The organism is Xanthomonas sp. WCS2018Noco2-27 (assembly GCF_031843525.1).
In the GTDB taxonomy this organism is placed as follows: domain Bacteria; phylum Pseudomonadota; class Gammaproteobacteria; order Xanthomonadales; family Xanthomonadaceae; genus Xanthomonas.
The window spans coordinates 57,672-115,342 of record NZ_JAVTIK010000008.1; the positions used below are offsets into that span (position 1 = coordinate 57,672).

Here is a 57,671-nt window from a genome sequence, read left to right on the forward strand (position 1 = left end):
GTCGGCCTGGATCTGCATCTGGCTGGACAGCGCAAACGGCTGCACCGAGGCGGACACGTCATCGACCAACTTGTCCTGATAGACCAGGCGTTGATACAGCCGCGAGGTCTTGCCGCCGCCCAGCACGGTGGTGGCCAGATCCAGCTGGATCATGTCGTCGGTGCCCAGTTGCGGCGCGGCCCAGGTGCGGTAGATGCGCGGCTGCGAGACATGGTCGTGCTGCACGCCGCGCTTCTGCGCGGCCAGCGGTGTGACCCACGGCTGTTGACGCGCCACCGGCTTGCCGGACGGGATATCGCCGAAGTACTGCAGTGCCTTGGCGCGCGCCTGCGCCACGGTGATGTCGCCGGCCAGCACCAGGGTGGTGTTGGCGGCGCCGTAGTTGTCGTTGAACCACTGTTTGACGTCGCCCAGCGAGGCCGCGTCCAGATCTTCCATCGAGCCGATGGTGTCGTGCTGGTACGGGTGGTTGGCCGGGAACAGGTTGGACAGGATGTTCTGGTCCACGCGGCCATAGGGGCGGTTTTCGCCCTGGCGCTTTTCGTTCTGCACCACGCCGCGCTGGGTGTCGAGTTCTTCCTGGCCGATGGCGCCGAGCAGGTGGCCCATGCGGTCCGATTCCAGCCACAGCGCGGTATCCAGCGCGGTGGTCGGCACGGTTTCGAAGTAGTTGGTGCGGTCGAACCAGGTGGTGCCGTTCATGTCGGTGGTGCCGACCTGTTCCAGCGGCGCAAAGAAGCTGCCCTTGTTGTTTTCAGAGCCGGAGAACATCAGATGCTCGAACAGATGCGCAAAGCCGGTCTTGCCGGCCGGCTCGTCGCCGGAACCGATGTGGTACCAGATGCTCACCGCCACCACCGGCGCCTTGTGGTCTTCGTGCACCACCACGGTCAGGCCGTTGGGCAGGGTGAAGCGGGTGTAGGCGATGTCCGGAATGGCGCTGCTGTCCGCGGTCTTGGACAGGCTGGCCGGGGCGGCGGCGACAGCGGGGGCAACGGTACCGGTGGCGACGCCGAGCACACCGGCGATCAACAGGGACAGCGGACGCAGCATGTGACACTCCAGAGCAGGGTAATCGGCCGAGGGTAGTGGCTGCTTGGCGAGGCCGCAAATGCTGTTCGGCATGGGGGTGGTGGGCAGCGCTGGCGGGCTGCCGGAACGGCGGGCATGGCGACGGCAGGCCGTGTTGAGTTGAATGGGTGGCGTGAGATCGGGCGCGTGCAGGCCGCAGCGGGCAGCCGTCTGGCTCGGGGGGCGGGCAACGCTGGCATCGCAGGTGTTACGGACAGCAAGGCCGCGCGGTGAGTGGCTCGCCTGCGCAGTGTTGGCTTAGCGCTACCGGCACGCGGAAACCACGGGATCCGGCGTGGACGCCACGACGGCTGGCGACCGAGCCCCGCCACGCGTCCGTACGGAGGTAAACCCACCACGCACAGCTGCAGCGGCCAGGTGCACACGCCAGCATGATCGTTTCGCCACTGCGGCCCTCTCCCACAGGCCGCCAAGGGTTTGGAGCAGCTAACAAGGCGATTGTGCAGCCGCCAGGCGCGCGCGGCCGGTGCGCGGTGCGGCATGTACCACGCGTACACCCCGGTTCTGAGCGCCACCTCCACACCCTGACGACTGCTCGCTACGTGTTGTTAGCCACTCTTAATCGGCCGCAAGCGGGCCCGGCCTGGGTGCACTCAAGTTGATCCTCGCCTCGCCGTTATCTGGTGCGACCTACTTTGCCCACACGCCGCCCGCCCATCACGCCATGACCGTTCTGTTGCCGCCCGTGCCGATTCCCGCCAACGACGCCTTGCGCGTGGACGCGGTCCGCCGGCTGGGGGTGTTGGACACCGAGGCCGAGGCCGAGTTCGACGATATCGCCTGGCTGGCGGCGCATGTCAGCGGCGCCCCGATGGCACTGGTGTCGCTTCTGGATGCCGACCGGCAATGGTTCAAGGCGCGCTGCGGCACCGACCTGGAGGGCACGCCGCGTAGCGTGTCGTTCTGCTCCTACGCGGTGATGGGCACCGAGTTGATGGAGGTCCCCGACGCCGAGGCCGACCCACGCTTCGTCAACAACCCGTTGGTGACCGCCGCACCCGGTGTGCGCTCCTACGTCGGGGTGCCGCTGATCGGCCGCGAAGGCTATGCCTACGGCACCCTGTGCACGCTCAGCACCAGATCGCGCGTGCTCGACGAACATCAGAAACAGGCGCTGATCCGTCTCGCGCGGCAGGCGGTCAGCCAGCTGGAAGCGCGCCGCGATCGGCGCGATGCGCAGGCGCAGCGGCAGACGTTGAGCATGTTGCTGGAAGCCATGCCCGACGGCGTGGTGGCCTGCGGCACCGACGGCCTGCTGCGCGAGTTCAACAACGCCGCTAGGCAATGGCATGGCACCGACCTCCGCGTGCTGCCACCGGCGCAATGGGCGCAGCATTTCGATCTGTACAGCGCAGACGGCAATGCTCTGCTGCCCACCGAGGCCATTCCGCTGCTGCGTGCCTGGCGCGGCGAGCACGTGCGCAATGCCGAACTGGTGATCCGTGCCAACGGTCAGCCTCCGCGCAGCGTGCTATGCAATGCAGACCCGGTGGTCGGCGATAAGGGCACTGCGTTGGGCGCGGTGTGCGTGATGCACGACATCACCCAGCTCCGGGGTGCGTCGGCGGCCTTGTCTGCCGAGCGCGCGCGGCTGCAGGCGCTGGTGGATGCCTCGCAGGACGTGGCGATCATCGCCTTCGACCCGCAGGGGCGCATCGAGCTGTTCAATCCCGGCGCCGAACAACTGCTGGGCTACGCGGCCGACGAAGTGCTGGGCAGCTGTCCGTCGCGGTTCCATCTGCAGGCCGAGCTGGAGCGCCACATGGCCACATTGGCGTTGTCGCCGCCGGCATATGTGGAACTGGCTGCGGCCGCTGCCGGCAATGTGCTGGCCGAAGAACTGTGGACGCTGGTGCGCAAGGACGGCGAGCTGCGCCGAGTGCGGCTGTGCTTCAACGTCATCCATGACGCGCAGCAAGGCCTGGCCGGGTATCTGGCGATGGCCATCGACGTCACCGCCGAGCTGCAGGCGCAGGCCGCCGCGCAGCTGGCCGCCGAACGCTTCACCGGCGCCTTCGAAACCGCGCCGCAGGGCATGGCTATCGTCTCGCTGGAAGGCGCTTGGCGCGACGTCAATCCATCCTTGTGCAGCATCCTCGGTTACCCGCGCGAGCAATTGCTGCGCACGACCTTCCAGCAGATCACCCACCCGGACGATCTGGAAATGGACCTGCAACTGGTGCAGGAACTCATCGCCGGCAAGCGTGATAGCTACAGCCTGGCCAAGCGTTACATCAGCCAGCAAGACGCGGTGATCTGGGCGCAGTTGTCGGTGTCGCTGGTGCGCGACGGCAGCGGTGCGCCGGTGCATTTTGTCTCGCAGATCCAGGACGTCACCGAGCGCCATGTCGCCGCCGAACGTCTGGCAGAAAGCGAAGCGCGGCTGCGTGCGATCAGCGATGCCACCCCGGCGCTGGTCAGCCAGTTCGATGCCAGCCAACGCTGCCTGTTCGCCAACGAAGCGCACCGCGATTGGCTGGGCGTGGAGCCGGCCAGCCTGGTCGGCTCGCCGATCACGCATCTGCTGGGCGCGTCGCTCAGCGCGACTGCACGCATCGCATTGGCGCAGGTGGCCGACGGGCAACGCGCCAGTTTCGAGCATGTGTTGCATGTGGGTGGCAGCGCACGCGATGTGGAGATCACCCTGGTGCCGGAAACCCGACGCATGCTGGACGGTGCACAAGGGTTTTTCCTGATGGCGCAGGACGTCACCGCGCACAAGACATTGCACCGCCTGATGCACGAGCGTGCCACCCGCGATGCGCTGACCGGTCTGCCTAACCGCCATGCCTGGACCGAGGCATTGCAGACCGCCGTGCTGCAGGCGCATCGGTTGCAGCGCGCGGTGGCGGTAATGTTTCTGGATCTGGATGGCTTCAAACGCATCAACGACACCTATGGCCACCGCGCCGGCGACGCGGTGCTGGTGGAATTCGGCCATTGCCTGCAGCGCGCGGTGGAAGGCCGTTACCTGGTGGCGCGTCTGGCCGGCGACGAATTCGTGGTGCTGCTGGACAATCTGCAGACGCCCGACGCCGACTGCGCCCGGGTTGCCGAGCGCATCCGCCACGCAGCGTCCGCTGGTGCCTTGTTTGGCGAGCAGCGGCTACCGATCCAACCCAGCATCGGCATCGCCTGGCAGCACGGCGACCAGGTCGAGGCGGCAAGCCTGATGCATGCCGCAGACAAAGCGATGTATGCCGCAAAGAATGCGCGCTTCAGCAAGGACGCAGCACTGAACGGCCGCGAGGCTGCGCGTTGAGGTAAACGGCAACCGCGGTTCCTTTATCGGCCGATGGGGCACCCTCACCCCAACCCCTCTCCCGGCGGGAGAGGGGCTTGAACAGCGAAGCGTGTTGCGCTGTTCCTTCGCCCCTCGAGAGAAGGTGCCCGAAGGGCGGATGAGGGGGCGTCAGCGAAGCGCACCCGAAAGCCATCCCGCTTACTACGCGGCTTGCTTGACGTAGTGGCATTGCATTACCACGCGGCCTGCTTCAGGCGGTGGTGTCGCATCATTATTTGGCTAAACGAAGTGGTAGTACTGCAGCACTACGCAGCCTGTTCGACGCGGTAGCGCTGCATTGAAGCAGAATGCGCCGGAGTTGATTCGTTGAGTGCCGATGCCCATCTGATGATGTGACATGTATCGACCTCTGGGTTGATGATGCACGTGTGCTGATTGGCAATGCGCATCTTTGTTTGTCGACGTATATCGGCCGATGGGGCACCCTCACCCCAACCCCTCTCCCGGTGGGAGAGGGGCTTGAACAGCGAAGCGTGTTGCGCTGTTCCTTCTCCCCTCGGGAGAAGGTGCCCGAAGGGCGGATGAGGGTGCGTTGCGCGAAGCGCACCCGCACACGCTATTCCGCAAGCTATTTCGCTTGCTACGCTGCTTGCCCGACGCCGTGGCGCTGCATCGACGCAGGCTGCGCCGGTGCCAGTTGGAACACGGCCACCGCGCGCGTCAGATCCGCTGCCTGATCTTCCAGGCTGCGCGCCGCCGCAGTGGCTTCTTCCACCAGCGCCGCGTTCTGCTGGGTCATCTCATCCAGCTGCATCACCGTGGTGCTGACCTGTTCGATCCCGGCGCTCTGCTCGGTGCTGGCGGCGGTGATCTCGGACATGATCTCGGTCACGCGCTTCACCGAACTGACCACCTCGGTCATGGTGCTGCCGGCCTGCTGCACCAGCGCCGAGCCTTGCTCCACCTTTTCCACCGAGTCGGAAATCAGCTGTTTGATTTCCTTGGCCGCACCGGCCGAGCGCTGCGCCAATGCACGGACCTCGGTTGCGACCACCGCAAAGCCGCGGCCTTGTTCGCCGGCGCGCGCCGCTTCCACTGCCGCATTCAAGGCCAGGATATTGGTCTGGAAGGCGATGCCATCGATGACGCCGATGATGTCGGAAATGCGTGCCGACGATTGCGTGATCGCCTGCATGGTGGTGACCACTTGCTGCACCACGCGGCCACCGCTTTCGGCGACATCGCCGGTGCCTTTGACCAGTTGATTGGCCTGGCGCGCGTTGTCTGCATTCTGGCGCACGGTAGAGGTCAATTCTTCCATCGATGCGGCGGTTTCTTCCAGGTTTGCGGCCTGATGTTCGGTACGCGTGGACAGGTCGGTGTTGCCGCTGGCGATTTCACCGGCCGCGGTATTGATCATCTCGGCCGAATGCTGGATGCCCTGCACGATGCTGGTGAGCTGGATCGCGGTGCGGTTGGCGGCATCGGCCAGGCGGCCAAAGGCACCTTCGTAATGGGATTCCACCCGCTGCGACAGATCGCCGTCGGCAATGGCGGCCATGATGCGGCCGACATCGTCCAGACCGGCATCGGCCTGCTGCATCAGCCGGTTCAGGGCCTGCACCATTTCCGCAAACGCAAACTGATAGCGCGACTGCTCGCCGCGTGCGGAAAAATCGCCACGCGCGGCGGCATCGGCCAGACGCGCGATGTCGCTGTTGATCGCCGACAGATTGCTCTTCACCGTATCCAGCGCTTCATGCAATGCCGCGCGCTGGCCGGGCAGGCGGCGCATGTCGCGGCGCAGATCGCCGCGGCCGTATTCGCTCATGACATCCATCGCCTCGTTGATGGCGTCCAGATGTTCGAACACCACCGTGTTCACGCCATGCGCCAGGCTGCCGTAATCGCCGGGGAAATCCTCCGGGATGCGGTGCGCGATGTTCTCGCCTTGCTGCAGGCGGATCATGGTCTGCATCTCGCCGTTGAAGCGCTGCAGCTGGTTCTGCATCTGCTGCATGCTGTGCATCAACTGCCCGGTTTCATCGCGCGATTCCACCCGGATGTCGTTGTCGAAGCGGCCGGAGGCAATCGCCTCGGCCGTGCGTGAGGCGGCGCGTAACGGTGCGGCCATCGCCGAGGCGATCAACCAGCACAGGCCGATCACCATCGCCACCAGAGCGCCGCCGATCAAGGTCAGCGTCCGCGTAAAGCCCCAAGCCTGCACCTGGATGTCTTCGGCGTACACGCCCATCACCAGCACCCAGTTCCAGGCCGGAAACGTCTTGGCATAGCTGATCTTGGGCAGCTGTTCTTTCTTGCCCGGCTTGGGCGCGTCGTAATAGCTGAAGCCATCGCCGCTGTCGATAGCGGTCTTGATATCGCGATACACGTACTGCCCGGCATCGCTCTTGTAATCGGACATGTCGGTGCCGACCGGGCGCTTGGGATGCATCAGGATGCGCATCTGCGGGTCGACGATAAAAAAGTAATCCACGCCATCGTTGGTGCGCATGTCGGCCAGCGTCGTGCGTGCCGCTTCTTTTGCCTGATCGACGTTGAGCTCGCCGGCTTTGACCTTGTCGGCGTAATGCTGCATCACCGTGAGGCCCATCTCGACCTCGGTCCTGACGCTGAGTTTGCGCGCCTCGACCAGATCCAGATATTGCAGACGCGCCGCGGCAACGGCCAGCAGGATCACGCCCACCGTCAACAGTGTGCACAACAGGACGAACTTGCGGGTCAGCGGGAGATTGGCAACATGGCGACGCAACAGGGAGACAACGGGCATGGCAACAGCATCCAGAACGCGCCGCGCAGGGCGCTATGTCATGGATAACGGCTGATTCACATGCGGGTTGAATACTGATTGCGGCAGCGTCTGCTTATAAAAACCGCAGCGCCCATGCAATGTTAGGAGCGCACCTGTGCGCGATGCGGCGTTACCGATAAGGCCTCATCGCGCCCAGTTGCGCTCCTACCAACGGCCTGCTGTCTTTAGACAGATCGCAGGCACGACACATCGCTCAACTTGCTTGGTCGACATGTCGCGGCGTATCGCCATCTCCTGAATATCCAGGCGGACGGTCGCGCGATACGACGGCGGCCACGCAACGCGCGGCCGCCTTTCACATCAGCTTGCTGCGCAGAAGCCGAACTCGGCCGTTGCACCGGCGGCCAGCGTGCGGTTGAAATCCACACCGCTTGCGCGCAGGGTGCTGCCGCTCTGCGACCACACCACATTCCAGGCGTTGTTGACCGTGCCGGTCACCGGCACCGTCACCGACCAGGTGCCGCTGGCGGTACCGGTGTTGGTGACCTGCACGCGGTTGCACCCGCCGCCGCTCCAGCTGCTGTCCACGATGACCTTGGTGCTGAAGGTGCCGGTGCCCGGGGTTGGCGTGGGTGTCGGAGTGGGTGTCGGAGTAGGCGTTGGGGTTGGGGTTGGTGTGGGCGTCGGCGTCGGCGTCGGGGTAGGCGTTGTGCTGCCCACGGTGCCCCACAAGGTGCGCAGCAGCGTCATCTTGTCCTGACGCACCGTGGTCCAGTCGTCGCGCAGGATGCCGCCGGTATCGCCGCTGTTGGGGTTCCACGACCAGTAGAAGCCTTCGTTGATGCCCTTGCTGCGCAGGTACTTCACCAGCGCGTCCTGCCACACCTTGTCGCGCGCATCGCCTTCGCCGTACTTGCCGCCGAACTCGCCCAGCAGCAGCGCGTACTTGCCGGCAAACTGGCCGAAGTGACGGTCCCAGATAGCCGGCATGTTGTTGGGGAAGTTGCTGTCGTTGAAGTACGACTGCACATAGACGTCCGGGCCGTACACATGCGGTGCCAGCAGCAGACGGTTGGCCGGAATGTTCAACGGGGTGCAGGCCAGCGGCTGCAGGTTGCCACCCCAGTAGATGCCGCCGTTGGTCGAGCACACCGGGTTATCGGTGATGCCTTCCACCGCGATGATCCACTTCGGCGCCACTGCCAGCACGGCGGCCGAACCGCGCTCGGCGGCCTTGTTCCAGTCGGTAGCAGCATTGCCGGTACCCCAGGTGGCGGCGCCGTGCGGCTCGTTCTTCAGATCCAGGCCGAGCACGTACGGCACGTTCTTGTAGCGGTTGGCCACAAAGCGCAGATCGGCCAGCCACTGCGCTTCGGTGTAGGAGCCGGTGTACCAGAGCTCGGAAATGCCGGCGCAATCGGGGGTGTGGTGATCCAGCAGCACGTACATGCCGCGCGCGTTGAATTCGTTGATCACCTTGTCGAGGATCTGCAGCGAGGTCAGGCCCTGCAGGTCGGCGTTGCGGCTGTAATCGATGCTGCTCGGCATGGTGTCGCTGCGCAGCGTGGCCGGGCAAAACGGCAGGCGCACGGCATTGAAGCCCAGGCCCTGCATCTGATTGATCATCTCTTTCCAGTTGCGCGCCCACAGGCCATGCATGACATGGTTGCCGGTTTCGAAGCCAAACACGTTGACGCCCTTGAGCTGCACCACCTTGCCGCTGTCGTCGACAACCCGGTTGTTGCTGATGGAATAGCTGAACGCCGGGGCGGCGGCCAAGGCCAGCGCGGTGGCCAGTGCGAGCGTACTTGCGGTCCTGAAAATGGACATGGTGATCTCCCTAGATAACCGAACTCGACACCCGAGCGCGGTGAGGGGGGCATCTTGGTCTGCGTCCGCGTCGCGCGGCGTGATCGCAGCCACAGAAAAGCGCATTGGCGCACAGATCACAGGTGGGCTGCGGGCGCGGTCGCTTTCCCGCACACTATCGTCGCTGCGCGCTGTCCGCAGGCTGTCCTTTTTGTCCCCGGAGTGTCCCCCAATGTCTTTCCTGCGTGCCGAACTGGCGCAATGGCGCGCTTCACCTGCGCGCGAACTGATGGCCGGTGCGGTCGCAACATTTGCCCTGATTCCCGAAGTGATTGCGTTCGCCTTCGTGGCGGGCGTCGACCCGCAAGTCGGCCTGTTCGCGTCCTTCGTTATCGGCATCGTGATTGCATTTTGCGGTGGACGCCCGGCGATGATTTCTGCCGCGGCCGGATCGGTGGCGTTGGTGGCCGCACCGCTGGTGGCGGCGCACGGGCTGCCGTATCTGTTGGCGGCCGGGCTGCTGGCCGGCGCGGTGCAAATCCTGTTCGGGCTGCTGCGCTTGGGCGTGCTGATGCGTTTTGTCAGCAGCTCGGTGCGCACCGGCTTCGTCAATGCGCTGGCGGTGCTGATCTTCGCCGCACAGCTGCCGCATCTGCTGGGCGCCAACCTCACCAGCTGGGTGATGCTCGGTGTGGGCCTGGCGATCATCTACGGGCTGCCGCGCTTGCGCGTGCCCGGCCTGTCGGCGATTCCCTCGCCGCTGTTGTGCATCCTGCTGCTGACCATCGCCGGCAGCGCCCTGCACCTGCCGCTGAAGACCGTGGCCGATCTGGGCAGGCTGCCCAATGCGCTGCCGTTCCTGCAATGGCCGGCCGTGCCGATGACGTTGGAGACGCTGCGCATCATCGCGTTGCCGGCGTTGGCCATCGCCATGGTGGGTCTGCTCGAATCGATGATGACCGCGCGGGTGGTCGACGAACTCACCGATACCCCCAGCAACAAGAACCGCGAGTGCACCGGGCTGGGCATCGCCAACACCGCCGCCAGCCTGTTCGGCGGCATTGCTGGCTGCGGCATGATCGGCCAGACCGTTGGCAACGTGAAGTACGGCGGCCGTGGCCGGCTGTCGACGTTGTTCGCCGGCGTGTTCTTGCTGATCCTGATGGTGTTGCTCAAGCCGTGGGTATCGCAGGTGCCGGTGGTGGCATTGGTGGCGATCATGGTGATGGTGTCGGCCGAGACCTTCGACTGGCGTTCGCTGCGCACCGTGGTCACCCACCCGCGTACCTCCAGCGTGGTGATGTTGGCCACCGTGGCGGTGACTCTGGCCACCCACAATCTGGCTGCCGGCGTGGCAGTGGGCGTGGTGCTGAGCGGGGTGTTCTTTACCTTCAAGGTGGCCGGGCTGCTGCAGATCGCGCATAGCGATGGCGCAGATGGCGTGCGCACCTACAACGTGCGCGGGCAGGTGTTCTTCGCCTCGGCCGATGTGTTCATCGACGCCTTCGACGCGCGCGAGGTGCCTGGCCGCGGCGTGGTGATCGACGTGAGCCGCGCGCATTTCTGGGACATCACCGCCGTGGCGGCGTTGGACAAAGTGGTGCAGCGGCTGCGGCATCACGACCTGGACGTGCAGGTCAAGGGCCTGAATGCCGGCAGCCGCCGGCTGATGCAGCGGCATGCGCTCGGCGAAGACGCGCTGGAATCCGCGTTGCCTTAAGCATTCCAGGGCAGCCGTCCCCAGCGGTGTCGCGGGCGGGCGTGTCCGCTGACCAGCGGCGGCTGGCCGCGCGCTGAGCCTTGGCGGCCGCCGACCTCAAGTTTGCGGCTGGGGCGCCGATGAACCGGCATCCTGATTGCCGGTCGTTGTCGTGAAGCCTGCGCATTGCCACTCCAGTTGTCCGCCAGCCCGCCGTGTCCGGCAAGGCGGGCCTGCGTCTGCATCTGCGTACCGGCCGAGCCGCCAATGAGCGCCACGCCGTTGCTGGAACGGATGGTGGATATGACCGCCATCCGCGATGCCGATCTGCTCGATCTGAGCCTGTTGCGCACCATGCGCGAGCTCTGCACCGCCGAAGAGCTGTCGCTGCTGCGCATCGCCCCGGATGGCCGCACCATGGCCGAAACCCGCCTGCACGACGACGGCCGCTTGTCGTTGACGGTGGCTGAGCTCAAGGATGCGCAGATGCGCGCCCAGCTGGTCGACGTGCATGGCCCCGGCGATGTGGTGCACCTGCACCAGAATGGCCAGGCGCTATTGGTCTATCCGATGATGGAAGCGCGCGGTATCCGCACCTGCCTGCGGGTGGGCGGTGCACGCGCGCCCGGTGCCGCCGAACAGGCGATGCTGCAGGGCTTTGCACGCTTCTTCCAGAATTACCGCAGCCTGCTCGACGACGCGCAGCGCGACGCCTTGACCGGCCTGCGCAACCGCAAGACCTTCGACGATGTGATCCTGCGGCTGTTCGCAGGCGGGGCAGAGACGCCGGCAAACGAAAGCGTCTGGCTGGGCATCGTGGATATCGATCATTTCAAGCGTGTCAACGACACGTTCGGTCATCTGTATGGCGACGAAGTGCTATTGCTGGTCGCGCAATTGATGCAGCGCGCGTTCCGTCAGGACGATCTGCTGTTCCGCTTCGGCGGCGAAGAATTCGTGATCGTGCTGCGTGGCGTGGAGCGCGATGTTGCGATCAGCCTCTTCGAGCGGTTTCGGCTTGCCGTTGCCGAGCATGTGTTCCCGCAGGTCGGGCAGGTCACGCTCAGCACCGGCATCGTGGAGCTGACGCATGGGCGCCTGATCAGCCAGCAGCTGGACGAAGCGGACAAGGCGCTGTACTGGGCCAAGCAGCACGGCCGCAATCGCGCCGTGGTGTACGCCGAGCTGATCGCCAGCGGGCAATTGCTGCAGACCATGCAACAGACCGGCAGCGTGGACCTGTTTTAAGCGCGCGTATCGCCCTAGCCCTACCGCGTGCAGGCGTGCCGACAGGCGGTCCGGCGCCGCGCGGCCATCGCAGGCGCCAATCCCGCGACATGCCGCCGCTTGCACTCGCGGGTGGCTACACTCCAGGGCTGTCTGATATCTGGGGTATGCAATGAAGCGACTTGCCGTGGGACTCTTGGCAATGGCGGTCTCGACCGCAGTGATGGCGCAGGCGCCGACGTTCGATGGCGCCCGCATCTCGCGCGACGTCAAGGAGCTGGCCTCCGATGCCTACGAAGGCCGCGGCCCGGCCACTGCCGGCGAAGAAAAAACCATCGCCTATCTGAGCAAGCAATTTGCCGACGCGGGCCTGCAGCCTGGCGGCGATCTCAAAGATGGCAAGCGCCTGTGGACCCAGGCGGTGCCGTTGCGCCGCGCCGATATCGTCGGTGCACCGACGCTTGCGCTGGCCAATGCCGGCAAGCTGCAGGCGCTGACGCAAGGCAAGGAGATCGCTATCCGCGCCGCGCTGGATGGTTCGTCCAAGGTCGACATCGCCAACGCACCACTGGTGTTCGTCGGCTATGGCGTCAAGGCGCCGGAGCGCGATTGGGACGACTTCAAGGGCGTGGATCTGAAGGGCAAGATCGCGGTGGTACTGATCAACGACCCCGACTTCGAAACCGGCAAGGGCGCCTTCGATGGCGCCGGCATGACCTATTACGGCCGCTGGACCTACAAGTACGAAGAGGGCGCACGGCAGGGCGCGCTCGGCGTGCTGGTGGTGCACGAAACCGCGCCGGCCTCCTATGGCTGGGACACCGTGGCCAGCTCCAACACCAACACCATGTTCGATGTGGTGCGCGACAACCCGCGCGCCGCGCATCCCACCGTGGAAGGCTGGATCCAGCGCGATCTGGCCACCGCGATGTTCAAGCGCGCCGGGCTGGATTTCGATGCGTTGAAGAAGCAGGCGCAGACCCGCGGTTTCAAGCCGGTCGAGCTCAAGGGCCAGGGCCTGAGCGCCAGCTACCAGGTCAAGTCCGACGTGATCACCTCGCACAACGTGGTCGCGCGCCTGGAAGGCAGCAAACGCCCCGACGAGACGCTGATCTACAGCGCGCATTGGGACCATATCGGCGTGGGCAAGCCGGACGCGCGTGGCGACACCATCTTCAACGGCGCGCTGGATAACGCCAGCGGCACCGCGGCGTTGCTGGAACTGGCACGCGGGTTTGCCAGCGGACCCAAGCCGGAGCGCTCGGTTGTGTTTCTGGCCGTCACTGCCGAAGAAAAGGGCTTGCTGGGCTCGGAGTTCTACGCCTCCAAACCGCTGTATCCGCTGGACACCACGGTGGCGGTGATCAACATGGACGGCATGAACCCGTTCGTGCCTTCGCGCGATTTCGGCATCTATGGCACCGCAAAACTCGAGTTGCTCGATCAGCTCAAGACCGTGGCGGCACAATCCAAGCTGCGCTACACGCCCGACCCCAAGCCGCAGGCCGGCTATTTCTTCCGCTCCGATCATTTCTCCTTCGCCAAGCGCGGTGTGCCGGCGCTGTCGTATGCGGCCGGGCAGGATTGGGAAGTGGGCGGCATTGCCGCAGGCAAGGCGGCATCGGACGACTACACCGCCAAGCGCTATCACCAGCAAGGCGATGAGTGGAAGCCGGATTGGACCTTCGCCGGTGCCGCGCGCGATCTCGGCGTGCTGTACACGCTGGGCCAGCAGTTGGCAGATTCGCGCCAGTGGCCGAACTGGAGCAGCGACTCGGAATTCCGCGCCACCCGTGATGCCAGCGAGGCCGCGCGCAAGTAAGCCATGTTGACGCGGCAGGGCAGGAGCGTGCGACCAAGCATCGCCGCTCCCATCCTTGTCTCAGCCGTCTTTCACGCGGCACGCAGAAGGCCGCGCTGCGGTGAATTTGTCGCACGCGATACCTGGCGTGGGGCAGGCCGCAGCGCAGCGCGAGATTGGATACGCAGCATCGTCGCAGCGCACTGCGCGTCATGGCTCCAGCGCAAACCGCAAGAGCGGCCGAACAACCGCCGTGCCTATGCCATGCAGCTCAACGCGAGATCGCGCCACGCGGCATGATCTGCGCAGCACGTCGCTTCGATAGTCCGCGTCATCGCGTTTCCGGCACGCCCGACATCCTGCAACCGGTTGCACTGCTGTGTGCCACGGATGGCACAACGCTTGCATCGATAGCGGTCATTGCGTGATTTGCAGGCCGTGACAGCACGCGCGCCAGGCTGCAATCTGTTGGGGTTGCGTTCGGTCGTTACCGCGTAGTCTGCCGCGCGGTCTTCGTCGGGAGGGGCGAAGACTGCACGATGGCCTTCGTTTCCTTTAACGGTCGATTCTTTAGGATGAGCCGCGACGTTGCGTCGCCGCCAGGAGAGTTTGTGCATCGGAGTGGTTTCATAGCTGCCAATACCGCGACCTGGTCGCACGCCGCCGGGCACCTTGCCTGTGCGACGCGCTTTGTACGCTCGCTACGCGTGGCGGGGATGGATCTCCCGCTGCAGACCGCACTGTCGCACGCGTGCGACGGGCAGCCTTGATGGACGGCACCGTGACCCTTCCCCCCGCACCAACTGCAATCCCCCCCCTATCCGCCCTCGACGCCGGCCAGCCCACGCTGCCACCGGAAGCGCCGTTGGCGATGCCCGAACAGAGCCTGCGCGAAGGCAGCCTGCAGGTGCGCCATCAGCGTACCTCGCCGGTCGGCATCGGCGTGCGCCGTTTCTATTTGATCGGCGGCACCTTCGTCACTACCTCCATCGCGGTGTGGGTGATGCTCAGCGTGCTGTGGCCCGACGGCGTCAGCGTGCTGGAAGGCTGCCTGCTTGGCCTGTTCGTGCTGCTGTTCGCGTGGATCGCGATGTCCTTTGCCAGCGCCGTGGCCGGTTTCATCACCGTGGTGGCGCGCGCCGGGCGCAAGCTCGGCATCGACCCAGAACAACCGCTGCCCACGCTGCGCTCGCGTACCGCGCTGCTGATGCCCACCTACAACGAAGACCCGCGCCGCCTGCTGGCCGGCCTGCAGGCCATCTACGAATCGGTGGCCGAAACCGGTCAGCTGGAGCACTTCGACTTCTTCGTGCTCAGCGACACCACCCGCGATCACATCGGGCGTGCCGAAGAACTGGTCTACAACGAGCTGTGCGACCGCGTCGACGGGCATGGCCGCATCTTCTACCGCCGCCGCGCCGACAATGCCGCGCGCAAGGCCGGCAATGTGGCCGACTGGGTGCGCCGCTTCGGCGGCAGCTACCCGCAGATGCTGATCCTGGACGCCGACAGCGTGATGACCGGCGACACCATCGTGCGGCTGGTCGCCGGCATGGAAAACAACCCGGACGTGGGCCTGATCCAGACCCTGCCGGCCGTGGTCAACGGGCAGACGCTGTTTGCGCGCATGCAGCAGTTCGGCGGCCGCGTGTATGGGCCGATCATCGCCTTCGGCGTGGCCTGGTGGCATGGCGCCGAAAGCAATTACTGGGGCCATAACGCCATCATCCGCACCCAGGCGTTCGCCGATCACGCCGGCCTGCCGTCGCTGCGCGGGCGCAAGCCGTTCGGCGGGCACGTGCTCAGCCACGACTTTGTGGAAGCGGCGCTGATGCGCCGCGGCGGCTGGGCCATGCACATGGTGCCGTACCTGCAGGGCAGCTACGAAGAAGGCCCGCCCACGCTTACCGACCTGTTGATCCGCGACCGCCGCTGGTGCCAGGGCAACCTGCAGCACGCCAAGGTGGTGAGCGCCAAGGGCCTGCACTGGATCAGCCGCATGCACATGCTGATCGGCATCGGCCATTACTTCACCGCGCCGATGTGGGGCTTGCTGATGCTGATCGGCATCGGGATTCCGCTGGCCGGCGGCGGCATCGACCTGGCCGGTGACCTGCCGTTCTCGCCTGCGCGCTACTGGCATGGCAGCAGCCAGGGCAATGCGATCTGGATCTTCATCTGCACCATGTTCGTGCTGCTGGCGCCCAAGCTGCTGGGCTATATCGCGTTGCTGCTCAACCCGCGCGAGATGAAGGCCTGCGGTGGCGCCATTCGCGCGCTGCTTAGCATCCTCCTGGAAACCGTGCTGGCCGCGCTGATGGCGCCGGTGGTGATGTACCTGCAGTCGCGCGGCGTGTTCGAAGTGCTGGCCGGCAAGGATTCCGGTTGGGATGCGCAGGTGCGCGACGACGGCAAGCTGTCGTGGCCGGCGCTGTTGCGCAGCTACGGCGGGCTGACCGTGTTCGGCCTGTTCATGGGCGCGGTGGCGTACACCGTCTCGCCGTCGCTGGCTGCCTGGATGGGGCCGGTGATCGTGGGCATGGCGGTGTCGATCCCGGTGGTGGCGCTGACCTCGCTGCGTCGCAGCGGTCTGGCGCTACGCCGTGCCGGTATTTTCTGTATCCCCGAAGAGCTCGACCCGCCCAAGGTACTGGTGCGTGCGTCCGAACTGCGCCGCGCCGCCGCGCTAGAACCTTCGCTGATCTGAGCGGCTGGGCCTGCTGGGCCGATTGGACCCAGCGTGCTGTGCCGGCCACGCCGTGTCGCCGTTACCGGTGCTACACCGGCAGCGTCTGCATTGACGAAGGGCGCGACCCGCGCGCAGCACATGGCCACTGCGCGACGGTAAATCGCCGCACGCGATCCGGGTGACCGGCGCGTTCGAGCCCACGTGATCGGGGCAGGGCCGGTGCGCAAGGCATAATGCCCGGCCCCCAAGCGGAGCTGGATGATGCTGGAAGTGATCGAACGCGAGACCGGACCCAACCCGCAGTGGACCGTGCTGTGGTTGCACGGCCTGGGCGCCGATGGCAGCGACTTCGCGCCGATGGTTCCGGAATTGGTGCGCCCGAAGTGGCCGGCGCTGCGCTTTGTGTTCCCGCATGCGCCGATCCGCCCGATCACCATCAACAACGGCGTGCGCATGCGCGGCTGGTACGACATCGTCGGCATGGATTTCGCCAGCCGTGCCGACAAGGTCGGCATCGCCGAATCGGTCGCCCAGGTCGAAGCCTTGATCGCCCATGAGCAGGCGCGTGGCACGCCGCCCGAGCGCATCCTGCTGGCCGGCTTCTCGCAAGGCGGCGCGGTGACATTGGCCGTGGGCCTGCAGCGCAGCGTGCCGCTGGCCGGGTTGATCGCGCTGTCGACCTACCTGCCGGACCCGGCAGCGGCCGCCAGCCAGTTGCAGCCGGCTGCCATCCACCAACCGGTGTTCATGGCGCATGGCAGCGCCGACCCGGTGGTGCCGTTCGCTGCCGGCCAGGCCAGCATGCAGGCCCTGCGCACGCTCGGCTTCGCCCTGGAATGGCAGACCTACCCGATGGGCCATCAGGTCTGTCTGGAAGAAATCGAAGCGCTGCGCAACTGGATGCAGGCGCGCTTCACCGCCGCCTGAGCCCATGGCCACCGGCGCCCCGCAGATCACCTGGATGCCGGACCTGTGCCGGCTACCGCGATTGGGCGCGATGCTGGGCTTGGCCGAGCTGGTGGTGCTGGTGGTGACCCTGGTGCCCGACGCCGGCGCCGCGCGCAGCCTTACCTTGTCGCGCTTCGTCTCGGCCAGCGGCCTGGCGTTATGGCTGGCGCTGGCGGTCACCGTGTTGCTGTGCGTGCTGCGGCCGGGGCTGTCGCGATTGCCGCCCAAGCTGGGTGGGCTGGCCGCGCTGCTGATCGCCGCGCTGGTGGCGATGCTGGGCGCCGGCATCGTGCACGCGCTGTATGCCGTACTGGAGCAGGCGCCGCTTGGCCCATTGGTCGGCTTCTGGCGCTTCACCCTGGGCAGTGCGGCTACGGTGGTGCTGATCACCGCGCTGGCGCTGCGCTATTTCTACGTCAGCGACCGCTGGGAAGCGCAGGTGCAGGCCAACGCGCGTGCCGAGGCCGATGCCTTGCAGGCACGCATCCGCCCGCACTTTCTGTTCAACAGCATGAATCTGATTGCCAGCCTGCTGCGGCGCGACCCGGTGGTGGCCGAGCAGGCGGTGCTGGATCTGTCGGATCTGTTTCGCGCAGCGCTCGGCGCCGGCGAAGGCCTGTCCACCTTGCGCGCCGAATGCGAACTGGCCGAGCGCTATCTGGCCATTGAGTCCTTGCGCCTGGGCGAGCGCCTGCAGGTGCGCTGGCACCGCCAGGAGCCATTGCCGTGGGAGCTGCCGATGCCACGCCTGGTGCTGCAGCCGCTGGTCGAAAACGCGGTGCTGCACGGGGTCTCGCGGATGCCCGAGGGCGGCACGCTGTATCTGTCGCTGCGTCAGCGCGGCAGCCAGTTGCAGATCCGCATCGTCAACCCGGCCCCGCAACCGGGAACCCAGTTGCCGCTGCTTGCCGGGGCCGGGCATGCGCAAGCCAGCATCTCGCACCGGCTGGCGTTTCAGTTCGGTGCCGGGGCACGGATGGCGGCCAGCTGGGCTGAAGGCTACTATGCCTGCGAGATCACATTGCCGCTGCCGTGACGGGGAGTTACTGCAGCGAGGGGGATGTCCATGACGGCCACGCAAGTGCGGGTGCTGATCGCTGATGACGAGCCACTGGCGCGCGAGCGCCTGCGCATGCTGCTGGGCGAGCATCCGCAGGTCGAGGTGATCGGCGAGGCCGAAAACGGCCAGCAGGTGCTGCAGCAGTGCGAACACCTGCACCCGGATCTGGTGTTGCTGGACATCGCCATGCCCGGCGTCGACGGCCTGGAAACCGCGCGGCTGCTACGCCAGAGCCAGCCGCCACCGGCGGTGGTGTTCTGCACCGCCTACGACCAGCATGCCTTGTCGGCGTTTGACGCCGCCGCGCTGGATTACCTGATGAAACCGGTGCGCCCGGAACGCCTGGCCGCCGCATTGGAAAAAGTGGCCACGTTCCTGGCCGGGCGCGCACCCGGCGCCGCACCGCGGCCATTGCGCACCCATCTGTGCGCGCGCCTGCGTGGCAGTTTGCGGCTGATCGCCATCGGCGATATCCGCTATCTGCAGGCCGAAGAGAAGTACGTCATCGTCCACCACACCCGTGGCGAGGACTTGATCGAAGAGTCGCTGAAATCGCTGGAAGATGAATTCGCCGACCGCCTGGTGCGCATCCATCGCAATTGCCTGGTCGCCCGCGACGAGCTGGTGGAGCTGCGCCGCAGCGGCGATGGACAGGTGCACGCCGTGCTGCGCAACGTGCCGCAGACCCTGGAAGTGAGCCGGCGCTGCGTGGCCAGCCTGCGCGATCAACTGCGTCATGTATGAGTTACCGGTCCGGTCCGCGATAATGGCCGGATGACCACGCTCCGCATCGCTACCCGTAAGAGCCCGCTCGCCCTTTGGCAGAGCGAACACGTCGCCGCCGTGCTGCGCCAGCACCATCCCGGCCTGGAGGTCGTGCTGGTGCCGATGAGCACTCGCGGCGACGAAGTGCTGGACCGCTCGCTGGCGGCAATCGGCGGCAAGGGCCTGTTTCTGAAGGAACTAGAGCTGGCCATGCTGCGCGGCGAGGCCGATTGCGCGGTGCATTCGCTCAAGGACGTGCCGATGGAACTGGACGATCCGTTCGTGCTGCCGGCGATCCTGGGCCGCGGCGACCCGGCCGATGCGCTGGTGTCCAATCTCTACGCCAGCCTGCAGGCGTTGCCGCTGGGCGCGCGGGTGGGCACCTCGTCGTTGCGGCGTCAGGCGCAGTTGCGTGCCGCGCGCCCGGATCTGGAGCTGATCGACCTGCGCGGCAACGTCAACACGCGTCTGGCCAAACTCGACAACGGCGGCTACGACGCCATCGTGCTGGCCTGCGCCGGCCTGCAGCGGCTGGGTTTTGACGCGCGCATCAGTGCGCGGCTGGACGCGCCGGAGTGGTTGCCGGCACCGGCACAGGGCGCGGTAGCGGTGGAATGCCGCGGCGACGATACGCGCATCCACGCGTTGCTGGCCGTGCTGGATGCGCCCGCCACCCGCGTCTGCGTGGAAGCCGAGCGGGCGATGAATCGCGCGCTGCACGGCAGCTGCCACGTACCGGTGGCCGCGTTCGCCACCTGGGAAGGCGAGGGGCTGTACCTGCAGGGCATGGTCGGCAGCGCCAGCGATGGCCGCCTGATCCATGCCGATGCGCACGGCAGCCCCGACGACACCGAAGAATTAGGTCGCCGCGTCGCGCAAGGCCTGTTTGACAAAGGCGCCGCACAGCTATTGGCCGAGCTGTAACGCCGATCCGCCGCCGCACCTCCGCCGCCGCACCGTAGGAGCGGCCCCGGCCGCGAGGGCGTTACCGGGAAAGCCCTGTCGCGGCCAGGTCCGCTCCTAAGAGAGCGCAATTGCGTAATCGCCGGCAGCCGCTCCCCTCACTGTAGGAGCGGCCCAGGCCGCGAGGGCATTACCGGTGAATCCCTGTCGCGGCCAGGTCCGCTCCTACGAGAGCGCAATTGCGTAATCGCCGGCAGCCGCCGCATCGTAGGAGCGGCCTAGGCCGCGAGGGCATTACCGGGGAAGCCCCGTCGCGGCCAGGTCCGCTCCTACGAGAACGCAATTGCGTAATCGCCGGCAGCCGCCACCTCACTGTAGGAGCGGCCCCGGCCGCGAGCGCATTACCGATAACCCGCCCCCGCTACCAAACCCGCCCCACAACCGCCCAATCGCTTACTTGAACGTGTAAACCAGATTTACCGTGGTCAGCGTGTCGGTCTTCTTGTCGCCGTCGCTGACATCGCTGTTGTGACGCATCTGCCAGGCGGCCTTCAACGCGAAGTGCGAGTTCATGCTCACCTGCACCCCGAAATCGTTCTGCGCGTAGGTGTTGTATTCGCCCGATTCCACCAGCAGCGTGTTGATCAGATCGGTGTTGTCGGTGACCGTGTACTTGAGGTCGAACAGGCCGCGCCCGATCAAGCCAGTCTCGTTGCGGTCTTCGTCGCTGTTGTGCGCGCGCCGGATACCCGGGCCGACCTGCGCGTCCAGATAGAACCGGTCGGCGTTGATCAGGCGCGTGCCGTAACCGATACCGAAGGTGGCCAGCCGATCGTAGGTGGCGAAGTCGTCGTGCTCGTAGCGGCCGGTGGCGGTGAGCTGGCGGTGCTCGCCCAACTGCAACGCGCTGCCGGCGCTGCCGGTGTAACGCTCGGCGGTGGTCTGGCGCTCGCGTTCGGTACTGCCGTCGTCGTTGGTATTGGTGTACTCCGAGCTCGAACGCAGCGCGGTGGCATCCAGGCTGTGGATCCAGTCGCCGTCGGTGTAGCGCAGGCGCACGCGACCATTGAGGCTATCGGTGGTGCTGTTGCCGTGGGCAGCAGCGTAGCCCAGCTCGCCGCTACTGCCGCCCCAAGGGGAGGGCATCAGCGCAGCTGCAGGGTCCACTGGCGTCGGTGCAACTGCCTGGGCCCAGACGGCAGGCGTGATCAATAACAACGGCAGCAGGGCAGACAACGGGGCACGGCGGGACATGGGCAGCTCGCTTGAGGGCAGGGCGGGAGGGTGAAAGCGATTTCATGATAACGGACTGTGCGGCACGTCATAACCAAGTGAATGCCGCGCTTCATTGGCGGTTCCGGCGCTGGCACCTGAGTAGTGTGCTGTCGCGTCCGGTCGCGGGCACCGCGCAGGCCTGGCGCGCGGCGTCTTCGCAACCAGCGCAACCCGACCAACGCGGAAGGGACTTGTTCTGCACGGGAGTGCATAGCGACGCTCACCCCGCGGCACGAAGAACCGGACATAATCGGGGCATGGACCGCTATGAACGCATCAACTCCCTGCATCGCCTGCTCAAGTCAGCGCGCTACCCGGTCACGGTGGCGCGGCTGCAGGATGAGCTGAGCTGCTCCCGCGCCACCGTGTATCGCGACCTGGCGTTTCTGCGCGACGCGCTGATGGCGCCGGTGGAAGGCGACGGCGAATCGGGCTTTCGCTATCTGTCCGGCGAAAGCGATCGCTTCGAGCTGCCCGGCCTGTGGCTGAGTTCGGAAGAACTGCATGCCCTGCTGGCGTCCCAACAATTGCTCGCGCGTACCGGCGGCGGGGTGTTGTCCTCGATGCTGGCGCCGTTGCAGCAGCGCATCGAAGGGCTGCTGGCGGCGCAGGCCGGCGTTTCGCAATGGCCGGTGGACCGGGTGCGGGTGATCCCGCATCGCGGCCGCAAGCTGGACGAAGCCAGCTTCCGCACCGTGGCCTCCGGTGTGCTGGAGCGCAAGCAACTGAGCTTCGATTACCGCGCGCGTTCTACCGACGAATCGACCAAGCGCACTGTGTCCCCGCAGCGCATCACCCACTACCGCGACAACTGGTACCTGGATGCCTGGGACCATGGCCGCGATGGCGTGCGCAGCTTTGCGGTGGACCGCATCAACCATGCGCGCCTGCTCGATACCGCCCCGCGCGATGTGCCCGACAGCGAGCTGGATGAGCAACTGGCCGCCAGCTACGGCATCTTTTCGGGCGCGCCCAAGGGCTGGGCGACCATCGTGTTCAGCGCCAAGGCCGCGCGCTGGGTAGCCGACGAACACTGGCACTCCAAGCAGCAGGGCCGCTTTCTGCCCGACGGCCGCTACGAGCTCAAATTGCCATACAGCAATTCGCGCGAGCTACTGATGGACGTGCTGCACTACGGCTCGGACGCGGAAATCGTCGAACCCGTCTCTCTGCGCGAGCAGACCAAGGCACTGCTGTCTCTGGCGCTGAGCAATTACGACTGAGCTTGGTAGACCGTTGGGTCGTTGTGCGTGTGGATGCGGTCCATCACGCCTAACGCCTGAATTAAGCCGACCCGCGAAGCGGCGTCGGCTTGAATGAATTGTTAGAGCCCGCCCAGCCAAGACTCCAGTTTTGGGAACACCACCGAAAACGCACCCTCCCAATCGTCCTCCGGCCCGTACCCATTGGGGTCAAATTGAACGACGGGATTGCCGTGTGTAGCCAAGTCTATGCAGTAGTAGATGGCGCAGCCAACGTGGAGGATGGGAAGCAGGTGCTTGGGCCAAGCCCATCCTGGATCTTCTGGGTCTGACTGACTGAAGATGCGGTAGAGGCTCAGCGCAGTGTCACCTTGATCCGTGACGTGCCCAGATCCCAGACCGAGCAGCCCATAGTCTGATCCGAAGCCTCCATTGCCACGTTCGGCATATAGCTCAACGAGCTCAAGTGGCAACGGATAACCAATCGTTGCCTCAAGCTCAGCGATCTCTTGTTGTGCGGGTGCAGGATGCTTCACTTAGACGCTAACGTTGACGCAAGGTGCGGCCGGAGCCGCGAGGCGGGGTAGGGAATCTACAAGCGCAGCTTGCAAAATGGCCCTCTCGACCGAGTTATTCGCCACGGTGACTACCAAAACCGCCACCATGGCTTTGAACTTGCGTTGGAGTGGTTTGAAGCCTCTTCACTAATGGGGTTGCCATCTTCCCCATAAAACTCGCCTTCATCACCCTGAACTTTGGCAGAAAGTTGCGTGGCGATGAGGCTCATTTTTCTAAGAATCTCTTCATCCGGGTTCTTTGCTATGACGTTGCCGCGGTTATGCCAAAGCCAAGCCATATTCCCTTGTTGCCCGTGTTTGGAGTATCCGACCCACACAGACATGCTTGGATCTTCCATTCTCAGAACAGCCCCTTCGCCAACTGTTGCTTCAGCGTGACCATCCAGGCGCATTCCTGAGTCAGACCGAACAAACTCAAGCCATTCCTCAAAGGCAATATCAGGCCCCTCGTCGAACCAGTTTTCTTTGCGGGTAATGTGGACCTCGTATCCCATGGCTTCGTAGTGGCTAACGCTGGAAAAAAGCCGCGTGCCGCAGGCGCGTCGGCTTGATTGACTGGTTAGGCCGAGACGGCCCAACGAAGATAGCCAGCAGGCTGATTGTCTTGTGCTGCGTCCGATGCAGAGCTTGCCACGTCGACCGTCCGATGAGGAGACCTGCCAAGTGTCAGCTGGCGGATTGGTTGGTGCAAGCGGCGGCGTCGTGCCGAAGAAGAAGCCACACGCCTAACGTTTGACATGAGAAGCTCGCTCCGGCTTGCTGGGGCGGGTCTTCTCGATGGAGGGGGTTAGGCATCTGCGGGGCGCGGCGGGAGCGACTTGTTGAGTAGCTCCATGTGCGGTAGCGCCTGCGCAAGGAGCTCAGTCCACTTCTTGTGGGCTTCAAACGCAGACTTGAAGTCGGGTGGATGAGTATCTGAGACTAGCGAGAAGAAAGAGCCACCAGCCATCGTGGCTACCTTCGTGCCGGGCGGAAGCTTAGACGCCCGCGCGCTCATGTCTTCTGAAACAACAGATTGAATTGCGGCGCCGCAGCGGTCCTTGAGTGCTTTTGTAGTGCGTAGCACCTCCGCGTAAACCTTGGTACAGAAGTCGTCTACTTCGGTGGGCGTAGGAATCTTGCCTTTGTGAATCACGGCATTGCGAAACTCAACTATCTTCTTGCTCGGCGAGTAGGCTGTGCCAAGTACAAGACGATGCATCGTGAGAAAGGCACCCAGCTGACGTTCAGACTGGCGAGACATCTCTGAAAATACCGCTTCTATGTCTGATGCTGGCAGCCCTTGATGGATAAGCATCGTCCGCGTGCAGAACTCAAAGAATCGCTCTAAAGCTGCAGAGAAGCTCGCGGCTGCTTCCAGCGTGAAACCTGCCGCCAGTGCGGTAGCACCAGACTCAAGCAACACCTCAAACTTGAGGCTCTGAAGCATTAGCATTGAATCGTGCCCACGAGAGCATCTGATGGGCGCTAGCCTGTCCTCGTAGTAGGGCGCAAAGATTGGCTCGAAACTGGGATGTCCGAGCTCTTGCTGGCATGACATGCAGGATGCGAAGACTCGCATGGGGGGCTTCCAGATGCCTAACGCTTATTCGGCACCTCAAACCCCAGGCGATCCACCTGTTCGCGCAGCTGCGGCACGCGCTTGATTTTGTCGGTGTAGATGGAGTAATCGTCGCGCATCTTATTGACCAGCGTGCGGTACTGCTCGCGGCTCATGTCCGGCTTGCGCGAGAAGATCCAGGCCAGATCGCGGCCCGGGTAGGAAATCAGCATCCACGAGCCATCCGGTGCGATTTCCAGGATGCGCTGCTTGGCCGGGATCACCTTGTAGAACCACACTCGCCAGTCGCGGTTGCCGCTTTCCGCATCCACCGACGCGCGCGCGCTTACTTCCTTTTCCGGTTCGCCGAAACCATCGCGATACAGATAGCGCACCGTCACCTTGCCGTCTTCGTCCAGGGTGTACTCGTCGCGGCTGGTCACGTGCCCGCGCTCGACCGGATTGGGCATGCGCGCAATCACGTACCAGGTGCCCATGATCTTTGACAGATCGATCGCCGGCTCGGCGGTGGATGTGTCCTTGGCGTGTGCCACAGGCAGGCCAAGGACGAGCAGAAAAGCGAGGGCGATCGTAACGGTCAGGCGCATCGCAACATCACAAAGGGGCAGTAGGAGCAGCACACTACCGCATGCAGGGGGCAAGTTCGCGTCAACGGTCCGGTCTGGCGTCGTCGACGGCGTCATCGGCAGGAGATCGTTGCTGGCCGGAGCGCGGCGGACGTTGGTCTGGCGCGGCCGGTGCGGCGCAAGGCGGTATTGCAGAGGGTTGAACGCCGGCGCGGCTAACTCTCAGCCCTCGCTCCCCAATCCCCAATCCCCAATCTCAAAGCACATCCCGCAGCGCCGGACCCCGCACGGCTCAACCTTTCGCCGGCCAGGTCGCAATCGGTGAGATGGACACAGGCAATTCTGCCGGCCTGTCCTGATTCCTTCTGCCACGGAGTGCCGCCATGTTGCATCGTCCTTCTTCTCGTTCCGAACGTCCCGATCTGCGGGTGCTGCGCCCAGTGCGGCAGATCGCCCTGGCTGGCCTTGCCCTGGTGCTGGTGTGGCCGGCGGCGCGTGGGCACAGCGAGTGGATCGGCTGGCTGCCGCTGTGGCTGGTGGGCATGCCGATGCTGGCCTGGTGGAGCTTGCACCGCTTCGCGCTGCCCACGCTGACCCGACCGGGCGCGCGGCCGGCCTTGCCGCGTCGGCGTGGTCCGCAGGCGCAGCGTCGGCGTGTGGCTTCGCGGACAGCGACACCGGCGCGGGCGGCCTGACCTTCGGCAGGGGAGGCCGGGCAAAGGGCTGTGGTAGGTTTTCCGGCATTGGTTTTTCCGGAAAAATACATGCCCAAGTTCGCCTCGATCTGCCTGGTTGCCGGCCTGATCACCGCTGGCGCCGTCTCTGCAGAGGAAACCGCCGTGTCCAACGACCCCCACGCCTGGCTGGAAGATGTCACCGGCGCCAAGCCGCTGGACTGGGTCAAGGCCCAGAACGCCAAGACCGAAGCGCGCCTGGCCACTACGCCGGCCTTCAAGCAGATGGAAACCAGCATCCGCGAGGTGTTGGACTCGGACGCCAAGATTCCCGGCGTGCAGAAGATCGGTGAGTTCTATTACAACTTCTGGAAGGACAAGCAGCACGAGCGCGGCCTGTGGCGGCGCACCACGCTGGACGAGTACCGCAAGGCCTCGCCCAAGTGGGAGACGGTGCTGGACCTGGATGCGCTTAACAAGGCCGAGGGCGAGAACTGGGTCTGGCACGGCGCCGACTGCCTGCGCCCGGACTACCAGCGCTGCCTGATCGCGCTGTCGCGCGGCGGCGCCGATGCCGACGTCACCCGCGAGTTCGATCTGGCCGGCAAGCAGTGGGTCAAGGATGGCTTCTTCCGTCCCGAATCCAAGGGTGGGCTGGGCTGGATCGACCAGGACACCGTCTACGTCTTCACCGATTTCGGTGCCGGCAGCATGACCAGCTCGGGCTACCCGCGCATTGCCAAGCAGTGGAAGCGCGGCACCCCGCTCAGCGCCGCTGCGGTGGTCTACGAAGGCAAGCCGACAGATATGTACATCGCGGCGATGCACGATGACACCCCCGGGTTCGAGCGCGATTTCGTCAGCCGCACGCTGGCCTTCTACAACGACGAGCTGTATCTCAAGGGCGCCGACGGCAAGCTGGTCAAGGTGGATGTGCCCAACTCGGCCAGCAAGTCGGTCAAGCGGCAGTGGCTGACGTTGGAATTGCGCGAGCCGTGGACGGTGGGTGGCAAGACCTACACGGCCGGCTCGCTGCTGGCCACGCGTTTTGACGATTTCATGGCCGGCAAGCGCAGCTTCGATGTGCTGTTCGAACCCACCGACACCACCTCGCTGGCCGGCGTGGCGTGGACCAAGTCGCACCTGGTGTTGAACGTGCTGGAAGACGTCAAGAATCGGCTCAGCGTCATCACCCCAGCGCAGGACGGCTGGAAAAAGAGTGCGTTTGTCGGTGCGCCTGCATTCGGCACGGTCGATGTCAGCGCCGTGGACAGCGACGACAGCGACGCACTGTGGCTGACCGTCACCGATTACCTGACGCCCACCACACTGGCCTGGGTCGAGGTAGGCAGCGCTCCGCAGCCGCTCAAGACCATGCCGGCGTTTTTCGATGCCGGCAAGGACAGCATCGAGCAGCACTTTGTCACCAGCAAGGACGGCACCCGCGTGCCGTATTTCCTGGTGCGCCCCAAGAACCTCAAGCTCGATGGCAGCGCGCCGACGCTGCTGTATGGCTACGGCGGGTTTGAAATCTCGATGACGCCGAACTATTCCGGCGCATTGGGCCGCGCCTGGCTGGACAAGGGTGGCGTCTACGTGGTGGCCAACATCCGCGGCGGTGGCGAATACGGCCCGCGCTGGCACCAGGCCGCGCTCAAGCAGAACCGCCACAAGGCCTACGAAGACATGGCCGCAGTGGCCAAGGATCTGGTCGCGCGCAAGATCACCTCCACCAAGCACCTGGGTGTGCAGGGCGGCAGTAACGGCGGCCTGATGACCGGCAACATGCTCACCCAGTACCCGGAGCTGTTCGGTGCGGTGGTGGTGCAGGTGCCGCTGCTGGACATGAAGCGCTATAGCCATCTGTTGGCGGGCGCCTCGTGGATGGCCGAATACGGCAACCCGGATACCGACGACTGGAAATTCATCCAGACCTTCTCGCCGTATCACCTGTTCGACCCGAAGAAGACCTACCCGCCCGTGATCTTCCTGACCTCCACGCGAGACGACCGCGTGCACCCGGGCCACGCACGCAAGATGGCAGCCAAGATGATCGAGGCGGGCAAGGACGTGACCTACTACGAGAACATCGAAGGCGGCCACGGCGGCGCGGCCAATAACGCGCAGGCAGCGCATATGTCGGCACTGGCGTATAGCTTCCTGTGGGAGCGGTTGGCCGATTGATCGGTTGGCACAGCCTGCATGATGCGCAGCGCGACACGAGGCCGCCGGCACGATGCAGCGGCCTCGTGGCGTTTGCGATCAAACGAAAGTAAACGTGGACAATGCGGAGTCGTGATCGATGTTGGGCGTGATGATGACTTTGGCGGTCGGCGCGTGCGCAGTCGAGAATGCACGCTACGTGCTGCGCGACGATGCCGACGTACAAGCCAACTTTTTGGCGGTTGGCAGCGGTCCGCACTGGCCGGCGCAGGTGGCCTTGCGGCTACATTCGTCGCGCACCGGAGGGGATGCATGGTTTTTGCCCTGGAGCGGCGGCAGCGATGACAGCCAGCACCTGGCGTCCACCACCGATGTGACCGTGCCGGGTTGGCAGCCTCCCGATCCCGATGGTGGGCCGCGCCCTTTGGGCGATGTGGGCTACATCGGCACCGATGCGACCTACCGTGTCCTGAGTGAGATTCCCCGCGCCGGCATGCCGGCGCCTGCGCACTTCCTGTTGCCCGACTTACGTGAAGCGCTGTGGTACCGAGCGGCGCCAGGCCAGCGGCAAGCGATTGCACGGCAGTTCTTCGATCTGGACAGCTGCGCTACGCAGTGAGACGGTGCGGCACGTTCGTGCCAAGTCTTCGCCGCTGCGATTGGCCGCGAGCGCTATCAGGAGGGGCGAAATGAAGCTGGACGATCTGGGGCCGCGAATCTGCATTCACGGACCGTCCAACAGCGGTAAATCGACCTTGGCGCAGGCGATTGCGCGCAAGCGCGGATGCGCATGCGTGCATCTCGATCAGCTGCATCATTTCCCAAACACTGCCTGGCTACCTCGTCCCAGGCAGGACTTCTTCGCGCTTCACGATGCGGCTATTGCCGCAGAGCAGTGGGTGATGGATGGCAATTACCTGGGGTGCCTGTCGCAGCGTTTGGCGCGTGCAACGGGCGTTGTTCTATTGGACATCCCGATGACGACCAGCCTGATGCGCTATCTTCGCCGAACCTGGTTCGAGCAGCACCGCTGCGGCGGGCTGGATGGCGCCAGGGAGCAGGTGAGGTGGGAGATGCTGCGCCACATCGCGGTTGTCGAGCGCAGAAAACGCAAAGACCTCGCGAGGGTGTTCGAGCGCAGCAGCTTGCCGAAGATCGCACTGCCGACGGTGCCGGCAATCGATCAGTTCTATCGCTTTGAAAATTTGAGCCGGCAAGGTCTGCGTCAGTGATAGCGGTTCTCAGCGTAGTGTCTTACAAGGAAGCGATTGACCGCGAGGTCGCGCTCACAACGCTTCCTGGATTGCAGTGCTCTTGGCGTCATGCAAGATGCGTCTACAGACTACGTAACCCACGCGCAATACGCTCCACCGCCTGTTCCAGCCGCGGCAGGCTTTGGGTGTAGGCGATGCGCACGTGTTGATTGGCGCGGTGGAAGCCGAAATCGATGCCGGGGGTAAAGGCGACGTGCTCTGTTTCCAGGAAATGCGCGCAGAATGCCTGCGCGTTATCCGAAAACGCGCTGATATCGGCGTAAAGATAGAACGCGCCTTGCGGTTCGACGGCGATGTCGAAGCCAAGCTGGCGTAGCGCGGGCAGCAGATAGTCGCGGCGTTGCTGGAACTCGACGCGACGCGCTTCGAAGATGGCGATGCTCTCTGGCGTGAAACATGCAAGCGCTGCGTGCTGCGCGATGGTCGAGGCGCTGATGTAGAGGTTCTGCGCGAGTTTTTCCAGCTCGGGCACCGCGTCGGGCGGGGCGATCAGCCAGCCCAGGCGCCAGCCGGTCATGCCGAAGTACTTGGAAAAACTGTTCAAGACGAACGCGCCGTCGTCGACTTCCAGCACGCTATGCGCGTCCAGGCCATAGGTCAGGCCGTGGTAGATCTCGTCCACCACCAGATGCCCGCCGCGCGCACGCAGGGTCTGCGATAACGCAGCCAGTTGCGCGCGCGACAGCACGCTGCCGGTGGGGTTGGCCGGCGACGCCACCAAGGCGCCAACGCTATCGGCGTTCCAGCACGCGTCCACCAGTGCCGGGGTCAGTTGATAGTCGGTGTCCGGCCCGACCGGCACCAGCTGTGCGGCACCTTCGACCAGGCGCAGGAAGTGCCGGTTGCATGGATACCCCGGGTCGGCCAGCAGCCAGTGTTTGCCCAGGTCCACCAGCAGGCTGCTGGCCAACAACAGCGCGCCTGAGCCGCCTGGGGTGACCAGAATCCGCTCCGGATCGACGCTGCTGCCATAGCGTTGCGCGTAAAACCCGGCAATCGCCTCGCGCAGTGCGGGCAGCCCGCGAGCGGCGGTGTAGCGGGTATGGCCGGCGGCCAATGCGGCCTGCCCGGCGGCCACGATCGGCGCGGCAGTGGTGAAATCGGGCTCGCCGATTTCCAGGTGGATCACATCGTGGCCGGCCTGTTCGAGCGCGTTGGCGCGGGCCAGCAACGACATCACATGGAACGGCGCGATGTCCTGGCTGCGGCGGCTGTAGCCCGACGCGGGCGAAAGCAAGGAGTCCATTGCGAAGATGATAGACCAGCATGACCTAGGACACATGACGCCTGGCGGCGGGCTCTTCCACACTCGGTGGCTGGGATGGCATTGCGTTCATCCAACGGACCCCAATCTGATGAAGCCTGTCCTGACCTTGTTGATCGCCAGCCTGATGACCACATCCGCTCCCTCTTTTGCCGCTCCCCCGTCGCCGCCAGACGTCGCCAAGCACCCGCATGTGGTCAAAGCGCCGTTTGGCGCCACCCGCAACGACGACTACTACTGGTTGCGCGACGACAAGCGCGAAGACAAGGCGATGCTGGCCTATCTCAACGCCGAGAACGCCTATACCGACCAGGTGATGGCGCCGCTCAAGCCGTTGGAAGACACGCTTTACACCGAGATCGTCGGGCGCATCAAGCAGGACGATGCCAGCGTGCCGTATCGCAAACGCGGCTATTGGTATTACACCCGCTTCGAAGCCGGCAAGGATTACCCGATCCAGGCGCGTCGCAAGGGCAGCATGGAGGCGCCGGAAGAAATCCTGCTGGACGTCAACCAGATGGCGCAGGACAAGGGTTACTTCAACGTGGGCGAGGCGGAGGTCAGTCAGGACAACCGCATTCTTGCCTGGGCCGACGATGCCATCGGCCGCCGTCAATACACGATCCGCTTCAAGAACCTGGACACTGGCGAGATCTATCCGGACACCGTGGAGGGCGTCTCCCCGAGCGTGGTCTGGGCCGACGACAACAAAACGGTGTTCTACATCGAAAACGACCCGGAAACGCTGCTCACCGTGCGCGTCAAAAAGCACGTCCTGGGTACTGCGTCCAAGGACGACGTGCTGGTCTACGAAGAGAAGGACGACAGCTTCTACATGGGCATGGGGCGTACCCGCGATGACAAGTACATCGTCATCGGCGTGGAAAGCACGGTGTCGTCGGAGACGCGTTATGCGCTGGCTGCCAAGCCGGACAGCTTCAAGCTGCTGGCCAAGCGCGAGCGCGACGTGGAGTACAGCGTGGAACATTTCGATGGGCGTTGGGTGATCCGCACCAATGCCGATGGCGCCGAGAACTTCAAGCTGGTGACCGCGCCCACCGATGCCACCACGCGCAAGCAGTGGACCGACTGGGTGGCGCACGACGACAACGTCTACATCGAAAACTTCGAGATGTTCGATGGATTCACTGCCATCGAAGAGCGCTCCGGTGGGCTGGAGCGCGTGCGCCTGCTCAAGCGCGATGGCAGCCACGAGTACGTCAAGGCCGACGAGCCGGCGTATTCGATGGGCTTGTCGACCAACCCCGAACCGGATACCGCGTGGCTACGCTATAGCTACACCTCGCTGACCACACCGGCCACCACCTACGAACTCAACACCCAGACCGGCGAGCGCAAGCTGCTCAAGCAGCAGCCGGTGATCGGTTACGAGGCGAGCAAGTATGTGACCGAACGTGTCTGGGTCACGGCCCGCGACGGCGTCAAGGTGCCGGTGTCGTTGGTCTACAAGAAAGGCTTCAAGAAAGACGGCACTGCCGCGTTGTTCCAGTACGCGTACGGCAGCTACGGCATGTCGATGGACCCGGCCTTCAATCTGTCGGCGATCAGCCTGATGGACCGTGGCGTGGTGTACGCAATCGCGCACATCCGCGGCGGCCAGGAACTGGGTCGCAAGTGGTACGACGACGGCAAGCTGCTGCACAAGAAAAACACCTTCAACGATTTCGTCGACGTCACCCGCGGCCTGGTTGCGCAGGGCTACGCCGCGAAAGACCGGGTGGCGGCGTCCGGCGGCAGTGCAGGTGGCTTGTTGATGGGTGCGGTGGCCAATATGGCGCCGCAGGACTATCGCGTGCTGGTGGCGCAGGTGCCATTCGTCGATGTGGTCACCACCATGCTGGACGCCAGCATTCCGTTGACCACCAATGAATACGACGAGTGGGGCAACCCGGAAACCAAGGATTACTACGACTACATGCTGTCGTATTCGCCGTACGACAACGTGCGCAAGCAGGCCTACCCGGCGATGTTCGTCGGCACCGGTCTGTGGGATTCGCAGGTGCAGTATTGGGAGCCGGCCAAGTGGGTGGCCAAGCTGCGCGATGACAACACCGGCAAGGCCCCGATCGTGTTCCGTACCAACATGGAAGCCGGGCATGGCGGCAAGTCCGGCCGTTTCCGCCGTTACCGCGAGTTGGCGGAGTCGTATGCGTTTGTGCTGGATCAGCTGGGTGTGAAGTAGCTGAGGGGCGGGGATTGGGGAGTCGGGAGTTGGGATTCGTCAAAGCGGATGGCTGAGGGTTTTGCTGGCTAGTGCAGTGCGTTGGGGTGGGGTGGTTGGTTTCCGCCTTCCGTCCTGTGCTTCTGCCTTCTGTCTTCGCTTTCCGTCTGCCGTCTTCCGCCGTTGCTTCCGCTTGGGTTCGTTGCTGTCGCTCTTGCTCCCCGGTTGTTTGAAAGCACGCTGAGCACCGCAGGCACGCTTGGCCGAACAGGCGGCCTTTTCTGGGTGCAGCGAGTTTGGCGTCGTGCCTCGCTTGGCGCGGCTCCCGGGGGAACGGTGCAGTTGTGTCACCGAAGCCTCTAAGGCACCCGCAGTGCTGCACTAGCAACGCGCTGTCCAGACCACCTCACCCCGCTCTGGTCGTATCATTTGCGCATGACGCGACCGAACCGATTTCGCTGGGCCTGGTGGTTGCTGGCGTATGCCAGCCTGGCGACCGGCATTGTCGGAATTTTTGTGCCGGGGTTGCCGACCACCGTGTTCATCCTGATCTCGGCCTGGGCGGCGTCGCGCGGCTCCGAGCGCCTGCATGGGTGGCTGCTGTCGCATCCGCGCTTCGGGCCGGCGATCGTGGAGTGGCAGACCTATCGGGCGGTCAGTCGCAAGGCCAAGTGGATGGCGACGCTGACGATGACCATCTGCGCCGGCATCATGCTGTGGTGCGTGCCGGTGTTCTGGGTGAAATGCCTGTCGATCGGCAGCATGGCGGTGGTGGCGATCTGGTTGTGGCTGCGTCCGGAGCCGCCGCCGCGCGCGCTGCAAGCGCCGCACTGAGCGCACGGCAGTCAGGGTGTTCTGGCTATACTTCGCTCCATGAGCATCATGTCCCGACCTTCCGTTCGTCTCGCACTGGTTGGTGCGACCTTTGTCCTGCTTGCCGCCTGCGGCAACAAGGGCCCGCTGGTGATGCCGCAGAAGCCGGTGCCGGTGGAAGCCCAGCCTGTACCGCAGCCGGATGCGCCGCAACCGTTGGATGAGTCCACGCCTGCGCCTGCGCCGGTGGAGACCGACACCAAGCCCGCATCCACTACCGACCAGCCCGCTAGCAGCGGCAATGAGCGCTGACGGTCGCAGCGAGCGCCTGCGTTTTACCAAAATGCATGGCGCCGGCAACGATTTCGTAGTGCTGGACCTGCGCGACGGCACGCCCCCACCGGATGCTGCACTGGCAGCACGTCTGGCCGACCGCCACTTCGGGGTCGGCTGCGATCAGATCCTGACCATCGAGTCCCCGCGCAGCGAAGGCGCCGTGGCGGCCTATGGCATCTGGAATTCCGATGGCTCGGCTGCGCGTCAATGTGGCAACGGCGCACGCTGCGTCGCCGCCTGGCTGGTGCGCGATGGAACCGCGCAGGGCGAGCGCTTCATCATCGACAGCCCGGTCACCGCACATGCGGTGGAACAGGTGGACGCAGGAACCTATTCGGTGGCCATGGGCGTGCCGCAGTTCGAGCCCACGCAGATTCCGCTGGCCGGGTTTGCGCATGCGCGCGACGAATACGCACTGCCCGTGCATGGCGAGACGGTGCGCTTTGGCGCAGTGTCGATGGGGAACCCGCATGCCGTGCTGGAGGTGGCCCGTGTCGATGCCGCCCCGGTGGAGCGTGTGGGTACCTTGCTGCAACAAAACGCCGCCTTCCCCAATTCGGTCAATGTGGGGTTTGCGCAAGTCGTGGACCCCACGCATGTGCGTTTGCGCGTAATCGAGCGCGGTGTCGGCGAAACGCTGGCCTGCGGCAGCGGTGCGTGCGCGGCTGCGGTGGTGCTGATGCAGCGCGGCCGTGTCGATCGCGACGTACGCGTGTCGTTGCCCGGCGGCGAGTTGCGGATTCGCTGGCCCGCCGATGCACAGGACGTGGTGATGTCTGGTCCTGCGGTGTTCGTCTTCGATGGAGAGTGGAACTGATGAGCGACAACACGGACAAGTTCGGTGCCCACGAGGTCGCAACGTGGTTGCGTCGCCATCCCACCTTTCTCAAGCAATTCCCCGATCTTGCGGTGAGCCTGTTGGTGCCACGCGACGACGGCCCTACCGCGTCGCTGGCGACCTATCAGCTGGAAGTGTTGCGCGACAAGAACCGCGAGTTGTCGCGGCGGCTGCACGAGCTGGGCAGCAATGCGCAGGTCAATGAACGGCTGGCGGTGCGCACCCATCAACTCACGCTGGCATTGATGCGCCAGACCACCGTTGCCGATACGCTCAAGGCGATGGCCGCCTCGTTGGCGGAAGATTTCAACGGCGAGCTGGTACGGCTGGTATTGCTCGCACCGGTCGCCGGGCTGGAAGCCGACTGGCTGCAGGTGATTGCCGCCGACGATGCGCGCCTGGCACCGTTCCGCGATTGTTTGAGCGATGGCGAGCCGATCTGCGGCCGGCTGCAGGCTGAAAAACACGCACTGCTGTATGCCGACCAGGCGGACGTTGTGCAGTCGACGGCGTTGCTGCCGTTGCCGGGGATTGGCTTGATTGCGGTCGGCAGCAGCGATGCCAACCGGTTTTATCCGGGCATGGGCACCTTGTTCCTGCGCATGATGGGCGAGTCGCTCGGCGTGGCGCTGCAGCGTTTCGCAGCGTGATGATGGCGGCAGGCCATGCAGTGCGCGGCCTGCTGTGCACCGCAGTGTGGATGCCACCGCAGCAGGACAGCTGAGATGTCGTCGGTCGAAGGCTTTCTGGCGTATCTGCAGGTCGAACGTCAGGTGTCGGCGCACACGCTGGATGCGTATCGACGCGATCTTGCCGCGCTGCTGAGCTGGGCGGCCGAGCAGAAGGACACTTCGGGTACTGCGTTGGATGTCGCACAGCTGGATAGCGCGCAGCTGCGTCAGTTTGTTGCGGCAGAACACCGGCGCGGGCTGTCGGCCAAGAGCCTGCAGCGGCGCTTGTCTGCATGCCGCAGCTACTACGCCTGGTTGCTCAAGCACGGCCGTATCGCCGCCAGCCCCGCAGCGTCGTTGCGTGCGCCCAAGGCGCCGCGCAAGCTGCCGCAGGTACTCGACGCCGATGAAGCCGTGCGCCTGGTCGAGGTGCCGACCGATGCGCCGCTGGGGTTGCGCGATCGCGCATTGCTGGAGCTGTTCTATTCGTCGGGGCTGCGCTTGAGCGAGCTCTGCGCGCTTCGCTGGCGCGATCTGGATCTGGCCAGCGGCTTGGTGATGGTGCTGGGCAAGGGCGGCAAACAGCGTCTGGTGCCAGTGGGCTCGCACGCCATTGCAGCCTTGCGCGAATGGCAGCGCGACAGTGGCGGGCGTGCGGAAACGCATGTCTTCCCCGGGCGTGCCGGCGGTGCGATTTCGCAGCGTGCGGTGCAGATCCGCATCAAGCAATTGGCGGTGCGCCAAGGCATGTTCAAGGACGTGCACCCGCACATGCTGCGGCACAGTTTTGCCAGCCATATCCTGGAATCGTCCGGCGACCTGCGTGGCGTGCAGGAATTGCTTGGTCACTCGGACATCGCCACCACGCAAATCTACACGCACCTGGATTTCCAGCATCTGGCCAAGGTCTACGACGCCGCGCATCCGCGTGCCAAGCGCAAGAAGGTTGCCGAGTGAGCGTGTGCGTGAGCGATGTAATCAGCGCGACTGCATGATTTTCTGGCTGATGTAATCGAGGTGGTGGTGCTGCTGGTCCAGCCATTGCAGCTGATGAAGCGAGTGCAGTGGAGCCCTTGCAGCTGGTAAAGCCATTGCAGCTGATAAGGTCATTGCAGTTGGTAAAGCCATTGCAGTTGGTAAGGCCATTACAGTCGGTAAGGCCACTGCAGTCGATAAAGCCAGTCCAGCGCTAAGAAGCTGGTTGCCTAGGTGGCAATTAACTCGTGGGAATGCTGCTCTAGCCCCTCTCCCCTCGGGAGAGGGGTTGGGGTGAGGGTTCCTGTGCAGATGCTGTTGGGCGTCTTGGGAAGGGTATTGGAGAGTGTCAGAGTTCGCGGGCACCCCAGTGAGCTTTCAAAAGCGGCGTGTGAGGTAACCGCGGTTAAACACGGCGACGTTTAAAAGGTGGCTAGAAACGCCGGTGCTCCGAGACATTCCTGCATGTAGAGCGTGTTGACGCTGCGGCGTGCAATCGACAGCGGCGGCCGTACCCTCACCTCAACCCCTCTCCCGACGGGAGAGGGGCTAAGGCGGGTGGTGTCCGATCACCAGGTTGTGCGGTGATCGGTGTATCCCGCTCGTATCGTGTGCGCAGTGCGCAGTGCGCACTTCGTGCTTCGTGCTTCGTGTCTTGCACCTTGCACTACGCTCCTTGCTCCTTGCTCCTCGCCCGTTTGCCCGTTTGCCCGTTTGCCCGTTCGCCCGTTCGCCCGTTCGCTCAACGGCCCAATGACCAACTCCTCTCTGCACCACTCTCATCTCTGCGTCCCATCGCCGCAGCGCGCTTGAACCCGGCAGGGGCGTCCCCACCTCTTTGGAAACCCCCGGAGGACCCATGGACCCCAGCCAGAATCCCAACATCGTTCACGCCACCACCATCATTTCGGTTCGACGTGGTGGGCATGTCGCCGTCGCGGGCGATGGCCAGGTCACGCTCGGCCACACCGTCATGAAGGGCAACGCGCGCAAGGTACGCCGGCTCGGTCGCGAGGGTCAGGTCCTGGCAGGGTTTGCCGGTGCTGCGGCCGATGCGTTTACGCTGTTCGAATTGTTCGAAGCCAAGCTAGACAAGCACGGGCAGTTGACCCGCGCCGCCGTGGAACTGGCCAAGGATTGGCGCACCGAGCGCCGCCTTGGCAAGCTCGAAGCATTGCTGGCGGTGGCGGATAAAGAGACCTCGCTGATCATCAGCGGCACCGGCGATGTGATCGAGCCGGAAGACGGCATCATCGCGATCGGGTCCGGCGGCTCCTACGCCTTGTCCGCCGCACGCGCGCTGCTGGCGCACACCGAACTGGATGCCAAGACCATCGCCACCGAGGCGATCAACATCGCTGGCGATATCTGCATCTATACCAATCGCAACGTAGTGGTCGAAGAGCTGTGAATCGGGAGTGGGGAATCGGGAACCGCAACAGCGGTTTCGTCTCCACTCTAACGACATAGGCTGCTGATTTTTGCTCCCACGATTCCTCATTCCCAATTTTCGATTCCCCAATGCCAAATCCCGATAGCTCAACCATGACTCCGCGCGAAATCGTGCAGGAGCTCGACCGTCATATCGTTGGCCAGCACGACGCCAAGCGCGCGGTTGCCATTGCGCTGCGCAACCGCTGGCGGCGCATGCAGTTGCCCGAAGAACTGCGCAACGAAGTGATGCCCAAGAACATCCTGATGATCGGCCCCACCGGCGTCGGCAAGACCGAGATCGCGCGACGTCTGGCAACCCTGGCCAATGCACCGTTCGTCAAGGTGGAAGCCACGCGCTTTACCGAAGTGGGCTACGTCGGCAAGGACGTGGAGCAGATCATTCGCGATCTGGCCGACACCTCGGTCAAGTTGTATCGCGAGCAGGCCAAGGTACGTGTGCGCAACCAGGCCGAAGAGCGTGCCGAAGATCGCATCCTGGATGCGCTGCTGCCGCGCCGCGCGGCCGGTATTGGTTTTGATCCGGAAGCCGCACGCAACGAGCCGTCGTCGCAAGATAACGAAACCCGCATCAAGTTCCGCCGCATGCTGCGCAATGGCGAGCTGGACGAGCGCGAAATTGAATTGGATGTCGCGATCAACGCCAGCATGGACATCATGACCCCGCCGGGCATGGAAGAAATGGGCCAGCAGCTGCGCCAGATGTTTTCCAATCTGGGCAGCGGCAAGTCGCAAAAGCGCAAGCTCACCATCAAGGCGGCGCGCCCGCTGTTGATCGAAGAAGAAGCCGGCAAGCTGGTTAACGAAGACGACGTGCGTGCAGCGGCGATTGAAGCCTGCGAGCAGCACGGTATCGTGTTCATCGATGAGATCGACAAGGTCGCCAAGCGCGGCGAAGCCGGCTCCAATGGCGGCGATGTGAGTCGCGAAGGCGTGCAGCGCGATCTGCTGCCGTTAGTGGAAGGTTCCAACGTGTCGACCAAGTACGGCACGGTCAAGACCGACCATATCCTGTTCATCGCTTCTGGCGCGTTTCATCTGGCAAAGCCCAGCGATCTGATTCCGGAGTTGCAGGGCCGCTTCCCGATCCGGGTGGAATTGACCGCGCTGACCAAGGCCGATTTCGTGCGCATTCTCACCGAGCCCAAGGCCGCGCTGATCAAGCAGTACGAAGCCTTGTTGCAGACCGAAGGCGTGACGCTGACCTTCGGTGCGGACGCTGTTGATCGCCTGGCCGAGATTGCGGCACAGGTCAACGAGCGGCAGGAAAATATCGGCGCGCGCCGTCTGCACACCGTGCTTGAGCGGCTGCTCGATGTGCTGAGTTACGAAGCGCCGGACCGCGACGGGCAGAGCGTGACTGTCGATGCGGCGTATGTCGATGCACAGCTCGGCGAACTGGTGCAGGATCCGGATCTGAGTCGCTACATCCTCTGATCGCAGCGCACGGCAACCTGCGCGCTGGATGGAACGCACCAAATGGAGAAGACCCGCCAGTTGGCGGGTCTTTTGTTTCTAGCAGTGCACCGAGATCAACGTACGCCTTGGCGCTGGTTGGCGCGATAACGACGGATCAACGCAGCGCCCAGGTGCGCTTCGGCATGGCAGCTGGATTGCCCACTGCCTGTCACCGCGTGCCGCCGCGCAATCGATTGACCGGTGCGCTCAGTCCTCGCCGATGTCCTCGTTCCACACATCCGGGTTGGCGGAAATATAGCCGCCCAGCAGGTCGATGCATTCCTGGCTTTGCAGGTCGATGACATTGACGCCATGCTCGCGCAGCCAGGCGATGCCACCCTGGAAGGTGACCGATTCGCCCACCACCACGGTGCCGATATTGAACTGTCGCACCAGCCCGCTGCAGTACCAGCATGGCGCCAGCGTGGTGACCATGATGGTGTCTTTGTAGCGGCGCTGACGGCCGGCCTTGCGAAAGGCATCGGTTTCGCCATGCACCGACGGGTCGTTTTCCTGCACGCGGCGGTTGTGGCCGCAGCCGAGCAGGCGCCCGTCGTTGTGATACAGCGCCGCACCAATCGGGATGCCGCCTTCGGCCAGGCCCTGGCGGGCTTCGGTGATGGCGGTGTCGAGCAATGCGCGGTAGTCGGGGGTGGTGATCATGCGGACTCCAAAGTGGCCGCGCTGGCAGGGCGCAGCATGTCGAGATGCGGGATGCCGTCTTCCAGATACGGCGCGGACGATGGCGCGAAGCCATGCGCAGCGTAGAACGGTTGCAGGTGCGCTTGCGCACCGAGTTGAATCGCGCTGCCCGGCCAGTGCGTGTGCACCAAGCGGATGCCTTCGCGCAACAGCGCATGGGCCAGCCCGGTGCCGCGATACGCGGCAGCGACCACCACACGGCCGATGCGGGGTTCGGCATAACGCAGGCCCGGCGGTAGCACGCGCAGGTAAGCCGCCAACGCAGTGGTGTGGGTGGTGCCCAGCACATGCAGCACGCCGGGATCGGTGTCCTTGCCATCCAGTTCCGGGTAGGCGCACTGCTGCTCCACCACAAACACATCCGTGCGCAGTTGCAGCAGCGCGTACAACTGCATCGTGCTCAGCTGCGTAAAGCGCAGTTGCTGCCAGTGCAAGGGATGCGTTGGTGTAGAGGGCATCGGCGCATGATAACGGCATCGCCCGCGCACGGCAGACAGAGAAGCGCTACGCGTACAAGAAGCACTCCTGGCGAATGGGGGCATCAGCGCTGAGGCACAAAAGGACCATCCTCGATGTTGTCCGCGTCTGCCGCCCAGGTCGCGTGGAGCGCCTAAAAACGTAGCGTGCAGTCGTCAGCTAGGGGTGGACGACGCACTCGGAACCGCAATGTACGAGTGGCCCATGCTGCGCGGGGCACCGGCCACGCCCGCTGGCAGGTTGCGCAGACACTCTGCTGGCCGCTTTTGGCGCGTGGCGCCCGCAGCGCTCAATCGGCCGCGCTGTCGGTATCGACCGCCACCACGACCGACATGCCCGGGCGCAGGCGCGGCGCCAGCGATTGGCCGGGATCGACGCTGATGCGTAGCGGAATACGCTGGGCGATCTTGACGAAATTACCGGTGGCGTTGTCGGCCGGCAGTACGCTGAATTCCGAGCCGGCGGCCGGAGAGATTTCCTGCACGCGGCCATGCAGGCGCGCATTGTCCAGCGCATCCACGGTAAAGCTGGCGCGCTGCCCGATGCGGATCTTCGCCATCTGGGTTTCCTTGAAATTAGCCACGATCCACAGTGTGTCCGGCACCAGCGACATCAACTGCGTGCCGTTGGTGACATAGGCGCCCTGACGCACGCCGAGCTGGCCGAGCTGACCATCGCGCGGGGCCACGATGCGCGTGTTGTCCAGATTGATCTGCGCCAGTTGCACCGCCGCCTGCGCATTGGCAACGGCCGCTTCCAGCGCTGCGCGATTGACGGTGACGCTGCGCGCATTTTCTTCGGCGGCCTGCACCGCCGCACGCGCCTGCGCCACGCCAGCCTCGGCTTGCGCGCGCGCGGCAAAGGCGGTGTCGCGGTCCTGTTCGGATACCAGTTTCTGGTTGGCCAGCTGTTGCGTACGCGCATATGCCGAGCGGGTGCGATCGCGCAGCGCCTGATTGCTGCTCAGCGCTGCGCGTTGTTCGGCAATGGTCGCGTCCGCGCCATGGCGTTGCTGCTCCCAGTTGGCGAGATTGGCCTGCGCGGTCTGCACTTGCGCCTTGGCCTGTTCGAGCTGCTGGGCGTAGATGCGATTGTCGATGGTGGCCAGCAGCTGGCCGCGTGTGACATGCGCAAAGTCCTGCACCGTGACGTCGGTGACATAACCGCTGACCTGCGGGGCGATCACTGTGATCTGTCCGTGCACCATGGCGTTTTCGGTGCGCTCGGTCGCGCTGACGAACGGTGGCAGCCGCCATGCGTACAGCACCAGCGCCACGCCGATCAGGGCGAGCCCGCCAAAGCCAATCGCGCCGGTGATGCGACGGCGACGACGACGGGCGCGCTCGGCGGCGGCAGTGGGACCGGTAGATGTGTTCATGGGCGCGCAGTGGAAGCAGGAGGGGAGGGTGACACGGGAGGACGCAGATAGCGTCGCCACACCAGCACGGACAGGATCCACACCCCGGTGGCGATGGCGATACAGCCGATCAGCAGAAACACGTCGTTATAGGCCAGCACATTGGCTTCGCGCGTGGCCACGCTACCGAGTGCACGCACGCCCTGCGCCTGGCGCAGCGTCGGGTCGCCGATGCTGCGGCCATACATGCTGGCATACGCCTGCACGCGCGCGGCCACTTGTGGATCGGTCAAGACCAGATGCTCGACCAACTGACTGGAATGGTATTTCTCGCGCAGGATCTGCACGCTGCCGAGCAGGGCGCTGCCGAGCAGCCCACCCATGTTCTGCGCCATGCCGAACAGCACGATGAAGCTGATCAGATTGCCGGGCTGCGCAATCACCCGGCCAAGCCCGGCCACCATTGCCGGGCCGATAAAGAACGTGCTGCCGAAGGCGAGCAGGAACTGGCTGAAGTACATCTGCTCCGGGCGAGTGAGGCTGGTGGCATCGGCATCCATGAAGCAGCCGAGACAGATCGCCGCCACGGCGATGATCAGATGCTCGGCGATGCGCGCCGGATTGATCAGCCATGCGCTCGCGGCCACTCCAGTTACCGCGCCCAGCAGCATCAGCGCGTACAACGTCTGCAACTGATCGTTGGCCAGGCCCAGGGTCTGGAAGAAGCCGATCGCGCCGGTGCTTTGTTCCGACAGCACCAGTCGGATCAGCAAAATCGCCAACCCCAACCGCAGCATGTCCGCGCTGGCCAGCCAACGCGTGTTGATCATCGGGTTGCGGCGGTTGTGTTCGATCCAGGCCGCCATGCATAGCAGCACGATGGAGAGCGCCAGCACCACGCCCAGCCATGGCGTGCTGGTCCACCACAGCAGCCGGCCCAGCGACAGCACCGCAGCCAGCCCGGCCGCGCCGGCCGCAAACAGGGGGAAGGTCACGAAATCCAGCGGTTCGAACACCCGGTAGCGGTCGCTTGGCGGCAACTTGAGCGCTAGCACGCAGGCCAGCGCGAAGATCGCCAGCCCGAATTCGAACAGGTACAAGCCCTGCCACTGCCCGAATTCCAGCAGGTCGGTGGAGAACACCCGCGCCAGCGGCAACGCCAACTGGGTCACACCCAGGCCCAGCACCACTGCCTTGAGCCGGTATTTGCTGGGAAATGCCTGGATCACGTAGTACAGGCCCAGCGAGCTGAGTGCCGCGCCAACCAACCCATGCGCCGCGCGCACGGTGATCGCCGAACTCAGGCTGTGCACGAACAAGTGCGCCAGCGCGATGGCCGCATACAGCGCCAGAAAAATCTCGGTGAAGCGGCGCAGCCCGTACTGCTGGCGAAACTTCACCAGCAACAGATTGGCCGACATGTTGGTCATCACGTAAGCGGCCGGCAGCCAGGCCATTTCGGTGGCGTAGGCGCCCAGGGTGCCCTGCAGATACGGCAGGTTGGCGGTGACCAGCGCATTGCTCAGCCCGCCGGTCAGCGCCACCACCACGCCGACCAGGCCGTACTGGATGCGGCGCCGGGTCGGGTGCAGCGGCGTGGACGCCGACCCCGGCAGGGTGGGCTTTTCGTGGGGCTGCCAGTCGCGTGGGGCGTACTTGTCGGGCACGCAATGCTCGTAGGGCCGGTTGCGGAAGAGTTCGCGATTGTGGTCCCGTTGCGGTCATGGCGGCGTCAGCAGTGCGATAATCCGGGCATGAGCGAATCTCCCTATACCTCCGGCACCACCCATTTCGGCTTTCGCGATGTTGCTGCCAAGGACAAGCAGAAGCTGGTCGGCGAGGTCTTCACCTCGGTCGCGCGCAACTACGACCTGATGAACGATCTGATGAGTCTGGGCGTGCACCGCGCATGGAAACGCTACTTCGTGGCGACCGCGCAGGTGAAGCCAGGCGACCGCGTGCTGGATCTGGCAGGCGGTACCGGCGACATCGCCGTGCTGCTCAAGGAGCGCGTCGGCGATGAAGGTGCCGTGGTGCTGGGCGATATCAACGCCGGCATGTTGTCGGTGGGCCGCGACCGCCTGACCAACCGCGGCCTGGTGGCGGGCTTCGATTACGTGCAATGCAACGCCGAAGCGCTGCCGTTCCCGGATCAGAGCTTCGATCTGGTGACCATCTCCTTCGGCCTGCGCAATGTCACCGATAAGGACGCCGCACTGCGCGAGATGTATCGCGTGTTGAAGGTGGGCGGCCAGGCGCGCGTGCTGGAATTTTCCGAAGTCACTGCCGAGTGGTTCAAGCCGATCTACGACTTCCACTCGTTCAAGATTCTGCCCAAGCTGGGCCAGTTGTTCGCACGCGATGCCGACAGCTACCAGTATCTGGCCGAAAGCATCCGCAAGCACCCGCCGCAGGATTCGCTCAAGGGCATGATGGGCGAGGCCGGATTTGCGCGCTGCCACTACAAGAATCTGACCGGCGGCATCGTGGCGATTCATTCCGGTTACAAGATCTGAATCCCGCCCGCGGCTGATGGCCGACGTGGCGCGTGCATCACGTGCCACGTCGTGTAGTTCAGGGGCACCGCTTGTGTTCGCTTGATGCGGCCTCGCTACCCGCAGGCACGTGCGCACCAACGAATTTCTGAGACTTTCGTCGCGTTGGCTCCACCATCTGTCGGCGACACTAGGCGCTCTTTTGTCGGAGAGTTGGATGCGCTTATACGCCGGGCTCTCGCGCGTGTTTCCCCGTTCCTTCAGCGCCAAGTTGCTGGCGGTGACCTTTGTCGGGATTCACCTGCCGCTGCTGTTGTTGATCGCGTGGCTGGCATCGCAAAGCGAGCTGGAAGGGCAGCTGTTGTGGTCGGTGATCATCGTCGCCCTGCTGGCCACGCTGGCGGGCACCGCCTTGACGCTGTCTGCCTTGTATCGCCTGCTGGCGCCGTTGCGCATCGCCGCCGATGCGCTGGATACCTACTACGCCGATCAACGTCTGCCCAGCTTGCCGGAGCATGGCGACGATGAGCTGGGGCGCCTGCTGCGCGGGATCAATCGCAGCCTGCGCGGGATCGACGCCGGCATGCGCGATCTCAAGAAGCATGCCCTGTTCGACCCACTCACCGAGGCGCTGAACCGGCGCGGCTGCGAACAGGCGATGCGCGATTCGGTCACCGCCTCCCAACGCGAAGGTTGGCCGTTCGTGTTGTTCGTGCTGGACATGGACAACCTCAAGCAGATCAACGACCGCTTCGGGCATCTGGCCGGCGACCGCGTGCTGGTGCGTTTGGTGGAGTCGGCCTATGGCTGGCTGGGCGCGCAGGACTGGATCGGACGCTGGGGCGGCGATGAATTCCTGATCGGCGTGCACGCCAGCGAAGACGAGGCCACGCTCAAGCTCAATCAGTGGCTGTCGATGCTCGAACGCGAAGACGGCGAAGAAGCGCCGTTGCATCTGAGCGCCGGCAGCGCGGTCTGCGAGCAAGGCGTGGACGCCACCGAGCTGTATCGGCGCGCGGATGCGGCGATGTATCGCGCCAAGTTTTCCGGCGGCCGGCGTCTGGTGCGCGACGGCCACGACACCTCGCGTATTCACCCGGTGACATAAGCGCCGACGAGGCGGTACAGCGGCAATCTGCAAGCGGTTGTTGCCGACTGCACGGGCAGGCATCGGCGCGGAGCGCTAAAATGTCCGATTCCCTTGCTGCGGTGCCGTCGATGCGCTTCCCGTACCTGTCGCTGTCCCTGGCCGTCTCCATTGCGCTGGCCGGCTGTTCCAACGAATCCACATCGCCGGCTGCCACCACCGCTGCGCCGGCCGCCACCGCCAAGGCCCCCGTGAAAGCAGACGCCCGCAACCACGACGAAAGTTCCTACGCCCAGCCCGACCAGGTGGTCATCAAGGACCTGGCGCTGGACCTGAAGCTGGATTTCGACAGCAAGCAGATCGGCGGCACCGCGACCTACACGCTGGAGTGGAAGAACAAGGCCGCCAAACAGCTGGTGCTGGATACGCGCGAGCTGAGCATCGCGCAGGTACAGGCCGACGACGGCAAGGGCGGCCTGTCGTCATTGCAATTTGCGCTGGCGCCGGTCGACAAGACCTTCGGCAGCAAGCTCACCATCGAAACCCCGAACCAGCCAGGCAAGGTCGTGATCACCTATCACACTGCGCCGACCGCGTCGGGCCTGCAGTGGCTGGAGCCGTCGATGACCGAAGGCAAGCAGCTGCCTTTCATGTTCAGTCAGTCGCAGGCGATCCACGCGCGCAGCTGGGTGCCGCTGCAGGACACCCCGAGCGTGCGCTTCACCTATAGCGCGCACGTGACCTCGCGCCCGGACGTGATGGTGCTGATGAGCGCCGACAACGACCCCAAGGCCGCGCGCGATGGCGATTACAGTTTCAAGATGCCCGAGCCGATTCCGTCCTATCTGCTGGCCATTGCCGCCGGCGATGTGGTGTTCAAGCCGATTTCCGCGCGCTCGGGCGTGTGGGCCGAGCCGTCGATGGCCGACAAGGCCGCCAAGGAATTCGAAGACACCGAAAAGATGATCGGTGCCGCCGAAAAACTCTATGGCCCGTATCGCTGGGGCCGTTACGACATGCTGGTGCTGCCGCCGTCGTTCCCGTTCGGTGGCATGGAAAATCCGCGCCTGACCTTTGCCACGCCCACCGTGATCGTCGGCGACAAGTCGCTGGTGTCGCTGGTCGCTCACGAGCTGGCGCATAGCTGGTCCGGCAATTTGGTGACCAACGCCAGCTGGAAGGACATCTGGCTCAACGAAGGCTTTACCACTTACGTGCAGGGCCGCATCACCGAAGCGTTGTACGGCGCGGAAATGGCCGAGATGGAGCGCGAGATTGACCAGGGCGATCTGCTGGCCGAAGTGAAAGACATGCCGCCAGCCGACCAGACTCTGGCCCTGCCGCCGCTGGCGCAGCGCGACCCCGACGAAGCCTTGAGCCAGGTGGCCTACGTCAAGGGCGCGTGGTTCCTGCAGTTCCTGGAGCAGCGTTTTGGCCGCGAGGTGTTCGACCCGTTCCTGCGTGGCTGGTTCGACGATCACGCGTTCCAGAGCGCGACCACCGACCAGTTCGTCGATTATCTGCAGAAGAACCTGCTCGCCAAGCATCCCAACACGGTCAGCGCTGCTGAGGTGGATGCCTGGTTGAAGCAGCCGGGCATCCCGGCGTTTGCGGCCAAGGCACGCTCGCGCAGCTTCTCGATTGTGGACACCGCGCGTATCGCCTGGAGTGGTAGCGCCACGCTGCCCAACAAGCAGGTCACCAGCGAATGGGGCACGCAGGAATGGGTGCATTTCCTCAGCGGCATGGGCGCCACGTTGAAGCCCGAACAGCTCAAGCAGCTGGACGATGCCTATCACTTCACCGGCACGCCGAACGGCGAGATCGCGATGCGCTGGTATCCGCTGGCGATCCGCAGCGGTTACACCGACGCACGTCCTGCCGCCGGTGAGTTCATCGAGCGAGTGGGCCGCCGCAAGCTGGTGTTGCCGATCTACGCCGAACTGTTGAAGACCCCGGATGGCATCGCGTTTGCCGAACAGGCCTTCGAAAAAGCCAAGCCCAGCTATCACCCGATCACCACCGCCTCGGTGGCCGAGATGATTGCCAAGGCCAAGGCAGCACCGCCCGCGCAGCCGTGATGGCAGGGGAGGGCGTTGCGGACGCCCTCCCGTCGCGGCGCAAACCCCGCCGTGTAGGAGCGCACCCGGGCGCGATGAGGCATTTACCAGTAAAGCCCCGTCGCGCCCGGGTGCGCTCCTACGGGGCCGATCGATGCCGAAATGCTGAAAACCCCGGACGGCAGTGCATTCGCCGGACAGGCCTTCGAAAAAGCCAAGCCAGCTATGCCAGCGCAAACGTGATGGTAGGGAGGGGGCGTTGCGGAGCCCCTCCCTTCGCGGCGTAAACCCCGCCGTAGGAGCGCACCCCGGCGCGATGGGGCATTACCAGTAAAGCCCCATCGCGCCCAGGTGCGCTCCTACGGGTTCGGTGGTGGTGCGGTCACTGCTATACCTATCGCCCTGCCGATCTATCGCACATGGACAGGCTGGTATCGTTATCGCTGAATTCGCCCTGGAGTCGACGATGAAGTATCTGTTGAGCGCGGTCTTGTGCGTCGCGGCCCTGAGTGCCTGCACCGACCGCGAGGCGCAACGCAAGGCGCAGGAAACCGCGCAGGCGCAGGCGAAAGAAACCCAGGCCGATGCGCTCGCCAAGCAGTACGACGCAGCCGTCCAGGCGCAGAACTGGGACATGGCGCGCGCGCATGGCGCGGCCTTGCTCGAAGGCTATGCCGGTACGGCGGCCGCAACGCGCATCGAACCCGGGTATGCCGACATCAAGGCCAAGGGCGAACAGGCGCGCGAGCTGCGCCGCATGCAGGCGCTCTGGCAGTACTCGCAGGTGCCCGCAAAGGGCGGCACGCAGCGCTCGGCCATGATCGATGCCAAGGAGCGCGTGGATGTGGATGGCAGCGGTCCCAAGCCGGTGAGCCTGGTGTTCCGCGATCATCCGCAGTGGAAGCGTCACAGCTATCTCGTGCTCAAGGCCGGCGACTTCAATTGCTACGGCGGCTGCAAGGTGCAGGTCTCCGCCGATGGCGGCGCACCACGCGCGATGGCCGCGCATCGCCCCGACACCGACGAGGCGATTGCCATGTTCATCGACGACGACAAAGCGTTGTGGAAAGTGGTGCGCAACGCCAAGCGCATCAGCATCGCCTTTCCGGTCAAGGCCGGTGGCACGCGGACTGCGGAGTTCGACGTGGGCGGGCTGGATACCGCCCAGATGCCGGGCTGGAAATAATCCATGGATGGCGCAAGCGCAGCCCGACTACCGTTGTCCGCCTACCGGCATTGGGTGTTCGACATGGATGGCACGCTCACTGTGCCGGTGCACGATTTCGCGTTGATCCGGCGCGAGTTGGAGATCCCGCCCGAAGACGACATCCTGCATCATCTGGCCGCATTACCTGCCGAGCAGGCGCAGGCCAAGCACGCCTGGTTGCTGGAGCACGAGCGCGCCCTGGCTGAAGCGGCCCAGCCAGCGCCCGGCGCGCAAGAAGTGGTGCGCGCGCTGCACGCCAATGGCTGCCGCCTCGGCTTGCTGACCCGCAACGCACGCAGCCTGGCGCAGATAACGCTGGAGGCGATCGGCCTGGGCGATGCCTTTGCCTGGGACGACCTTGTCGGCCGCGACGAGGCCGCGCCCAAGCCCGCGCCCGACGGGCTGCAGTATTTCCAGCAGCGGTGGGCGGTGAGCGCCACTGCATTGCTCATGATTGGCGACCACCACAACGACCTGGCCTGCGGCCGCGCCGCTGGCGCAGCGACCGTGCTGGTCAACACCCCCGGCGACCCCTGGCCCGGCCTGGCCGATTGGCGCCTGCGCGATTGCAGCGAACTGTTACAGCGCTGGCAGGCCCGCGTAGACGGCTGACGTTGGATCAGTCGCGTCTCGGCGCCGGGAGAGCAAGGACGCTGGACCGCCTTGCACGCGTCGATCAACCAATCGCCCCTCTCCCTGCGGGCGAGGGGGTGGGGTGAGGGTGCAGGGGCGAAGCCCTGGTGCCGCTTCAACTGCATGGGCTACGCCCGTAGCCTCATCCGCCCCTACGAGGCACCTTCTCCCGAGGGGAGAAGGAACAGACGCGTGCTCCCGAGGGGAGTGGAATAAATGCGTGGTGCCGCGCTCTAGCCCCTCTCCTCGCGGGAGAGGGGTTGGGGTGAGGGTACGGGAGCGAAGCCCTGGTGCTGCTTCAACTGCATGAGGCTGCGCCCGTACCCTCATCCGCCCCTTCGGGGCACCTTCTCCCGAGGGGAGAAGGAAGACGCGTGGCGCCGCGCTCTAGCCCCTCTCCCCGCGGGAGAGGGGTTGGGGTGAGGGTACGGACCAAGCGCCGTCCGTCAGAACCCCCGGATCTCGCTTCAAAAGCGCACGACGGCAAACGCATTGACTTGGGCAGCGGGGCACCCCTCGTCCGCCCCTCGGGCGCATTCCTCCAACGGCGAAACAAACGCAGGTGTCGGCGTGCTCGTGTCGTTGTCGTTGTCGGTGCAGCAACGTCGCCAATTCGTTGCCATCTCATTCGCCGCCATCTCCAGAAACCCTAGGATCCGGAAAACCTCTGGCGTCATACCGACCAGGTGTTTCTGCCGCGTACCACCGAAGCGCCTCTACCCACCGAAGCGCCTCCGCCCAATCTGTTCCATCGCTGCTACAGCACGCTCGGCGCAAAGTGTGCCAAATGCGATACAGCTCTCGCGCCGCATTCACTGCGTCCATACAAAGCCCTGACACAGCAAGGTGTTGCGACGCAACAACGCACTGGCACGCGCTGTGCTCTGTCCTATCGCGGTACCCACCCGTTTGCGCCGTCGTTGCGTGCATCAAACGCCAGTGGCTGTTCGTTCGATTGGATTGTTCACCGAGAGGGGTAGACGCATATGCACCAATCTTCCTGTCGCAGCGTCCGCAGCGGCGCGCTGCTGATGCTTGCGCTGAGCGCTGTGTTGGCCGGTTGCAAAAAAGAAACGCCGGCCGAAACCGCCGCGCCCGCACCTGCAGCCACACCCGCCGCGGCGCCAGCCGCCGCCGTGGTCGATACCGATAGCGAATTCACCGCCAACGCCAGCAATGCCGACAACTGGGGTGGCGTGGGTCGCGATTTCGCGTTGACCCGGCACAGCCCGCTAGCCGAAATCAATCGCGACAACGTCAAGAACCTGAAGATGTCGTGGGAAATGAAGACCGACGCCACGCGCGGCCACGAAGGCCAGCCGCTGGTGATCGGCAGCATCATGTACATGGTCAGCGCGTATCCGAACAACGTATTCGCGATCGACCTGGCCGCGCAGGAGGACGGTGGCAAGGTGTTGTGGAAATACACTCCGCAACAGGACGAACGCTCAGTAGCGGTGGCCTGCTGCGATACCGTCAACCGCGGCGCGTCGTATGCCGATGGCAAGCTGGTGTTCGGCAGCCTGAGCGGCGATGTGATTGCGCTCGATGCCAAGACCGGCAAGGAAGTGTGGAAGCAGAAACTCGCGCACCCGGACAAGGGCGAAACCATCACCATGGCGCCGATCATCGCCGATGGCAAAGTGGTGGCCGGCATCAGCGGTAACGAGTTCGGCGTGCTCGGGCGCGTGGCGGCCTACAACTTGTCCGATGGCAAGCAGTCATGGTCCTGCGATGCCGCCGGTACCGACAAGGCGATCTGCCTGGGCCCGGACTTCAATAAGGCCAATCCGCAACACGGCCAGCTCGGCGATCTGGGCATCAAGACCTTCCCCAACGACGAATGGAAGCGCGGTGGCGGTGCGGCCTGGGGCTGGTACAGCTACGACCCGAAGTTGAAGCTGGTCTATTACGGCACCGGTAATCCCGGTCTGTGGAGCCCGTCGTATCGCTGCGGCAAGACCTCGCATGAGGAGTGCAACAACGGCGAGCACGACAACAAGTGGTCGATGACGCTGTTCGCGCGCAAGATCGATACCGGCGAAGCGGTGTGGGGCTATCAGAAGACCCCGTTCGACCAGTGGGATTACGACGGCATCAACGAGCCGATCCTGGTCGATCTGACCATCGACGGCAAGGAAGTTCCATCGGTGGTGCAGTTCGATCGCAACGGCTTTGCCTACGTGCTCGATCGCCGCGACGGCACCCTGCTGCGCGCACACAAGTTCGTGCCGGCCAACTGGGCCGAACGCATCGACATGAAGACCGGTCGCCCGGTGAAAGTGGCGGCGCATTCCCCGCTGGAACGCGGCAAGAAAGTGCAGGCATTCCCCTCGGCGATGGGCGGAAAGGATCAGCAGCCGTGCTCGGTGGATCCGGCCAATTCGGCGGTGTTTTTCTGCGGTACCAATAACTGGCACATGGAACTGGAACCGCAGGAACGCGGCAACACCATGATGGGCCTGCCGTATGTATTCGCCAACGTGATGATGAAGCCCAATGAGCCGGGCGCTCTGGGTATCGTCAAGGCGTTCGACGTGGTGGAAGGCAAGTCCAAGTGGGAGATCAAGGAAAAGTTCCCGGTGTGGAGCGGCACCCTGGTCACCGATGGCGGGCTGGTGTTCTACGGCACGCTCGACGGCTGGTTCCGTGCGGTGGACAAGGACACCGGCAAGAAGCTGTGGGAGATGAAGCTGCCGTCCGGCATCATCGGTAACCCGATCGCGTACAAGGCCAATGGTCACCAGTACGTGGCGGTGTTCTCGGGCATTGGTGGCTGGATCGGTCTGCCGGTGGCTGCCGGTCTGGATCCGGCCGATCCGTACGGCGCGCTGGGTGCTGCCGGGCTGGCATTCGGTGCCGGCTTCGACAAGATCCCGCTCGGTGGCATGGTGCACACCTTCCGTATCGATGGCGCCGGCAAGACGGTGACCGCCACGGCAACCGCCACTGCGGCCGCCGGTGGTGGCACCGCAAATGCAGCAGCGAAGACTGCACGATGAGATCCACGCAAGGCGTTGGACGCACACGTCGGCAGATCACTGCCGGCGTGTGCGGCATGACCCGGCACCTGCGCAAGGTGCTGGTGGTTTGCAGCCTCGGACTCGTCGCCGCAGGTTGCACACGCGAGCCGTCTTCACCGACGGCTCGCGCTTCTGATTCCGATGCGGCGCCCGCAGCGGCGCCTGCATCCACTGCAGCTCCAGCCTCCGCTCAGACGCCCGCAAACACGCCGCCGCCTGCGCCCGATCCGACGGTGCTGCGTGTGTGCGCCGATCCGGGCAACATGCCGTTGTCCAACAAGGCTGGCGAAGGCTTCCAGAACAAGATTGCACAAGTCGTCGCCGATGCGATGGGCCGTCGCCTGGAATACGAATGGCGCACCTATTACCAGCGCGGGCTGGCGCGCAGCACGATCAACGCCGGCCGCTGCGATCTGCTGATGGATCTCAACAGCGACTTCGAGCAGGGCCTGACCACACGCCCGGTGTATCGCTCGGCCTATGTGCTGGTGACGCGCAAGGGTCTGAATCTGGTGCCCACATCGCTGGATGATCCGGCGTTGAAAAAACTGCGGCTGGGCGTGTTTCAGAGCTCGCCCGCGCGGCAGGCTCTATACGAGCACGGCATCAGTGGCGAAGTGCAATACCTGTTCTACGACTCGGCCACCGCACCGGAAGAACATCCGGGCAAGCTGGTGGAGCGGGTGGCCGCCAATGAGCTGGATGCGGCCGAATCCTGGGGCCCGGTGGCCGGTTACTACGCTGCGCGTAGCAGCCTGGGCGTGGTGCCGTTGAACACCATCGACGACGCGGTACTGGAGTACTCGATGGCGTGGGCGGTGTCGCGCAAAAACGCCGCATTGCGCGATGCGCTGAACACTGCGCTGCAAGACAATGCGGTAAAGATCGCCGAGATCCTGCGCAGTTATCACGTGCCGCTGGTGCGTTGCAGCGAGTGCATCGTGGCTGGCGATCTGCCGTCGCATGGGCCGTACGCCACACCGACCTCCGCCTCGACTGCGCCGAGCCCTGCTGCGTCGTCGCAGGAGCTGGCGCAGTTGCAGTTACGCATCGCCGATGGTGCTGACCCCAACCAGGAGCTGGCGCATGCGCTGGATGCCGGCGACGCAGTGCGTGCGGCCTGGTTGTTGCGGCATGGCGCCGATGCCAACACGCCCAACCTGCTTGGTGAGCCGCCATTGCATCAGGCCATCCGCAATCAGGAGCCGGATCTGGTCGGGTTGTTGCTGGATGCCGGCGCACGCCTGGATGCGCGCGATGCCAGCGGTTGGACCGCGCTGATGAAAGCCGCATGGGCCAACGATGCCGATAGCGTGACCCGGCTGGTGGGCAAACGCGCGCCGGTCGACACAGTGTCCGGCGATGGCTGGAGCGCACTGGATCTGGCGGTCTCGTATGCCGACGTCAGCGTGGTGCAGGCACTGCTGGCCGCGGGGGCGAATGTGAAGCGTGCCAATCCCACCGGATTCACCCCGGTGATGTTCGCGGTGGCGCGCGACGACCCCGCGATTCTCGATGCGCTGGTTGCACGCGGCGCCGACGTGGGACATGCCAATCAGGCGGGTGTCACCGCCTTGATGCTGGCCGCAGCCGCCGGGCGCGAGGACGTCGCCAAGCGTCTGCTGGCGGCCGGTGCCGACCCTGCGGCGCGCAACCGCGATGGCAAGACCGCCGCGACGTTGGCGCAGGACCGCGGCGATGCCGCGTTGGCTGCACTGCTCAGCGAGGCCAAGCGCCCTTCCAGACGCTGAGCGTTTCATCCACCGCGTGCACGGGGTGCGCGGTGTTCCCTCCGATCAGAAAGGTTCGTTCATGCGTAAGTCCACCGTGGGTTGTATCGATCGTTCCATGCGCGCAGCGCTCTGCGCGTTGTTGCTGAGCACACTGCTGGCCGCGTGCGGAAAAGAGACTCCGCCGGCACCGGCACCCGACGCGGCGCCATCGCCCGCCGCCAGCGCACCGGCCGCCGATGCCGCAGCGCCACCGCCGCCCGCAACTGCCTCCGCAGCGATGCCTAATCCGGCCGCAGGCCCTGCGCCGGATCCGGCTACGCCGGCTGCACCCCCGGCCGCCGTGACGCCGATCCCGAAGGGACCGGAGGTCAAGGTCACTCCCGAGCTGATCGCCGAAGGCAAGAAGATCTATTTCTCTGCCGGCTGCAATGCCTGCCACGGCGGTACCGGTGGCGGCGGCATGTGCCCGCCGCTGACCAACGACATCTGGGTCTATGGCAGCGACGACGACACCCTGCGCGCGCTCATCAGCGAAGGCACCGCAGCCATGATCACGCACGGCAAGACGCGCATCGGGCATGAAAGAGTGGTGGGGCAGATGCCGCCGTTTGCACCGGTGCTCAAGCCGGGCGACACCGAAAAACTGCTGGCCTTCATCCATTCGATCAACAAGACCGCGGGCAAGGCGCAATGAAGCAAGGCGCACCGCGCTCGGTGATCGGTCGCTGGCGGCGCACCTGTGCAGTGATTGCATCGGGTGCGTTGCTGTTGGTCGCCGGTTGCCAGCGCGATGCTGCCGCACCGGCTGCTGCAGCCACTGCATCGCCTGCTGCGTCCACCAGTGCGGCACCGGCGCCGGCAGCACCGCCGGTGTTGGCGTACGTGCCCAACCAACGCAGCGGCACGGTGTCGGTGATCGACACCGGCACCGATACGGTGGTGCGCACGCTCAGTGCGCAAGGCCAACTCGGCAAGCGTCTGCAGCAGGTGTTGCCCGGCCCGCAGGGGCATCTATATTTGATCGATGCCGAGCATCACCGGTTGATCGAACTCGACACCGCCAAGGACACGGTATTGCGGCAAGTGGACATCGGCGAAAACGCCGAAGGCATCGCGTTGTCGCCCGATGGCATGCAGTTCGCTGTGTGCGTGGAAGGGCAGAACCAGGTGATGTTGATTGATGCGGCGCAGTTCCGTGTGCAGCAGGTCATCGCCACGCGTGGGCAGGCGCCGGAGCATTGCGCATACACGCCCGATGGGAAGTGGCTGCTCACCAGCAACGAAGGTTCCAACGACATGGACATGATCGAGCTGGCCACGCGTCAGTCGCGCGGCGTGGTCGCCACCAGCGGCCATCCGCGCGGCATGGCGTTCGCGCCCGATGGTCGCAGCGTCTATATCGCGCAGGAGACTGCCAACGTGGTGGATGTGATCGACCTGCAGACCCGTACGCGCCGCGCCAGTTTGCCGGCCGGCGTGCGCACTGCCGGCGTGACACTGTCGGCGGACGGCACGCGGCTGTACGCGTCCAACGGCGGTGCCGGCACGGTCAGCGTGATCGATACCACCACTGCGCGCAGTCTGGCCGAGATTCCGGTCGGATTGCGGCCCTGGAATCCGGCGCTCACGCCCGCCGGCGACAAGTTGTACGTGGCCAATGGCCGCTCCAATACCGTGAGCGTGATCGATACCGCGAGCATGCGCGAACTCAAACAGATCCCCGTCGGCGAACTGCCGTGGGGCGTGGTCATCGCGCGCTGAGTGCCGGCCATGCCGATACGCGCCGGGGAGGCGGGATGAAGACACGCGCTGCGGTCGCCTGGGGCCCGCATCAGCCGTTGACCATCGAAGAGGTCGACCTGCAGCCGCCGCGCCCCGGCGAAGTGCTGGTGCGGCTGGTTGCCACCGGCATCTGCCACGGCGATGCGCATGCGCTGGCGCACGGGCATGCGAGCAGCTTTCCGGCGATTCTGGGCCAGGAAGGCGCGGGAATTGTGGAAGACGTGGGCATCGGCGTGACCAGCGTGCGTGCCGGCGATCACGTCATCCCGCTGTACATGCCCGAATGCGGCGTCTGCAAGTTCTGCCGCTCCGGGCGCACCAACCTGTGCCAGGCGATTCGCAGCAGTCAGGAACGTGGCCTGATGCCCGACGGCAGCAGCCGGTTTTCATTGAACGGGCGTCCGATCCTGCACCACATGGGCACCAGTACATTTTCCGAATACACCGTGTTGCCGGAGATCGCGGTGGCGCGCATCCATCCGGATGCGGCGCTGGATCAGGTCTGCCTGCTCGGTTGCACGGTCACCACCGGCGTTGGCGCGGTGCTCAACAGCACGCATGTGCGGCCGGGCGATTGCGTGGCGGTCTTCGGGCTGGGCGGGATCGGCCTGTCGGTGGTGCAGGGCGCGGTGCTGGCGCGGGCCGGGCGCATCATTGCGGTGGATATCGACCCGGGCAAGTTTGCATTGGCGCGCGCGCTGGGCGCCACCGATTGTCTGGACCCGCGCGACTACGGCGCACCGATCCAGCAAGTGATCGTGGACCTCACCGATGGCGGCGCCGACCACAGTTTCGAATGCGTAGGCGATGTCGGTGCGATGCGTGCGGCACTGGAGTGCTGCCACAAGGGTTGGGGCGAGAGCGTCATTCTCGGCGTGGCCGACGATGCGCAAGAGATCAGCACGCGGCCGTTTCAGTTGGTGACCGGCCGGGTGTGGCGTGGCAGCGCGTTCGGCGGGGTGAAAGGACGCAGCGAGTTGCCAGGCTATGTGGAGCGTTATCTGCATGGCGAGATCCAGTTGGCACCGCTGATCACCCGTACCCTGGCACTGGACGACATCAATCAGGCGCTGGCGGATCTGCGCGCGGCGCGCGGCATCAAATCGATCGTGCTGTATTGAAGGAGACGACATGACGTCGACGCATGACTTGCTGGGCCACCGCAGTACCTCGCCGCTTCGCACCGCTCGCCCTGGATCCGATGTACTGCAACGCCATCGGCTTGCCTGCGCCTGTGCAGCGCTGCTGTGCGCTGGCACGATCGGCCCCGCACTGGCTGACGGCACCCCGCAAGTCACCTGGCTGGATCGCATCGAAGTCACTGCCACGCCCATCCCCGGCACCACCATCGACGCGGCGCAATTGCCGTACATGGTGCAATCGGCGACCAATGCGGAGTTGTCGCGTGGGCGCAGCAACAACATCAGCGATCTGCTGCAGCGGCGGTTTGTCGGTGTGGATGGCAACGATGTGCAGGGCAGCGCATTTCAGAACGACCTTACCTTCCATGGCTTTCGCGCATCGGCCTTGCCGGGCGCCTCGCAAGGTGTGTCGGTGTATCTGGACGGCGTCCGCGTCAACGAACCGTTCGCCGATATCGTCAGCTGGGACATGCTGCCCGAATCCGCCATCACCGCCGTCACCCTGATGCCCGGTTCCAACCCGTTATTCGGTCCGAATACGCTCGGCGGCGCTGTGGTGCTGTCCACCGCATCCGGACTCACCGCACCGGGACTGCAAGGCGAACTGAGCATCGGCAGCGGCGCGCGCAAGCGGCTGGATGCCAGTTATGGCATTGCCGGCGGCGATGGCTGGCATGGCTT

The 57,671-nt window shown here is 64.7% G+C and carries 45 protein-coding genes, 2 other RNA genes and 1 pseudogene (2 of these 48 cut by a window edge); 34 read left to right on the top strand and 14 right to left on the bottom strand.

Features of this window, described 5'->3' with window-relative positions; genetic code table 11:
- On the bottom strand, positions 1-1,053 hold the start of the coding sequence (locus RQH86_RS14170) for a pitrilysin family protein (protein WP_311239670.1). 1,827 nt of this gene lie to the left of the window's left edge; only the first 1,053 of its 2,880 coding nucleotides appear in the window; its start codon is at positions 1,051-1,053; the stop codon falls past the left edge of the window.
- 519 nt (positions 1,054-1,572) lie between these two features.
- Here RQH86_RS14170 and RQH86_RS14175 point away from each other — a divergent pair.
- Positions 1,573-1,646: non-coding RNA, sX9 sRNA (locus RQH86_RS14175), on the top strand.
- 29 nt (positions 1,647-1,675) lie between these two features.
- On the top strand, positions 1,676-4,354 hold the full coding sequence (locus RQH86_RS14180) for a PAS domain S-box protein (RefSeq protein ID WP_311239683.1): 2,679 nt from the start codon (positions 1,676-1,678) through the stop codon (positions 4,352-4,354).
- A 622-nt stretch (positions 4,355-4,976) separates the two neighbouring features.
- Here the strand turns inward: RQH86_RS14180 and RQH86_RS14185 are convergent.
- Positions 4,977-7,109 carry a methyl-accepting chemotaxis protein gene (locus RQH86_RS14185; RefSeq protein WP_311239682.1) on the bottom strand — a complete coding sequence of 711 codons (2,133 nt, stop codon included), beginning with the start codon at positions 7,107-7,109 and terminating at the stop codon, positions 4,977-4,979.
- 360 nt (positions 7,110-7,469) lie between these two features.
- The gene (locus tag RQH86_RS14190; protein ID WP_311239669.1) at positions 7,470-8,939 is read right to left on the bottom strand and encodes a cellulase family glycosylhydrolase; all 1,470 of its coding nucleotides are present in this window, start codon (positions 8,937-8,939) and stop codon (positions 7,470-7,472) included.
- 211 nt (positions 8,940-9,150) lie between these two features.
- Between RQH86_RS14190 and RQH86_RS14195 the strand changes: the two genes are divergently transcribed.
- The 8 genes from RQH86_RS14195 (at position 9,151) to hemC (ending at position 20,031) form a co-directional block, all read left to right on the top strand.
- The gene (locus RQH86_RS14195; RefSeq protein ID WP_115552872.1) at positions 9,151-10,638 is read left to right on the top strand and encodes a SulP family inorganic anion transporter; all 1,488 of its coding nucleotides are present in this window, start codon (positions 9,151-9,153) and stop codon (positions 10,636-10,638) included.
- A 246-nt stretch (positions 10,639-10,884) separates the two neighbouring features.
- Entirely contained in the window at positions 10,885-11,865 is a 981-nt protein-coding gene (locus RQH86_RS14200) for a GGDEF domain-containing protein (protein WP_161964605.1), read from the top strand.
- A 151-nt stretch (positions 11,866-12,016) separates the two neighbouring features.
- A complete protein-coding gene (locus RQH86_RS14205) occupies positions 12,017-13,666 on the top strand; it encodes a M28 family metallopeptidase (RefSeq protein WP_055850516.1) in 1,650 nt (549 codons plus the stop codon).
- 748 nt (positions 13,667-14,414) lie between these two features.
- Positions 14,415-16,352, top strand: coding sequence for a glucans biosynthesis glucosyltransferase MdoH (gene mdoH / locus RQH86_RS14210; protein ID WP_055850522.1), 1,938 nt, complete (start codon positions 14,415-14,417; stop codon positions 16,350-16,352).
- A 240-nt stretch (positions 16,353-16,592) separates the two neighbouring features.
- Positions 16,593-17,261, top strand: a complete 669-nt coding sequence (locus RQH86_RS14215) for an alpha/beta hydrolase (protein WP_311239668.1) — start codon at positions 16,593-16,595, stop codon at positions 17,259-17,261.
- 4 nt (positions 17,262-17,265) lie between these two features.
- Positions 17,266-18,318: a histidine kinase gene (locus tag RQH86_RS14220; protein WP_055850527.1), complete on the top strand. Its 1,053-nt coding sequence runs from the start codon at positions 17,266-17,268 to the stop codon at positions 18,316-18,318.
- 30 nt (positions 18,319-18,348) lie between these two features.
- The gene (locus RQH86_RS14225) at positions 18,349-19,086 is read left to right on the top strand and encodes a LytTR family DNA-binding domain-containing protein (RefSeq protein WP_055851383.1); all 738 of its coding nucleotides are present in this window, start codon (positions 18,349-18,351) and stop codon (positions 19,084-19,086) included.
- Positions 19,087-19,116: 30 nt separating this feature from the next.
- Complete coding sequence (hemC, locus tag RQH86_RS14230) at positions 19,117-20,031, top strand: hydroxymethylbilane synthase (RefSeq protein ID WP_311239667.1); 915 nt, start codon at positions 19,117-19,119, stop codon at positions 20,029-20,031.
- Between the two features lie 432 nt (positions 20,032-20,463).
- On the opposite strand, the gene RQH86_RS14235 is transcribed toward hemC, so the two are convergent.
- Complete coding sequence (locus RQH86_RS14235) at positions 20,464-21,264, bottom strand: DUF481 domain-containing protein (RefSeq protein WP_055850532.1); 801 nt, start codon at positions 21,262-21,264, stop codon at positions 20,464-20,466.
- Positions 21,265-21,542: 278 nt separating this feature from the next.
- On the opposite strand from RQH86_RS14235, the gene RQH86_RS14240 reads away from it, so the two are divergent.
- Complete coding sequence (locus tag RQH86_RS14240; RefSeq protein WP_104617524.1) at positions 21,543-22,508, top strand: YafY family protein; 966 nt, start codon at positions 21,543-21,545, stop codon at positions 22,506-22,508.
- 101 nt (positions 22,509-22,609) lie between these two features.
- Here RQH86_RS14240 and RQH86_RS14245 read toward each other — a convergent pair whose 3' ends face one another.
- The 4 genes from RQH86_RS14245 to RQH86_RS14260 form a co-directional block, all read right to left on the bottom strand.
- Positions 22,610-23,023: an SMI1/KNR4 family protein gene (locus RQH86_RS14245; RefSeq protein WP_115527000.1), complete on the bottom strand. Its 414-nt coding sequence runs from the start codon at positions 23,021-23,023 to the stop codon at positions 22,610-22,612.
- A 110-nt stretch (positions 23,024-23,133) separates the two neighbouring features.
- Complete coding sequence (locus RQH86_RS14250) at positions 23,134-23,643, bottom strand: hypothetical protein (RefSeq protein ID WP_311239666.1); 510 nt, start codon at positions 23,641-23,643, stop codon at positions 23,134-23,136.
- 209 nt (positions 23,644-23,852) lie between these two features.
- The gene (locus RQH86_RS14255) at positions 23,853-24,494 is read right to left on the bottom strand and encodes a hypothetical protein (RefSeq protein WP_311239665.1); all 642 of its coding nucleotides are present in this window, start codon (positions 24,492-24,494) and stop codon (positions 23,853-23,855) included.
- 149 nt (positions 24,495-24,643) lie between these two features.
- The gene (locus tag RQH86_RS14260) at positions 24,644-25,213 is read right to left on the bottom strand and encodes a lipocalin family protein (protein ID WP_104617564.1); all 570 of its coding nucleotides are present in this window, start codon (positions 25,211-25,213) and stop codon (positions 24,644-24,646) included.
- A gap of 362 nt (positions 25,214-25,575) precedes the next feature.
- On the opposite strand from RQH86_RS14260, the gene RQH86_RS14265 reads away from it, so the two are divergent.
- From RQH86_RS14265 to RQH86_RS14280, 4 genes and pseudogenes are all read left to right on the top strand, one after another.
- Positions 25,576-25,887, top strand: coding sequence for a hypothetical protein (locus RQH86_RS14265; RefSeq protein WP_311239664.1), 312 nt, complete (start codon positions 25,576-25,578; stop codon positions 25,885-25,887).
- Positions 25,888-25,956: 69 nt separating this feature from the next.
- A complete protein-coding gene (locus RQH86_RS14270; protein ID WP_115527003.1) occupies positions 25,957-28,050 on the top strand; it encodes a prolyl oligopeptidase family serine peptidase in 2,094 nt (697 codons plus the stop codon).
- Between the two features lie 130 nt (positions 28,051-28,180).
- Entirely contained in the window at positions 28,181-28,648 is a 468-nt protein-coding gene (locus RQH86_RS14275; RefSeq protein WP_311239681.1) for a hypothetical protein, read from the top strand.
- Between the two features lie 136 nt (positions 28,649-28,784).
- Positions 28,785-29,060 (top strand): annotated as a pseudogene (locus RQH86_RS14280) (AAA family ATPase); the annotation flags it as partial.
- Positions 29,061-29,364: 304 nt separating this feature from the next.
- On the opposite strand, the gene RQH86_RS14285 reads toward RQH86_RS14280, so the two are convergent.
- Positions 29,365-30,549 carry a pyridoxal phosphate-dependent aminotransferase gene (locus RQH86_RS14285; protein ID WP_311239663.1) on the bottom strand — a complete coding sequence of 395 codons (1,185 nt, stop codon included), beginning with the start codon at positions 30,547-30,549 and terminating at the stop codon, positions 29,365-29,367.
- 109 nt (positions 30,550-30,658) lie between these two features.
- Between RQH86_RS14285 and RQH86_RS14290 the strand changes: the two genes are divergently transcribed.
- The 8 genes from RQH86_RS14290 (at position 30,659) to hslU (ending at position 39,271) form a co-directional block, all read left to right on the top strand.
- Entirely contained in the window at positions 30,659-32,770 is a 2,112-nt protein-coding gene (locus RQH86_RS14290) for a S9 family peptidase (RefSeq protein WP_311239662.1), read from the top strand.
- A gap of 414 nt (positions 32,771-33,184) precedes the next feature.
- Positions 33,185-33,583 carry a YbaN family protein gene (locus RQH86_RS14295; protein WP_055850555.1) on the top strand — a complete coding sequence of 133 codons (399 nt, stop codon included), beginning with the start codon at positions 33,185-33,187 and terminating at the stop codon, positions 33,581-33,583.
- 39 nt (positions 33,584-33,622) lie between these two features.
- On the top strand, positions 33,623-33,874 hold the full coding sequence (locus RQH86_RS14300) for a lipoprotein (RefSeq protein WP_115512632.1): 252 nt from the start codon (positions 33,623-33,625) through the stop codon (positions 33,872-33,874).
- Entirely contained in the window at positions 33,864-34,715 is an 852-nt protein-coding gene (gene dapF, locus RQH86_RS14305; RefSeq protein ID WP_311239661.1) for a diaminopimelate epimerase, read from the top strand. Before RQH86_RS14300 ends, dapF begins: the two co-directional genes overlap by 11 nt.
- Entirely contained in the window at positions 34,715-35,386 is a 672-nt protein-coding gene (locus tag RQH86_RS14310; protein WP_161961578.1) for a DUF484 family protein, read from the top strand. Before dapF ends, RQH86_RS14310 begins: the two co-directional genes overlap by 1 nt.
- A 75-nt stretch (positions 35,387-35,461) precedes the next feature.
- Positions 35,462-36,364, top strand: coding sequence for a tyrosine recombinase XerC (gene xerC, locus RQH86_RS14315; RefSeq protein ID WP_311239660.1), 903 nt, complete (start codon positions 35,462-35,464; stop codon positions 36,362-36,364).
- 877 nt (positions 36,365-37,241) lie between these two features.
- Positions 37,242-37,793 carry an ATP-dependent protease subunit HslV gene (hslV, locus tag RQH86_RS14320; RefSeq protein WP_005997221.1) on the top strand — a complete coding sequence of 184 codons (552 nt, stop codon included), beginning with the start codon at positions 37,242-37,244 and terminating at the stop codon, positions 37,791-37,793.
- Between the two features lie 110 nt (positions 37,794-37,903).
- On the top strand, positions 37,904-39,271 hold the full coding sequence (hslU, locus tag RQH86_RS14325) for an ATP-dependent protease ATPase subunit HslU (protein WP_115512627.1): 1,368 nt from the start codon (positions 37,904-37,906) through the stop codon (positions 39,269-39,271).
- Positions 39,272-39,499: 228 nt separating this feature from the next.
- Here the strand turns inward: hslU and RQH86_RS14330 are convergent, their stop codons facing one another.
- The 5 genes from RQH86_RS14330 to RQH86_RS14350 form a co-directional block, all read right to left on the bottom strand.
- The gene (locus RQH86_RS14330) at positions 39,500-39,955 is read right to left on the bottom strand and encodes a nucleoside deaminase (protein WP_008571705.1); all 456 of its coding nucleotides are present in this window, start codon (positions 39,953-39,955) and stop codon (positions 39,500-39,502) included.
- Complete coding sequence (locus tag RQH86_RS14335; protein WP_311239659.1) at positions 39,952-40,452, bottom strand: GNAT family N-acetyltransferase; 501 nt, start codon at positions 40,450-40,452, stop codon at positions 39,952-39,954. Before RQH86_RS14335 ends, RQH86_RS14330 begins: the two co-directional genes overlap by 4 nt.
- 150 nt (positions 40,453-40,602) lie before the next feature.
- A non-coding RNA gene (locus RQH86_RS14340) (sX9 sRNA) lies at positions 40,603-40,677 on the bottom strand.
- An 83-nt stretch (positions 40,678-40,760) separates the two neighbouring features.
- On the bottom strand, positions 40,761-41,849 hold the full coding sequence (locus tag RQH86_RS14345; protein ID WP_311239658.1) for an HlyD family secretion protein: 1,089 nt from the start codon (positions 41,847-41,849) through the stop codon (positions 40,761-40,763).
- Positions 41,846-43,495: an MFS transporter gene (locus RQH86_RS14350; protein WP_311239657.1), complete on the bottom strand. Its 1,650-nt coding sequence runs from the start codon at positions 43,493-43,495 to the stop codon at positions 41,846-41,848. The genes RQH86_RS14345 and RQH86_RS14350 overlap by 4 nt, the downstream gene beginning before the upstream one ends.
- An 87-nt stretch (positions 43,496-43,582) precedes the next feature.
- Here RQH86_RS14350 and ubiE point away from each other — a divergent pair, with 87 nt between their 5' ends.
- The 11 genes from ubiE to RQH86_RS14405 all read left to right on the top strand — a co-directional run.
- Positions 43,583-44,344 (top strand): bifunctional demethylmenaquinone methyltransferase/2-methoxy-6-polyprenyl-1,4-benzoquinol methylase UbiE, encoded by a 762-nt coding sequence (gene ubiE, locus RQH86_RS14355; protein ID WP_046965330.1) that lies wholly within the window; start codon positions 43,583-43,585, stop codon positions 44,342-44,344.
- Between the two features lie 196 nt (positions 44,345-44,540).
- A complete protein-coding gene (locus RQH86_RS14360) occupies positions 44,541-45,431 on the top strand; it encodes a GGDEF domain-containing protein (RefSeq protein WP_055850582.1) in 891 nt (296 codons plus the stop codon).
- Positions 45,432-45,541: 110 nt separating this feature from the next.
- Entirely contained in the window at positions 45,542-47,491 is a 1,950-nt protein-coding gene (locus tag RQH86_RS14365) for a M1 family metallopeptidase (RefSeq protein ID WP_311239680.1), read from the top strand.
- 445 nt (positions 47,492-47,936) lie between these two features.
- Positions 47,937-48,656: a hypothetical protein gene (locus tag RQH86_RS14370; protein ID WP_115512623.1), complete on the top strand. Its 720-nt coding sequence runs from the start codon at positions 47,937-47,939 to the stop codon at positions 48,654-48,656.
- 3 nt (positions 48,657-48,659) lie between these two features.
- The gene (locus RQH86_RS14375; RefSeq protein WP_311238990.1) at positions 48,660-49,289 is read left to right on the top strand and encodes an HAD family hydrolase; all 630 of its coding nucleotides are present in this window, start codon (positions 48,660-48,662) and stop codon (positions 49,287-49,289) included.
- A 1,007-nt stretch (positions 49,290-50,296) separates the two neighbouring features.
- The gene (locus RQH86_RS14380; protein ID WP_323519027.1) at positions 50,297-52,312 is read left to right on the top strand and encodes a methanol/ethanol family PQQ-dependent dehydrogenase; all 2,016 of its coding nucleotides are present in this window, start codon (positions 50,297-50,299) and stop codon (positions 52,310-52,312) included.
- Positions 52,309-54,084 (top strand): quinoprotein dehydrogenase-associated putative ABC transporter substrate-binding protein, encoded by a 1,776-nt coding sequence (locus RQH86_RS14385; RefSeq protein WP_311238989.1) that lies wholly within the window; start codon positions 52,309-52,311, stop codon positions 54,082-54,084. The genes RQH86_RS14380 and RQH86_RS14385 overlap by 4 nt, the downstream gene beginning before the upstream one ends.
- Before the next feature lie 25 nt (positions 54,085-54,109).
- Positions 54,110-54,760 carry a c-type cytochrome gene (locus RQH86_RS14390; protein WP_311238988.1) on the top strand — a complete coding sequence of 217 codons (651 nt, stop codon included), beginning with the start codon at positions 54,110-54,112 and terminating at the stop codon, positions 54,758-54,760.
- Positions 54,757-55,827: a beta-propeller fold lactonase family protein gene (locus tag RQH86_RS14395; RefSeq protein ID WP_311238987.1), complete on the top strand. Its 1,071-nt coding sequence runs from the start codon at positions 54,757-54,759 to the stop codon at positions 55,825-55,827. The genes RQH86_RS14390 and RQH86_RS14395 overlap by 4 nt, the downstream gene beginning before the upstream one ends.
- Positions 55,828-55,862: 35 nt before the next feature.
- On the top strand, positions 55,863-56,969 hold the full coding sequence (locus tag RQH86_RS14400) for an S-(hydroxymethyl)glutathione dehydrogenase/class III alcohol dehydrogenase (RefSeq protein ID WP_055850603.1): 1,107 nt from the start codon (positions 55,863-55,865) through the stop codon (positions 56,967-56,969).
- A 10-nt stretch (positions 56,970-56,979) separates the two neighbouring features.
- Positions 56,980-57,671, top strand: the beginning of a protein-coding gene (locus tag RQH86_RS14405; protein ID WP_311238986.1) for a TonB-dependent receptor. The gene runs 1,741 nt beyond the window's last position; 692 of the gene's 2,433 nt are visible here — the first part of the coding sequence; its start codon is at positions 56,980-56,982; its stop codon lies beyond the right edge, outside the window.

Excerpts from the sequence above, each read along its gene's own strand:
- RQH86_RS14190 (WP_311239669.1), bottom strand. The coding sequence starts at position 8,939 with ATGTCCATTTTCAGGACCGCAAGTACGCTCGCACTGGCCACCGCGCTG.
- RQH86_RS14195 (WP_115552872.1), top strand. The coding sequence starts at position 9,151 with ATGTCTTTCCTGCGTGCCGAACTGGCGCAATGGCGCGCTTCACCTGCG.
- RQH86_RS14200 (WP_161964605.1), top strand. The coding sequence starts at position 10,885 with ATGAGCGCCACGCCGTTGCTGGAACGGATGGTGGATATGACCGCCATC.
- RQH86_RS14205 (WP_055850516.1), top strand. The coding sequence starts at position 12,017 with ATGAAGCGACTTGCCGTGGGACTCTTGGCAATGGCGGTCTCGACCGCA.
- mdoH (WP_055850522.1), top strand. The coding sequence starts at position 14,415 with ATGGACGGCACCGTGACCCTTCCCCCCGCACCAACTGCAATCCCCCCC.
- RQH86_RS14215 (WP_311239668.1), top strand. The coding sequence starts at position 16,593 with ATGATGCTGGAAGTGATCGAACGCGAGACCGGACCCAACCCGCAGTGG.
- RQH86_RS14220 (WP_055850527.1), top strand. The coding sequence starts at position 17,266 with ATGGCCACCGGCGCCCCGCAGATCACCTGGATGCCGGACCTGTGCCGG.
- RQH86_RS14225 (WP_055851383.1), top strand. The coding sequence starts at position 18,349 with ATGACGGCCACGCAAGTGCGGGTGCTGATCGCTGATGACGAGCCACTG.
- hemC (WP_311239667.1), top strand. The coding sequence starts at position 19,117 with ATGACCACGCTCCGCATCGCTACCCGTAAGAGCCCGCTCGCCCTTTGG.
- RQH86_RS14235 (WP_055850532.1), bottom strand. The coding sequence starts at position 21,264 with ATGTCCCGCCGTGCCCCGTTGTCTGCCCTGCTGCCGTTGTTATTGATC.
- RQH86_RS14240 (WP_104617524.1), top strand. The coding sequence starts at position 21,543 with ATGGACCGCTATGAACGCATCAACTCCCTGCATCGCCTGCTCAAGTCA.
- RQH86_RS14255 (WP_311239665.1), bottom strand. The coding sequence starts at position 24,494 with ATGCTTCAGAGCCTCAAGTTTGAGGTGTTGCTTGAGTCTGGTGCTACC.
- RQH86_RS14260 (WP_104617564.1), bottom strand. The coding sequence starts at position 25,213 with ATGCGCCTGACCGTTACGATCGCCCTCGCTTTTCTGCTCGTCCTTGGC.
- RQH86_RS14265 (WP_311239664.1), top strand. The coding sequence starts at position 25,576 with ATGTTGCATCGTCCTTCTTCTCGTTCCGAACGTCCCGATCTGCGGGTG.
- RQH86_RS14270 (WP_115527003.1), top strand. The coding sequence starts at position 25,957 with ATGCCCAAGTTCGCCTCGATCTGCCTGGTTGCCGGCCTGATCACCGCT.
- RQH86_RS14275 (WP_311239681.1), top strand. The coding sequence starts at position 28,181 with ATGATGACTTTGGCGGTCGGCGCGTGCGCAGTCGAGAATGCACGCTAC.
- RQH86_RS14285 (WP_311239663.1), bottom strand. The coding sequence starts at position 30,549 with ATGGACTCCTTGCTTTCGCCCGCGTCGGGCTACAGCCGCCGCAGCCAG.
- RQH86_RS14290 (WP_311239662.1), top strand. The coding sequence starts at position 30,659 with ATGAAGCCTGTCCTGACCTTGTTGATCGCCAGCCTGATGACCACATCC.
- RQH86_RS14295 (WP_055850555.1), top strand. The coding sequence starts at position 33,185 with ATGACGCGACCGAACCGATTTCGCTGGGCCTGGTGGTTGCTGGCGTAT.
- RQH86_RS14300 (WP_115512632.1), top strand. The coding sequence starts at position 33,623 with ATGAGCATCATGTCCCGACCTTCCGTTCGTCTCGCACTGGTTGGTGCG.
- dapF (WP_311239661.1), top strand. The coding sequence starts at position 33,864 with ATGAGCGCTGACGGTCGCAGCGAGCGCCTGCGTTTTACCAAAATGCAT.
- RQH86_RS14310 (WP_161961578.1), top strand. The coding sequence starts at position 34,715 with ATGAGCGACAACACGGACAAGTTCGGTGCCCACGAGGTCGCAACGTGG.
- xerC (WP_311239660.1), top strand. The coding sequence starts at position 35,462 with ATGTCGTCGGTCGAAGGCTTTCTGGCGTATCTGCAGGTCGAACGTCAG.
- hslV (WP_005997221.1), top strand. The coding sequence starts at position 37,242 with ATGGACCCCAGCCAGAATCCCAACATCGTTCACGCCACCACCATCATT.
- hslU (WP_115512627.1), top strand. The coding sequence starts at position 37,904 with ATGCCAAATCCCGATAGCTCAACCATGACTCCGCGCGAAATCGTGCAG.
- RQH86_RS14330 (WP_008571705.1), bottom strand. The coding sequence starts at position 39,955 with ATGATCACCACCCCCGACTACCGCGCATTGCTCGACACCGCCATCACC.
- RQH86_RS14335 (WP_311239659.1), bottom strand. The coding sequence starts at position 40,452 with ATGCCCTCTACACCAACGCATCCCTTGCACTGGCAGCAACTGCGCTTT.
- RQH86_RS14345 (WP_311239658.1), bottom strand. The coding sequence starts at position 41,849 with ATGAACACATCTACCGGTCCCACTGCCGCCGCCGAGCGCGCCCGTCGT.
- ubiE (WP_046965330.1), top strand. The coding sequence starts at position 43,583 with ATGAGCGAATCTCCCTATACCTCCGGCACCACCCATTTCGGCTTTCGC.
- RQH86_RS14360 (WP_055850582.1), top strand. The coding sequence starts at position 44,541 with ATGCGCTTATACGCCGGGCTCTCGCGCGTGTTTCCCCGTTCCTTCAGC.
- RQH86_RS14365 (WP_311239680.1), top strand. The coding sequence starts at position 45,542 with ATGCGCTTCCCGTACCTGTCGCTGTCCCTGGCCGTCTCCATTGCGCTG.
- RQH86_RS14370 (WP_115512623.1), top strand. The coding sequence starts at position 47,937 with ATGAAGTATCTGTTGAGCGCGGTCTTGTGCGTCGCGGCCCTGAGTGCC.
- RQH86_RS14375 (WP_311238990.1), top strand. The coding sequence starts at position 48,660 with ATGGATGGCGCAAGCGCAGCCCGACTACCGTTGTCCGCCTACCGGCAT.
- RQH86_RS14380 (WP_323519027.1), top strand. The coding sequence starts at position 50,297 with ATGCACCAATCTTCCTGTCGCAGCGTCCGCAGCGGCGCGCTGCTGATG.
- RQH86_RS14385 (WP_311238989.1), top strand. The coding sequence starts at position 52,309 with ATGAGATCCACGCAAGGCGTTGGACGCACACGTCGGCAGATCACTGCC.
- RQH86_RS14395 (WP_311238987.1), top strand. The coding sequence starts at position 54,757 with ATGAAGCAAGGCGCACCGCGCTCGGTGATCGGTCGCTGGCGGCGCACC.
- RQH86_RS14400 (WP_055850603.1), top strand. The coding sequence starts at position 55,863 with ATGAAGACACGCGCTGCGGTCGCCTGGGGCCCGCATCAGCCGTTGACC.